The sequence below is a fragment of the Microbacterium nanhaiense genome (assembly GCF_014646015.1).
Classification (GTDB): Bacteria; Actinomycetota; Actinomycetes; order Actinomycetales; family Microbacteriaceae; genus Microbacterium; species Microbacterium nanhaiense.
Window position 1 is genome coordinate 338,394 of the sequence record NZ_BMMQ01000003.1, and the last position, 57,671, is coordinate 396,064.

General features: G+C 69.4%; 46 protein-coding genes (2 of these 46 cut by a window edge). 32 read left to right on the forward strand and 14 right to left on the reverse strand.

Annotation, left to right across the window (positions count from 1 at the left end; genetic code table 11):
* Positions 1–88 carry the 5' portion of a DUF4129 domain-containing protein gene (locus tag IEX05_RS07275; RefSeq protein WP_188700695.1) on the reverse strand. Its footprint begins 560 nt before the window's first position, so 88 of the gene's 648 nt are visible here — the first part of the coding sequence; its start codon is at positions 86–88; the stop codon falls past the left edge of the window.
* Entirely contained in the window at positions 85–1,392 is a 1,308-nt protein-coding gene (locus IEX05_RS07280) for a hypothetical protein (RefSeq protein WP_188700696.1), read from the reverse strand. Before IEX05_RS07280 ends, IEX05_RS07275 begins: the two co-directional genes overlap by 4 nt.
* A gap of 81 nt (positions 1,393–1,473) precedes the next feature.
* Between IEX05_RS07280 and mtrA the strand changes: the two genes are divergently transcribed.
* The 5 genes from mtrA to hpf all read left to right on the forward strand — a co-directional run bounded on the left by mtrA (position 1,474) and on the right by hpf (position 7,056).
* Positions 1,474–2,154, forward strand: a complete 681-nt coding sequence (mtrA, locus tag IEX05_RS07285; protein WP_188700697.1) for an MtrAB system response regulator MtrA — start codon at positions 1,474–1,476, stop codon at positions 2,152–2,154.
* Positions 2,154–3,818 (forward strand): MtrAB system histidine kinase MtrB, encoded by a 1,665-nt coding sequence (gene mtrB, locus IEX05_RS07290; RefSeq protein WP_188700698.1) that lies wholly within the window; start codon positions 2,154–2,156, stop codon positions 3,816–3,818. The genes mtrA and mtrB overlap by 1 nt, the downstream gene beginning before the upstream one ends.
* Positions 3,815–5,551 (forward strand): LpqB family beta-propeller domain-containing protein, encoded by a 1,737-nt coding sequence (locus IEX05_RS07295; protein WP_188700699.1) that lies wholly within the window; start codon positions 3,815–3,817, stop codon positions 5,549–5,551. Before mtrB ends, IEX05_RS07295 begins: the two co-directional genes overlap by 4 nt.
* A gap of 76 nt (positions 5,552–5,627) precedes the next feature.
* The gene (locus IEX05_RS07300; protein WP_188700700.1) at positions 5,628–6,287 is read left to right on the forward strand and encodes a ComF family protein; all 660 of its coding nucleotides are present in this window, start codon (positions 5,628–5,630) and stop codon (positions 6,285–6,287) included.
* 106 nt (positions 6,288–6,393) lie between these two features.
* The gene (hpf, locus tag IEX05_RS07305) at positions 6,394–7,056 is read left to right on the forward strand and encodes a ribosome hibernation-promoting factor, HPF/YfiA family (protein ID WP_188700701.1); all 663 of its coding nucleotides are present in this window, start codon (positions 6,394–6,396) and stop codon (positions 7,054–7,056) included.
* Between the two features lie 54 nt (positions 7,057–7,110).
* Here hpf and IEX05_RS07310 read toward each other — a convergent pair whose 3' ends face one another.
* Both IEX05_RS07310 and IEX05_RS07315 read right to left on the reverse strand, forming a co-directional pair.
* On the reverse strand, positions 7,111–8,565 hold the full coding sequence (locus IEX05_RS07310; protein ID WP_188700702.1) for an ABC transporter substrate-binding protein: 1,455 nt from the start codon (positions 8,563–8,565) through the stop codon (positions 7,111–7,113).
* A 1-nt stretch (position 8,566) separates the two neighbouring features.
* Entirely contained in the window at positions 8,567–9,883 is a 1,317-nt protein-coding gene (locus IEX05_RS07315) for a coiled-coil domain-containing protein (protein ID WP_188700703.1), read from the reverse strand.
* Positions 9,884–10,000: 117 nt separating this feature from the next.
* Between IEX05_RS07315 and IEX05_RS07320 the strand changes: the two genes are divergently transcribed.
* The 7 genes from IEX05_RS07320 (at position 10,001) to IEX05_RS07345 (ending at position 19,643) form a co-directional block, all read left to right on the forward strand.
* The gene (locus IEX05_RS07320; protein WP_188700704.1) at positions 10,001–10,588 is read left to right on the forward strand and encodes a PadR family transcriptional regulator; all 588 of its coding nucleotides are present in this window, start codon (positions 10,001–10,003) and stop codon (positions 10,586–10,588) included.
* The gene (locus IEX05_RS15435) at positions 10,585–10,707 is read left to right on the forward strand and encodes a hypothetical protein (protein ID WP_268237866.1); all 123 of its coding nucleotides are present in this window, start codon (positions 10,585–10,587) and stop codon (positions 10,705–10,707) included. Before IEX05_RS07320 ends, IEX05_RS15435 begins: the two co-directional genes overlap by 4 nt.
* Positions 10,704–11,522 carry an ABC transporter ATP-binding protein gene (locus tag IEX05_RS07325; RefSeq protein ID WP_188700705.1) on the forward strand — a complete coding sequence of 273 codons (819 nt, stop codon included), beginning with the start codon at positions 10,704–10,706 and terminating at the stop codon, positions 11,520–11,522. Before IEX05_RS15435 ends, IEX05_RS07325 begins: the two co-directional genes overlap by 4 nt.
* An 11-nt stretch (positions 11,523–11,533) precedes the next feature.
* A complete protein-coding gene (locus IEX05_RS07330) occupies positions 11,534–14,431 on the forward strand; it encodes an ABC transporter permease (RefSeq protein WP_188700706.1) in 2,898 nt (965 codons plus the stop codon).
* 176 nt (positions 14,432–14,607) lie between these two features.
* The gene (locus IEX05_RS07335) at positions 14,608–15,507 is read left to right on the forward strand and encodes a hypothetical protein (RefSeq protein WP_188700707.1); all 900 of its coding nucleotides are present in this window, start codon (positions 14,608–14,610) and stop codon (positions 15,505–15,507) included.
* Positions 15,508–15,648: 141 nt separating this feature from the next.
* Entirely contained in the window at positions 15,649–18,354 is a 2,706-nt protein-coding gene (gene secA, locus IEX05_RS07340; RefSeq protein ID WP_188700708.1) for a preprotein translocase subunit SecA, read from the forward strand.
* Positions 18,355–18,416: 62 nt separating this feature from the next.
* A complete protein-coding gene (locus tag IEX05_RS07345; protein WP_188700709.1) occupies positions 18,417–19,643 on the forward strand; it encodes a pyridoxal phosphate-dependent aminotransferase in 1,227 nt (408 codons plus the stop codon).
* On the opposite strand, the gene IEX05_RS07350 is transcribed toward IEX05_RS07345, so the two are convergent.
* A complete protein-coding gene (locus IEX05_RS07350; RefSeq protein WP_188700710.1) occupies positions 19,644–20,057 on the reverse strand; it encodes an Rv3235 family protein in 414 nt (137 codons plus the stop codon).
* 124 nt (positions 20,058–20,181) lie between these two features.
* Between IEX05_RS07350 and IEX05_RS07355 the strand changes: the two genes are divergently transcribed.
* Positions 20,182–20,775, forward strand: coding sequence for a hypothetical protein (locus IEX05_RS07355; protein WP_188700711.1), 594 nt, complete (start codon positions 20,182–20,184; stop codon positions 20,773–20,775).
* On the opposite strand, the gene IEX05_RS07360 is transcribed toward IEX05_RS07355, so the two are convergent.
* Complete coding sequence (locus IEX05_RS07360) at positions 20,772–21,038, reverse strand: helix-turn-helix domain-containing protein (RefSeq protein ID WP_188700712.1); 267 nt, start codon at positions 21,036–21,038, stop codon at positions 20,772–20,774. The two genes, IEX05_RS07355 and IEX05_RS07360, sit on opposite strands and share 4 nt — an antisense overlap.
* Positions 21,039–21,126: 88 nt before the next feature.
* Between IEX05_RS07360 and IEX05_RS07365 the strand changes: the two genes are divergently transcribed.
* From IEX05_RS07365 to IEX05_RS07405, 9 genes are all read left to right on the forward strand, one after another.
* Positions 21,127–21,813 carry an SAF domain-containing protein gene (locus IEX05_RS07365; RefSeq protein WP_188700713.1) on the forward strand — a complete coding sequence of 229 codons (687 nt, stop codon included), beginning with the start codon at positions 21,127–21,129 and terminating at the stop codon, positions 21,811–21,813.
* On the forward strand, positions 21,810–22,985 hold the full coding sequence (locus IEX05_RS07370) for a CpaE/TadZ family protein (protein ID WP_188700714.1): 1,176 nt from the start codon (positions 21,810–21,812) through the stop codon (positions 22,983–22,985). Before IEX05_RS07365 ends, IEX05_RS07370 begins: the two co-directional genes overlap by 4 nt.
* Positions 22,986–22,987: 2 nt before the next feature.
* Positions 22,988–24,484, forward strand: a complete 1,497-nt coding sequence (locus IEX05_RS07375; RefSeq protein WP_188700715.1) for a sensor histidine kinase — start codon at positions 22,988–22,990, stop codon at positions 24,482–24,484.
* Between the two features lie 120 nt (positions 24,485–24,604).
* Positions 24,605–27,055, forward strand: coding sequence for a glycoside hydrolase family 2 protein (locus tag IEX05_RS07380; protein WP_188700716.1), 2,451 nt, complete (start codon positions 24,605–24,607; stop codon positions 27,053–27,055).
* A 214-nt stretch (positions 27,056–27,269) separates the two neighbouring features.
* On the forward strand, positions 27,270–28,973 hold the full coding sequence (locus tag IEX05_RS07385; protein ID WP_188700717.1) for an ABC transporter substrate-binding protein: 1,704 nt from the start codon (positions 27,270–27,272) through the stop codon (positions 28,971–28,973).
* Positions 28,974–29,016: 43 nt separating this feature from the next.
* Positions 29,017–30,006: an ABC transporter permease gene (locus tag IEX05_RS07390; RefSeq protein ID WP_188700718.1), complete on the forward strand. Its 990-nt coding sequence runs from the start codon at positions 29,017–29,019 to the stop codon at positions 30,004–30,006.
* Between the two features lie 4 nt (positions 30,007–30,010).
* Positions 30,011–31,006, forward strand: a complete 996-nt coding sequence (locus IEX05_RS07395) for an ABC transporter permease (protein ID WP_188700719.1) — start codon at positions 30,011–30,013, stop codon at positions 31,004–31,006.
* Positions 31,003–31,869 carry an ABC transporter ATP-binding protein gene (locus tag IEX05_RS07400; protein ID WP_188700720.1) on the forward strand — a complete coding sequence of 289 codons (867 nt, stop codon included), beginning with the start codon at positions 31,003–31,005 and terminating at the stop codon, positions 31,867–31,869. Before IEX05_RS07395 ends, IEX05_RS07400 begins: the two co-directional genes overlap by 4 nt.
* The gene (locus IEX05_RS07405; protein WP_188700721.1) at positions 31,866–32,753 is read left to right on the forward strand and encodes an ABC transporter ATP-binding protein; all 888 of its coding nucleotides are present in this window, start codon (positions 31,866–31,868) and stop codon (positions 32,751–32,753) included. Before IEX05_RS07400 ends, IEX05_RS07405 begins: the two co-directional genes overlap by 4 nt.
* 47 nt (positions 32,754–32,800) lie before the next feature.
* Here IEX05_RS07405 and IEX05_RS07410 read toward each other — a convergent pair whose 3' ends face one another.
* Positions 32,801–34,909, reverse strand: coding sequence for a glycoside hydrolase family 36 protein (locus IEX05_RS07410; protein WP_188700722.1), 2,109 nt, complete (start codon positions 34,907–34,909; stop codon positions 32,801–32,803).
* 112 nt (positions 34,910–35,021) lie between these two features.
* On the opposite strand from IEX05_RS07410, the gene IEX05_RS07415 reads away from it, so the two are divergent.
* Both IEX05_RS07415 and IEX05_RS07420 read left to right on the forward strand, forming a co-directional pair.
* Positions 35,022–36,173, forward strand: a complete 1,152-nt coding sequence (locus tag IEX05_RS07415; RefSeq protein ID WP_188700723.1) for an ROK family transcriptional regulator — start codon at positions 35,022–35,024, stop codon at positions 36,171–36,173.
* An 80-nt stretch (positions 36,174–36,253) separates the two neighbouring features.
* On the forward strand, positions 36,254–38,392 hold the full coding sequence (locus tag IEX05_RS07420; RefSeq protein ID WP_188700724.1) for an alpha-galactosidase: 2,139 nt from the start codon (positions 36,254–36,256) through the stop codon (positions 38,390–38,392).
* Between the two features lie 65 nt (positions 38,393–38,457).
* On the opposite strand, the gene IEX05_RS07425 is transcribed toward IEX05_RS07420, so the two are convergent.
* Entirely contained in the window at positions 38,458–38,706 is a 249-nt protein-coding gene (locus IEX05_RS07425; protein ID WP_029152980.1) for a WhiB family transcriptional regulator, read from the reverse strand.
* Positions 38,707–38,926: 220 nt separating this feature from the next.
* On the opposite strand from IEX05_RS07425, the gene IEX05_RS07430 reads away from it, so the two are divergent.
* On the forward strand, positions 38,927–39,328 hold the full coding sequence (locus IEX05_RS07430; protein WP_188700725.1) for a histidine kinase: 402 nt from the start codon (positions 38,927–38,929) through the stop codon (positions 39,326–39,328).
* Between the two features lie 5 nt (positions 39,329–39,333).
* On the opposite strand, the gene IEX05_RS07435 is transcribed toward IEX05_RS07430, so the two are convergent.
* The 6 genes from IEX05_RS07435 to IEX05_RS07460 form a co-directional block, all read right to left on the reverse strand.
* Complete coding sequence (locus IEX05_RS07435; RefSeq protein ID WP_373286293.1) at positions 39,334–40,062, reverse strand: sulfite exporter TauE/SafE family protein; 729 nt, start codon at positions 40,060–40,062, stop codon at positions 39,334–39,336.
* Between the two features lie 45 nt (positions 40,063–40,107).
* Positions 40,108–41,046: a quinone oxidoreductase family protein gene (locus IEX05_RS07440; protein ID WP_188700726.1), complete on the reverse strand. Its 939-nt coding sequence runs from the start codon at positions 41,044–41,046 to the stop codon at positions 40,108–40,110.
* Positions 41,047–41,119: 73 nt separating this feature from the next.
* Positions 41,120–42,517, reverse strand: a complete 1,398-nt coding sequence (xylB, locus tag IEX05_RS07445; RefSeq protein WP_188700727.1) for a xylulokinase — start codon at positions 42,515–42,517, stop codon at positions 41,120–41,122.
* Between the two features lie 22 nt (positions 42,518–42,539).
* Positions 42,540–43,733, reverse strand: a complete 1,194-nt coding sequence (gene xylA, locus IEX05_RS07450; RefSeq protein ID WP_188700728.1) for a xylose isomerase — start codon at positions 43,731–43,733, stop codon at positions 42,540–42,542.
* A gap of 82 nt (positions 43,734–43,815) precedes the next feature.
* Complete coding sequence (locus tag IEX05_RS07455; protein ID WP_188700729.1) at positions 43,816–44,796, reverse strand: acetylxylan esterase; 981 nt, start codon at positions 44,794–44,796, stop codon at positions 43,816–43,818.
* 90 nt (positions 44,797–44,886) lie between these two features.
* Positions 44,887–47,742 (reverse strand): glycoside hydrolase family 3 C-terminal domain-containing protein, encoded by a 2,856-nt coding sequence (locus tag IEX05_RS07460; protein WP_229661178.1) that lies wholly within the window; start codon positions 47,740–47,742, stop codon positions 44,887–44,889.
* A gap of 176 nt (positions 47,743–47,918) precedes the next feature.
* Here IEX05_RS07460 and IEX05_RS07465 point away from each other — a divergent pair, with 176 nt between their 5' ends.
* The 7 genes in view from IEX05_RS07465 to IEX05_RS07495 are tightly spaced (at most 9 nt apart) and all read left to right on the forward strand, a layout consistent with a single transcriptional unit that may run on beyond the window.
* Positions 47,919–49,562: a type 2 periplasmic-binding domain-containing protein gene (locus IEX05_RS07465; RefSeq protein WP_188700731.1), complete on the forward strand. Its 1,644-nt coding sequence runs from the start codon at positions 47,919–47,921 to the stop codon at positions 49,560–49,562.
* A 4-nt stretch (positions 49,563–49,566) separates the two neighbouring features.
* On the forward strand, positions 49,567–50,571 hold the full coding sequence (locus IEX05_RS07470) for an ABC transporter permease (RefSeq protein ID WP_188700732.1): 1,005 nt from the start codon (positions 49,567–49,569) through the stop codon (positions 50,569–50,571).
* Positions 50,568–51,524 (forward strand): carbohydrate ABC transporter permease, encoded by a 957-nt coding sequence (locus tag IEX05_RS07475; protein WP_188700733.1) that lies wholly within the window; start codon positions 50,568–50,570, stop codon positions 51,522–51,524. Before IEX05_RS07470 ends, IEX05_RS07475 begins: the two co-directional genes overlap by 4 nt.
* A 5-nt stretch (positions 51,525–51,529) precedes the next feature.
* Positions 51,530–53,830 carry an alpha-xylosidase gene (yicI, locus tag IEX05_RS07480; RefSeq protein ID WP_188700734.1) on the forward strand — a complete coding sequence of 767 codons (2,301 nt, stop codon included), beginning with the start codon at positions 51,530–51,532 and terminating at the stop codon, positions 53,828–53,830.
* A complete protein-coding gene (locus IEX05_RS07485) occupies positions 53,814–54,854 on the forward strand; it encodes a LacI family DNA-binding transcriptional regulator (RefSeq protein WP_188700735.1) in 1,041 nt (346 codons plus the stop codon). Before yicI ends, IEX05_RS07485 begins: the two co-directional genes overlap by 17 nt.
* A 9-nt stretch (positions 54,855–54,863) precedes the next feature.
* Positions 54,864–57,116, forward strand: a complete 2,253-nt coding sequence (locus tag IEX05_RS07490) for a glycosyl hydrolase family 95 catalytic domain-containing protein (RefSeq protein ID WP_188700736.1) — start codon at positions 54,864–54,866, stop codon at positions 57,114–57,116.
* Positions 57,113–57,671: the 5' end (the start) of a beta-galactosidase gene (locus tag IEX05_RS07495; RefSeq protein WP_188700737.1), read on the forward strand. The gene runs 1,469 nt beyond the window's last position; 559 of the gene's 2,028 nt are visible here — the first part of the coding sequence; it begins with the start codon at positions 57,113–57,115; the stop codon falls past the right edge of the window. The genes IEX05_RS07490 and IEX05_RS07495 overlap by 4 nt, the downstream gene beginning before the upstream one ends.

A 57,671-nucleotide genomic window follows, 5' to 3' on the forward strand; every position in this document is an offset into this window, starting at 1 on the left:
CGGTCTCCTGGTAGACCGCCTTCCCCAACTCCTCCTCGGCCCAGCGACGGGCCTCGTCGGGGTCGGGGAGCTCGGCGAACGGGATCATACGGGCGGCGCCGGGGGCTGCGGACGCGAGCCCGGATCCGCGGGTCGCGGGGGCACGGCGCCGTCGCTCGAGGGTACGGGGCCGTCGCTTGAGGGCGCATGGCCGTCACTCGAGCTCGCGGGCACCGTGGGGGCGCCAGGGGCGGGCGGCTGGGTGGCGTATGCGCCGTACTGCGGGGGTGCGTACTGCGGAGGCGCGCCGTAGGCGGGATATGCGGTGGGAGGGGCGACGGGGGAGGCGTGCGGCGACGGCTGCGCGCCCTCCAGGAATTCGTAGGGGTCATCGGCATCCCCGTGCGCCTCGACGTAACGGCGCATGCGCAGGTCGATGCCCTCCTCGCGCATCCGCGCGTCGATGTAGGTCAGCACGCCGCCGGCGCCCGTGATGATCGTCATGATCGACGCGATCGCGAACGACAGGATCGAGCTGAGGCCGAGGAAGACGAAGCCCAGAACCGTCGCGGCCACGCTGGTCGACTCTCCGACGCCGAAGGGCACGAGCGTCGAGGTGATGAGCGGCGCGAACAACGACAGCGCGCTGGAGATCACGCTCGCGGCGATGTTCGTGACGAGGTAGAGCAGGGCCGCGACCCCGAAGGTCGGCCAGAAGCGGCCCCTCGTAAGCGTCCACGACCTCGCGATCGCGCGGAAGGGGCGCACGCGCTCGAGGACGATCGCGGACGGCACAAAGAACAGCTTGGTGCCGAGCCAGGCGTAGACCACGATCCCGCCGAGCAGTTCCAGGAGCAGGAGGACGACGAAGAAGACCCACGTCACGGGGGTGTTCGCAAGCCCCAGGAGCACCAGGGGAACGGCGAGCACCGCGAGGGCGATGATCGTCGCCAGGCCGATCAGCAGCGAGTACCCGAACAGCCGCCAGAAGGCCGGGCGCACGCGCTTCCAGAGCCGCGAGAACGGTGCCTTCTCCGCAAGGGCCGCGTGCGAGACCTCCGCGATCACGACGCCCTGCGCGATCGTCGTGACGGCCGCGAGCGCGAATGTGAGCACGATGCCGCCGATCAGCGTGATCGCCGCCGCGCCCCACATCAGGTCCTGGAACTCCGCGGAAGCCGGATCCACGGTGTCGGCGCGGGAGAACGCGGCGGCCGAGATGCCCAAGAGCGCCGCGAGGTACAGCGTCATCGCGAGTGTCTGCACGCCGACGACGAAGAGCAGGAGCACCTTCGGATTACCGCGGAGCGCCGCGAAGGATCGGCCCATGATGGTGCCGAAGCCATAGGGATACAGGGGGACGAGACCCTGGCGCGGGGCGGGGGCCCAGCCGGGGGCGGTGGTGTTCGTCACGATGGATCCTCCTTGCCCCCATCGTTCCATACCCCGCGTGCCGCAGGCGCGGCGGTGCCCCGGCCGCCTAGACTGAGGCGCATGACTGGTCGCATTCTCGTGGTGGACGACGACACCGCCCTCGCCGAGATGATCGGCATCGTCCTCATGGGCGACGGATTCGAGACCTCGTTCTGCGCGGACGGCGCGCTGGCGGTCGACGCCTGGCGCGTGCAGAAGCCCGACCTTGTGCTTCTCGATCTCATGCTCCCCGGCAAGGACGGCATCGAGATCTGTCGTGAGATCCGCGAGGAGTCGGGCGTGCCGATCATCATGCTGACGGCCCGTTCCGATACGACGGACGTGGTGTCCGGTCTCGAGGCCGGCGCCGACGACTACATGGTCAAGCCCTTCAACCCGAAGGAACTCGTCGCGCGGATCCGCACGCGCCTGCGGCCGCTCTCTCCCGAGGGCGGGAAGACGCTACGCGTCGCCGACGTCGAGATCGACGTGGTCGCGCACGAGGTGCGTCGCGGCGACGAGTCGATCGCGCTCACGCCGCTGGAGTTCGAGTTGCTCGTGGCGCTCGCCTCGAAGCCGCAGCAGGTGTTCACGCGCGAGCAGCTGCTCGAGCAGGTGTGGGGTTACCACTACAAGGCCGATACGCGCCTCGTCAACGTGCACGTTCAGCGCCTCCGCTCCAAGGTCGAGGTCGACCCGGACAACCCCCGCGTCGTGATGACGGTGCGCGGCGTCGGATACCGCGCCGGCGCGACGGCGTAATGTCCGGAACGCTCGGCGGTCGCCTGCTGAGCCTCATCCGCCGGCCCATGCGGGCCTGGCGGCACTCCCTCCTGTTCCGGACGGTCGTGATCGCCTCCGGTGCGACGACGCTCGCGATCGTCATCGGCACCGTGTGGGCGACGCTGGCGATCCAATCCGACCTGCTCGGCGCTCGTCGGGATCAGATCCTCGCGGACACTAAGCGCGCGGTGGACTTTACCCAGACGGCCGTCTATCGGCAGGCCGCACCCACCGACCGCGCGGCAGTGCAGCAGCTGCGCAACTCCATGACGGACAACCTCGCTACCGCGTCGTCGACGAACCTGATCCTGGGACTCCCGATCCCCGGCGCCTCCACGGCCGACGCGCCGGCCTCGTTCACGCTCTACGGCAGTGCCCTCGTGGAGTCGATGCTGAGCGACGGTCTGCGCGAACAGGTGCGCACCCGCCCCGAGACCCAGTGGTATCAGTCGATCGCCCTGCCCGGCGAGGACGGCCGCCCCGTTCCCGCGATCGTGGTGGGTCAACAGCTCGAGATGCCCAACGTCGGCGTCTACGAGGTGTACCTCGCCTACCCGCTCGACGACGTGTCGGAGACGGTGCGCTTCGTGCAGGGCGCGCTGTGGGTCATGGGGTTGTCGCTCGTCGTCATCGTCGGCGGGATCGTCTGGCTCGTGATGCGTTCGGTCGCGACACCCGTCGCCGACGTCTCCCGCGCGAGCGCGCGGCTCGCGGCGGGCGATCTCGCCGCGCGCCTCGAGGTCACGGGCGAGAACGAGCTCGCGACGCTCGCGCGGGCCTTCAACCGCATGGCCGACAGCCTCGAGAGCCAGATCCGCGAACTCGCGGAACTCTCCCTCGTGCAGCAGCGTTTCGTCTCCGATGTCTCGCACGAGCTCCGGACCCCGCTGACGACGATCCGCCTCGCCGCGGGCGTCCTGCACGGCGAACGCGAGGGATTCGACCCGATCACGGCCCGCTCCGCCGAACTCCTCTACGACCAGGTCGCCCGGTTCGAGGTGCTCCTCGCCGATCTCCTGGAGATCAGCCGCTACGACGCCGGGTCGGTCGAGCTCTCGCTGGAGGAGATCAGCATGAGCGACGTCGCCGAGCAGGTCGCGGAGTCGTTCCGCCAGGTCGCATGGGAGCACGACACCGAGCTGCACTTCACGGGCGCCATGGGTGACGACGTCATCCCCATGGATCCGCGGAGGATCCGCCGGATCCTGCGCAACCTCGTCGGAAACGCGATCGAGCACGGCGAAATGCAGCCCATCGACATCACCGTCGCACAGAACGAGACCGCGGTCGCCGTCGGCGTGCGCGATCACGGGCTCGGGATGCGACCCGAGGATTCGGCGCGCGTCTTCGACCGCTTCTGGCGCGCGGATCCGTCGCGAAAGCGCACGCTCGGGGGGTCGGGGCTGGGGCTCGCCATCGCCCTCGGCGACGCGCGACTGCACGGCGGAACGATCGAGGTGTGGTCCCAGCTCGGTGTCGGCACGCACTTCGTCGTGACCCTTCCGCGCGGGGAACAGTCCGAGATGGAGTCGCCGATCCGGCTGGAGCCGCAGGAGCAGATCGAGGCGGCCGACGGGAGCGCCGCGGGAAGCGCCACCCGGGAGACCCTCGTCGTCCGCCACGACCAGGAGGAAGGGACATGAAACGCGTCGTCGCCCTCGTCGTGGCGTTGGTCGGCGCGGCCTCGCTGGCCGCGTGCACGAGCCTGCCCACCAGCGGCAACTACCAGCCCGGGCTCGGCACCGACACCGTCGTGCAGAACGCGCGGTGGCAGTTCAACCCGAACGGACCGGCCGATGGGGCGAGCCCCTCGGAGATCGTGCTGGGCTTCCTCGACGCCGGCGAGAGTCCGATGGGGGATTGGCAGATCGCGCGCGAGTTCCTCACTCCCGCTGCCGCGGCCGCGTGGGACCCGAACGCCCGCGTCACGATCGACGATGTCGACGAGCGTGACGTGAGCGACATCGTGCCGGACGAGAACAGCGACGATGCCGGCGAGGTGGGCATGCGCGTGACGGCGCTGGCATCCCTCGACGCGACGGGCCTGTACACGGTCGAGGAGCAGGCGGTGAGGTCGTTCGACTTCGAGGTCGTCAAGACCGACGGCCAGTGGCGCATCTCCTCGGCGCCGGACGGCATCGTCGTGCAGAGCGGAAACTTCGCGAATATCTTCCTGCCGCAGACGCTCATCTTCTCGGGGCTGAACAACCGCCTGGTGCCCGATGTCCGGTGGTTCCCCGACGTCGTGCAGCCGGTGCGCCGCGCCCTCGAGGAGTTGATCGAGGGTGGGCCGGCGCCGTGGTTGGAAGGATCCGTCACGAGCGCCTTCGACGGCGTCCGCCTCGAGAACGTGCAGATCGACGACGACACGGTCACCGTCGAGCTCTCGGATGAGGCGGAGGAGGCATCCGGAGCAGATCGTGCTCGCATGCAGACACAGCTGGAGCGCACCCTCGAACCGATGAACGTCGCCACCGTCCGGATGACCGTCGACGGATCCCGCCTCACCGGCCCCGCCGACAACGTCGCGGACATCGAGCCGGACGCCCGCGCCATCGTCATGACAGACGACGACTTCGGCTATCTCGCCGGCGGCGAGATCGAGGAGATCCCGGGGCTGACCAAGGCCATCCGCGAGAGGTTCACGCCGTCAAGCGAACAGTCGGTGTCGGATCCGGCGACCTCGATCTCGGTCGCGCCCGACCTCGGCAGCGCCGCGGTGCAGACGGAGAGCGGCGTGCTCTGGCGGATCGACGCCGAATCCGAGGAGTTCTCGCCGCTGAGCTTCGAGACCGACTGGCTCGCGCCCTCGCTCGATCCCTTCGGTTACGTATGGTCGGCTCGCGACAGCGACCAGGAGAGGCTGTGGGCCTGGGGCGCCGCATCCGATCCCATCGCGATCGCCAGTTCGCTCGCGATGACGCACATCACGTCGATGGCGGTCTCCCGCGACGGCGCGCGAATCGCGGTGGTCGGCAGCCGCGACGATCAGCCGGTGCTCGTCGTAGCCGCGATCCGGCGAGACGATTCCGGCGCTCCCGTCGCCGTCGACGGCGTGCAGGGTGTCACGCATCTCGAGGCCGACGCGACCGACGTCGCCTGGGTGTCGCCGACCATCGTCGCCGCGTCGATGTCGGGCGACGGGCGCACGCTCGTTCGCGAGCAACAGGTGGGCGGCACCTCGGAACGGCTCACCGCGTCGTTCACCTCGACCTCGCTGACCTACGGCAACGCGAAGCAGCGCGAGCGGCTGCTCTCCGAGGACGGATCCCTGTACATCCGCTATCAGCGCACGTGGCAGCAGGCGGGCAGCGACGTCGTCGTGCTGGCCACGCAGGTGGGCGCCCCGGACAACGCTCCCGAGCCCGAGCCGTAACGATTCACAGCCGCCCTGGGCGGCACGTATTCCCCATCGGCGCCCCGCGGTCGCGCACCGGCGGCACCATGGGGGAATGGACGAGCTCATCGCCGCCCTCCGAGGGGCACTCGCCCTCCTCTTCCCCGTGTCCTGCGCGGGGTGCAACGAGGGTGGGTCGCCGCTGTGCGCGCGCTGCGCAGCAGCGCTGTCGCCCGACGTGCGCCGCGTCGAGCTCGACACCGGCATCGCGGTCTACTCGGCGCTCGAGTACGACGGCGTCGCCGCGCGCGTCATCCGCGCGCTCAAACAGTCCGGCCGCGTCGGCCTGGCCCGCCGGCTCGCCCCGGCGATGAGGTCCGCGCTCGCCGCGGCCGCGGCAGGGGAGCGGGAGCTCCTGGCCGTGCCGGTGCCGCAGAGCCGCCGATCCGCTCGCCGCCGCGGTTATAGCGTCGTTGAGCTCCTGCTGCGCCGCGCCGGGGCGAGCCCGTCGCGCGCACTCGCCTGGAGGCGGCAGATCGCCGACCAGCGTGGCCTCGACCGGGAGGGCCGTCGGCGCAATCTTCGCGATGCGCTCGAGGCGCGCCGGATCCGCGCCGGCGTGCGCGTCGTCATCGTCGACGACGTCGTCACCACCGGTGCCACGGTGCGCGCGGCGCAGCGCGCCCTCGAGGCCGGCGGAGCCGTGGTCGTCGCGGCGGTCACGCTCGCGGCGACGCCGAAACGGCTCGGTGAACGCGGCGTGACACGCCCGTGAACTTCTTTATCGGAAAAGGGTGACAGGAGGTGAATCTGGCAATACGGTGGGGGCAAGAAAGCGACATGGTTCGCTCACTCCGGGCGAACCGGAATGGGAGGCAAAGATGGACACGAGCATCGTCGGTGTGGGTGTCAGCGTCACCGAGCGGTTCCGTACCGTTGTTGACGAGAAGGTCGCGCGAGTGCAAACCCTCGCACCCCGAGCAGACTCCCTCGATGTCAAAGTGACCCAGTCCGCACACCACCGCGGTCGGGTCGAAGAAACCAAGGTGGAACTCACGGTCACGGGTAAGGGCAAAGTCGCCCGAGCCGAGGCCCGCGCCGAGGACAAGTTCCAGGCGTTCGAGGAGGCGCTCGACAAGCTGACGAACCAGCTGCGTCGCGTCAAGGACAAGAGAGTCTCGGACCGCCAGCGCCCGCACGGCGCACGCCTCGAAAAGGGCAGCGGATCCCTGGCCGGCATCGACATCACCCCCGTCGACGCCGACACGCTCCACGCCGTCGCGACCGGGACCATCCCGGTGCAGTCGGAAGAGGAGACGGAGGAGAACTACTCGCCCGTCGTGATTCGCACGAAGACCTTCGAGCCCGAGTGGCTGACGGTGTCGCAGGCGGTCGACAAGATGGAGCTCGTCGGGCACGACTTCTTCCTGTTCATCGATGCGCAGACCGACCGGCCGAGCGTGGTGTACCGCCGCCGCGGGTGGGACTACGGCGTCATCGAGCTCGAGACAGAAGCGCCGCCTCAGGTCGAACAGGCAGCCTGACCGAGAGAACAGGGCGGGCCGCGGGAAGATCCCGCGGCCCCGCCGCACGTTCGGCTACTCGGACAGCTCGATGCCGGCGGCCAGGAAGGGCCCGGCGAGGGGATAGCCGGCGACATCATCCGACGCGATGATCACGCGCGGCTCAAGGAAGAGCCACTCGCTCGCCGCCTCCGTCGCAGCCGTGAGGTCGATCAGTCGCAGCAGCTCGGTCTGCTCGGCCTCGTTGGACTGCGCCTCGGCCTGTTGCGACCACCCCATGACGTCGGGGTTGCGATAACTCCACCACGAGCCGGGGTCGCCGAGGCCCGCGACGAGATGATCGCCTGTCACGGTGCCGAGCGCGAGGGTGAAGTCGCGGTTCTCCTCGACGCGCTCCCGCCACTGCGCCTGCGGGATCCGTTCGACCGTCGAGGCGATCCCGACCTCGCGCAGCTGTTCCGCGATGAGGTCCGCAGCCTCGGCGAGCGGCCCATCGGCGACGACGATCGGCGCCTCGAGCGACTCGGACACCCCCGCCTCGGCGAGAAGCGCCGCGGAGGTCTCCGTGTCGAACGGGTCGAGCTCGGACAGGTCCTCGTGCCAGGGCTCGTTCGGCAGCGCCATCGATGAAATCGGCTCTCCCGCGTCGCCCCAGAGCGCCGACCGTACCGCGTCGTCGTCGATCGCCGCGGACACGGCCCGCCGAACGCGCGGGTCGTCGTAGGGCCGCATTTCGTCGTTGAACCCGAGGAGTACGCGCGTGGCGGAGGCGGCCTCGCTCACGATGATCCCGCCGCCGTCCCCGATCTCGGCGGGAGGGGACATCGCGGGGGCGATGTCGACCTCGCCGTCGCGAAGCGCCGCAACGAGATGCTCGACATCATCGAATGCGCGGAACTCGACCCGGGCGTTGCGTGCCGGATCCTGCCAGTAGTCTGCGCGACGCTCCAGCGCGAGGCTCTGCCCCGGCGTGAACGCGTCGACCGTGTAGGGGCCCGTGCCCAGCTCGCCGTGGCGGATCCACACGCGCGCGAGGGAATGGGGCATCGAGACGACCGGTCGGGTGAGCTCGATCTCGACCTCCCCGTCGACGGCGGTGATCCGAGCGATCGCCGGATCCGTGTCGGCGAGCGCGCCGAGCGATGACACGACATCCTCCGCCGTGAGCGGTGAGCCGTCGGAGAAGGTCACGTCGGGCCGCAGTGGGACGGTGTACCGGAGACCATCGTCGGATCGAGCGAACCCCGTGGCGAGGAGCGGCACCGGTTCGCCGGTCTCCGCGAGACGGAAGAGCGATTCGTAGACGTTTCCCGTGAGCGCCTCGGCGGACCCCGGATCCGCCTGATCTGCCAGATCCGTCGGTACGTGCAGCGTTCCGACGATGATCGTCGCGTCCTCGTTGACCGTCGTTCCGGCGGGCGGCGCCTCGGGGCCCCCGGCCGGCGGATCCGGCGGAGATGCGGTGCAGGACGCGAGCACGAGCCCGACCGCGAGCAGCGTGGGCGCGGCGAGGCGGCGAGTCAGGGGCATATCAATCGAAGATGTCGCCGATGAGGCCACCGAGGATCGCGCCGCCGATGAGGCCGCCGAGCATGTTGCCGCCGGACATGCCGCCCTGCTGCGGGCCGCCCCAGCCCTGGCCGCCGCCGTAGCCGCCGAACCCGCCGCGGCGGGCCTGATCGATGTCCCGCTGCGCGACCTGCAGCGCCTCGTTGGCGAGCTGCACGCTGCGGCGCGACATGTCGCGCGCGCGTTCGCGGGTGTCCTCATCGGCGACGAGGGTGCCCGCGTCGACCCGGAGGCGCTCCGCCTCGGCGAGGCGAGTGCGGGCGTCCGCGCCGATCAGCTCGCGGTGACCCTCGACGAGGCTCCGCGCCGAATAGATCGCGCGGTCCGCCGCATCGATGTCGTGGCGCACGTGATCGATCGAGGGGATGTTGCGCTGTGCTCGCTCGCGCGCGTGGTCCAGCTCGCTGTTGAGCGCACTGATGTGTGCGAGCTCCGTGAACGGGTCGCCCGCGGATCCGGGAGGGGTGAGCGCGCGAAGCGCCTGGTCGAGCTTCGTCGCCGCCTCGACGACCGCCGGCGTCTGACGCTCGCGGCGCGCCGCGGCGATGTCGGCCCGCGAGTCGGCGACGACGTCGGCGAGCGTGTTCTGGGTGCGAATCGCCTCGATCTCGAAGTCGTCCACCGCGTCGAGGATGCTCTGCGCGCGACGCACCGCCTCGATCGCCGTCTCGAGCGCGACGAGGGCGTCCTCCTTGCGGCCGGCGTCGCGGCGGCGCTCCGCGACATCGCACGAGTGCAGCGCGAAGTCGACGAGCTGGCGCGCCTCCGCGGGGTTCGCGCCGATGCGCTGGAGGGCCTCAGGGGAGTAGCGCAGCTTCAGTCGCTCGACGGTCTGCTCCGCCTGCGGCAGGCGCTCGGCGATCCGCTCGGCTTCGGCGCGGGTCCTCTCGCGCACGCGCGGGGCCTCGCGGATCTTCTCGATGCGCTCCTTGAGAACGGCCGTGCGCTCGTCGAGCACGTCCTCCGCCCACTCGCACAGTTGCACGATGCGCGCGTTGCGCGTGCGCAGCTCTTCCGGCGTATCGGGGATGTGGTCGTGGTTCAGCTGGTGCAGCTCGAACGCTTCGCGCATGTGACGGGCGACGGCGTCGAGGCCATCGCGAAGATCCTGGGTGGCGCCGTCGCCGAGCTCGGCCTGCGCGAACGCCAGCTCGTCTCGGGTCGTGCGGATCCGCTCGTCGGTCGCGACGAGGGCCTTCTGCGCCTTGACGGCCAGCACCTGATCCTCGGCATCCTGCCGCTCCTGCTCTTCGCGCCTGCGCTTGCCCCAGAAAGCCATGGATCGATTCTAGTGTGCGCCGGATATGCGCCGTCATCCCCGGGCCCGTCCTCGCGGCGCATACTTCGTATGTATATACTCGGTAAACACATACTCGGTATAGACAAGGAGGCGCCCGTGTCCGTCAAACAGAGCCTGCTCGCGATTCTCGATCAGGGGGCGTGCTACGGGTACCAGCTGCGCGCCGAGTTCGATCGGCGCACTGGCGGCACGTGGCCGCTCAACGTCGGACAGATCTACAGCACGCTCGACCGGCTCGAGCGCGACGGCTTCGTCGAGCGGGGCGAGGCCGACGACGACGGGCACGTGTTCTGGCGGATCACCGACGCCGGCCGCGACGAGGCGAATCGCTGGTTGAACTCGCCCGTTCCCGCCGCGAAGGGGACGCGCGACGAACTCGCGATCAAGCTCGCCCTCGCCGCCACCCTGCCCGGGGTGGATGTCGGCGCGATCGTGCAGACCCAGCGGATTGCGTCGCTCCGACACCTGCAGGAACTCAACCGTGCAAAGTATGCCGGGTCCGCCGACAGTGCCGAAGAGCTCGCGTGGTCGCTCGTCGTCGACTCGATGATCTTCCAAACCGAGGCGCAGATCCGGTGGCTCGACCACACCGAGCAGCGCCTCCGCTTGACGCCCGTCGCCCCGATCGCGATCGCGGACGAGCCGGCGCGGCGCGGCCGGCCGGTCCGGGAGGCGAAGAAGTGATCCACGCGCCCGTCCCGGCGGCCCGCGTGGTCGCCGACTTCGCGCTCGAGATCCCCGCGGAGCGGGATCCGGACAGCGCCGCCACCGAGAGCAGCACGGCCGAAGGAGAGCCCACATGAACGACGACAGCCGCCGCTCGCGGCGCGACGCCCGCACGACCGAGGAGCGCATTGACGAGGCCGCGCGTGCAGCCTCGATTCCGTCACAGACGCCCCCAACCGACGCGGTGCTGCGCCTCGTGGGCGTCTCCCGCGTGTACGGATCCGGTGAGCAGGCCGTGACGGCGCTCGCCGGCATCGATCTCGAGATTCGCGCGGGCGAGCTCGTCGCGATCATGGGCGCATCGGGATCCGGGAAGTCGACGCTGCTGTCGATCGCCGGCGGCCTCCAGCCGCCCTCGGCGGGGGAGGTGATCGTCGAGGGGCGCGCGCTGTCGAGCCTCGACGCGAAGGAGATGGCGCGCCTGCGGCGCCGATCGCTCGGTTTCGTCTTCCAGGATTTCAATCTCATCCCCACGCTCACGGCCATTGAGAACGTGACGCTGCCGCTCGAACTCGACGGCGACCCGGCACGTGCGGCCCGGCGTATGGCCGAGGTGGCCCTCGACTCGGTCGGTCTCAGGGAGAAGCACAACGCCTTTCCTGATGACCTTTCGGGCGGACAACAGCAGCGCATCGCCATTGCCCGCGCCGTCGTAGGCGGCCGTCGCCTGATCCTCGCCGACGAGCCGACCGGGGCCCTCGACTCGGTCACGGGCGAGGCCGTCATGAGGATGCTGCGCACACGCGTCGACGAGGGGGCCGCGGGCCTGCTCGTCACGCACGAGGCCCGCCACGCGGCCTGGGCCGATCGGATCGTCTTCCTGCGCGACGGCCGAGTCGTCGACGAGTCGCGCCGCGACGGCGCCGAGTCACTGCTTGGGGCACGACGATGAGCGGTCCGCGCATGACGCGTAGCACCTTCCCGGATCCGCGACCGCCCGAGCAGCGCGAGCGCGGCGGCATGCTGCGCTGGCGCATGGCACTGAAGATGTCGATGCGGCAGTCGCTCAAGTCGTGGCCATCGAGCGTGCTCGTGGTCCTGCTCGTCCTGCTGCCCATGGCGGGTGTTGCGGCAGCCGCCGTCTATGCGGAGAGCCTGTCCCCGTCCGCCCAGCAGAGGGTCGACGCGGAGCTCGGCGAGGCCGATGCCTGGGTGCAGGCGCCGGGCATGCCGAGCGGGGTTCGACAGTATCTCGACGATCCGAACGCTCAGTTCGAATACGACGCAGCTTCGAGCCACGACTGGATCGAGCCTCCGGCCGACGTGGCGGACGTCATCGACGCCGACCGGCTGGTCCGCATCGAGCTGGGATCCGCTGCCGTCGAAACGGTTGCGGGAATTGGCGCCTTCCAGGTCGTGCTCGGCGAGACCTGGGATCCCCTCCTCGAGGGGAGATACACGCTCCTCGAGGGACGCGCGCCGACCGCCGCCGATGAGGTGCTCGCGACGCCCGAGGCGCTCGAACGCCTGGGTGCAAAGGTTGGCGACTCCGTCGAGATGACGAAACCGGAACAGACCGTGACCGTCACCGGCACGATGTCGAGTCGCTTGGAGGAGAACCCGGAGTCCGTGCTCTTCGCAGGCCGCGGCGACGCGTACGAGCTCGATGGTTATGGGACGACGTGGTACGCCGAGGGCTGGCACGCCACGGCCGGCGACGTATACGACCTCAACGATCAGGGCATCATCGTCTTCGACCGCGCGCTCGTTCAGCGTCCGGGTGACGGAGGTCAGCCCGTACTGGAACGCGGAAGCGGAAGCTCATGGGCGTTCTACTCGGCGGCCACGGCGACGCTCGTGTTCTGCACCTACCTCGTCTTGCTGCTCGCCGGAGCTGCCTTCTCGGTGTCCGCGAAGCGCCAGCAGCGCTCGCTCGCCGTCGCGGCGAGCGTCGGCGCCTCCCGCGCCGACGTGTTCCGTATCGTGCTGTTCCAGGGCACGATCCTCGGCCTCGCAGGCGGCCTGCTCGGATCCGGCGCGGGCATCGGCCTCGCGGCGCTCGCCCGGGAATGGTTCGGCGACGGGTCGCTCAGTTATACCTGGGGCCTGAAGGTGCCGTGGTGGATGCTCGTCGGGCTGATCATCATCGCGTCGGTCGTCGGGACGCTCGCGGCGCTCCTTCCTGCGCGAAACGCGACCCGCGGCGACACGCTCGCGGCGCTCCGCGGAGCGCGCCGACCCGTGTCGGTCTCGGCGAAGCGTCCGAAGGTGGGGCTTGGCCTCATCATCGCCGGCGCCGCGCTTGTCGTGGTCGCGGTGATCGGGCTCGTCGTGACGTACAACCTGCCGACGCGCGACCTGGCCCTGACGGACAAGGTCTACCCGGTCGGGACGATCGCGATGATCCTCGGTCCGCTGCTCCTGCAGATCGGTGTGGTCACGGCCGGGCACTGGCTCCTCGCTCAGGTATCGCGTCTGCTCGGCCGCGGCCGGCTCGGCGGGCGGCTAGCCGCTCGCGACGCCGTTGCCAATCCCGGCCGCTCGGTGCCGTCGTTCGGAGCTATCGCGGCGTGCGCGTTTCTCGCGACCGCCTCGATCGGCGGTGTCGCGACGCTGACGAACATGCAGGCGGAGGGGCACTCGTCGATCGCGCCCTACGGGTCCGTTGTCGCATGGATGAGCGGCGGTGTGATCTCCGACGATGACGATCTCTTCATCGAGGATCCGGCCGCCGTCGCACCCGCGCTCGCCGCGCTCGCGGACGACGCGACGCAGATCCTCCGCGACGAGGGCGCGGGCTCGACCGTCGTCGTCTCGGTCCCGGCCGGCCCGAGCTACACCTCCGACAGTGACGGTGAGATGCGGTTCGACGGCGGGCAGATGCTCACAACCCCCGAGATCGCGCGCCCCGAGCACTGCGCGGCCACGGACGAGTGCTCTGCGAATTTCTATGAGCGGTCCGGCGGTGGCAACCAGCTGTTCGCGATCGTCGCCCCAGACGGGCTCGACGTCGCCCTCGGGACCGAGATCTCGGCGGCCGACCGGTCGGCATTCGCGGGCGGTGCCGTGATCGTCACGAACCCCCAGTGGCTCACCGAGGACGGCTCCGTCGTCGTCAACAGCTGGCGCCCCGAAGACGTGCAGGGCATGTCGGACGCGGTCTTCGACCCCGAGGCCGACCCCGCCTCGCTCCCGTCGGCGGCGCACACCGAGACGCGCGACGGCATTCTCATCGACACCGAGACGGTGTTCGACGAGTCGCACCAGGTGTACATCTCGCCGGATACCGCCGCCGAGCTCGGCATCACGGCCACGCCCTCGATGGTCGTCGCCGACTTCCCAGGCATCACGACGGCGCAGCTCGACAGCCTCCGCGCCAGCGCCGAATCGGAGACGTTCTCGCGCTCGACCGACGAGATGTCGGTGGATCTGTCGTTCAGCCAGGCCGAGGGACCGCCCGCCGCAGCGCCCTGGCTGTGGCTGATCCTGGGAGCCGTCACCGTGCTCGTGATCGCCGCGAGCGCCGTCTCGCTCGGGCTCTCGCGCGTGGAGCGCCGGCCCGACGACGCCACGCTCACGGCGGTGGGAGCCTCGCCGGGCGTACGCCGCTCGGTCAACGGCTGGCAGGCGCTCGTCATCTCGGCCTTCGGCTGCATCGTCGGCACGGTCGCCGGCCTCATGCCGGTGCTCGGCGTGGTCTTCATCCTCGAGGGCACGGGGCAGGAGGGACTCGCCTTCACAGAGGTGCCGTGGCTCTGGTACGGCCTGCTCGCGCTCGTCCTGCCGGTCGCGGTCGCGCTCGTGAGCTGGCTCGTCCCGCCGCGCGCGCCCGACCTCACCCGCCGCACCGCGATCGCCTGATCCGCGAGACTCCGGTTCCAAAATCTGCTCTTCGCCACGAGGTGGGCAGCAGATTTTGGAACCGGAATGGTGGGGCGGCGTGCTCGGGACGCGGAATCTGCTGTTCCGTCCGAGGTCAGGAGCGGATTCCCTGTCGGAATGGGGTGGGGAGCGACGCGGACGGATAGTGTCGGGATATGCCGGATCTCGATGCCGAACTCTCCGAGCTGCAGCGTCGCGCCTATGGGCCCGGCGGCGACGACCTCAGCGCGGCAGAGCGCGTCCGGCTCGCGCAGCTCGAGGCGGCCCTGCGGATCCCGGATCCGCCGTCGGGCCACGGCGCAAGTGGCGACGAAACGCGGCCGTCGCCGAACCCGGACGCGGCGATCGCCTCGCCCGCACCGGCCACGGGAGCAGTGATCCCGCCCCGACCTCCGCAACCGGCGGCCCGGCTCCGCGACGGCGTCGATACGGCGCTTGTCGCCGAGCGCCGCCGGCAGCGCCTCCGCCGGTTGTTCACCCCGGCGCTTATCGCGACGATCGGCGTCGCGTCGGTGATCGTGATGCTCGCGGCGGGTATCGCCGGCTGGGGCGGGGGATACGCCGCGGGCGTGGCGCGGCATGCGGGGCCGGGCGACCCCTCCGAGTTCGTGGCGGAACTGCATCCGACGGAGATGCCGGAGAGGTTTACGGAGAGCGGCGGCGGCTTCTACGTCGTCGGGGTGAATCCCGAGACCGGGGAGCTGGAGGAGGACGTAACGTACTTCGGATCCATCGGCGACGACATCGAGATCATGACCCACCGGCAGGTCGAGACGAACGAGTTGTCGCCGTACCTCCCGCCCGGCACCGTGTGTCTGCAGGTCGTGCAGATCCGCGAGCAGGCCGCCGACTCCATGTACTACGCAGGCGGGTCGGCGTGCGGGTCACCCCGCCTCGACGTCTCCGTCGACCTCTTCGCAGGAACGGAGAGCGAGGACACCTACTCGGGCATGCGCCTCTCCACCGACGCCTATCCCGAAGACACGCTTCTCCGATTCACCTACAGTGCGGACAGCAACAGCGTGACGGTGTGGAGCGTCGCGCCGCTCGAATGACGCGGAAACCGAATGTCGGCGCACCGGCGGAGCGGATCGCGCGCATAGCCCGCGGCGGATAACATGGGCGAGTATGCCATCCGCTGGCCGGAGGGCAGCCGGCGGGCGATGCGCTCGCCGCAGCGAAATTGGGAGTGACACGTGGCAAATCCGTTCGAGAAGCTGCTCCGCGCGGGCGAGGGGCGTCTGCGGCGCCAGCTCCAGCGCATCGTCAACGCCGTGAACGGCCTCGAATCGAGCTACGCCGAGCTGACGGACGAAGACCTTCGCAACGAGACGGCCGAGCTGCGAGCACGCTTCGAGAAGGGCGAGTCGCTCGACGACCTCATGCCCGAGGCCTTCGCCGCAGTCCGCGAGGCCGCGAACCGCACGCTCGGCATGCGCGCCTACGACGTGCAGATCATGGGTGGTGCGGCGCTCCACCTCGGAAACATCGCCGAGATGAAGACCGGTGAGGGTAAGACGCTCGTCGCGACCTTCCCGGCATACCTCAACGCCATCGCGGGCAAGGGCGTGCACGTCATCACGACGAACGACTACCTCGCCAAGTATCAGGCCGAGCTCATGGGCCGCGTCTACCGCGCCCTCGGCATGACCACCGGCATCGTCATCGCGGGCCAGACCCCGGCGGTGCGCCGCGAACAGTACGCCGCCGACATCACCTACGGAACGAACAACGAGTTCGGCTTCGACTACCTGCGCGACAACATGGCCTCCCGCAAGGAAGACCTCGTGCAGCGCGACCACTTCTTCGCGCTGGTCGACGAGGTCGACTCGATCCTCATCGACGAGGCGCGCACCCCGCTGATCATCTCCGGTCCGTCGGCGGGAGAGGCGAACCGGTGGTTCACCGAGTTCGCGAAGATCGCGAAGACGCTCGAGCAGGACGTCGACTACGAGGTCGACGTGAAGAAGCGCACCGTGGGCGTGCTCGAGCCCGGCATCGAGAAGGTCGAGGACTACCTCGGCGTCGACAACCTGTACGAGTCGGCGAACACGCCGCTGATCTCCTTCCTGAACAACTCGATCAAGGCCATCGCCCTGTTCCAGCGCGACAAGGACTACGTCGTCATCAACGGCGAGGTGCAGATCGTCGACGAGCACACGGGCCGCATCCTCGCGGGCCGCCGCTACAGCGAGGGCATGCACCAGGCGATCGAGGCGAAGGAAGGCGTCGAGGTCAAGGCCGAGAACCAGACGCTCGCGACCGTGACGCTGCAGAACTACTTCCGCCTTTACGACAAGCTCGCGGGAATGACCGGTACCGCCGAGACCGAAGCCGCTGAGTTCATGTCGACCTACCAGCTCGGCGTGTTCGCGATCCCGACGAACAAGCCGATGGCGCGTATCGACCAGCAGGACCTGATCTACCGCACGGAGAAGGCGAAGTTCGACCGCGTCGTCGAGGATGTCGCCGAGCGTCACGAGAAGGGTCAGCCGGTCCTCATCGGCACCGTGAGCGTCGAGAAGAGCGAGCGCCTGTCGAAGGCCCTGGCGAAGGCGGGCATCAAGCACGAGGTCCTCAACGCGAAGAACCACGCCCGCGAGGCCGACGTGGTCGCCGTCGCCGGTCGTCTCGGCGCCGTGACCGTTGCGACGAACATGGCGGGTCGAGGCACCGACATCATGCTCGGTGGAAACGCCGAGTTCCTCGCCGTCGCCGAGATGAAGGCGCGCGGGCTCGACCCCGTGGAGAACGCCGAAGAGTACGAAGCGGTGTGGGACGAGGTCTTCTCCGAGACGAAGAAGCGCGTCGAGGAAGAGGGCGACAAGGTTCGCGAGGTCGGCGGGCTCTACGTGCTCGGCACCGAGCGGCACGAGTCGCGACGCATCGACAACCAGCTCCGCGGCCGCTCGGGCCGACAGGGCGACCCCGGCGAGAGCCGCTTCTACCTCTCTCTCGAGGACGAGCTCATGGTGCGCTTCCGCTCGCCCATGGCCGACAGCCTGCTGGCGCGCACCGACTACGACGACACGCAGGTGCTGTCGGGGCGGATGATCTCGGGCCTCATCAAGAACGCGCAGGCGCAGATCGAGTCGCGCAACGCCGAGTCGCGCAAGAACGTGCTGAAGTACGACGACGTTCTCAACCGGCAGCGCCTGGCGATCTACTCCGACCGCCGCGTGATCCTCGAGGGCGACGACATCGCCGAGCGCGTCAAGCACTTCCGCGAGGATGCGCTGACGCAGGTCATCGCGGGGCACACGGCCGCCGGCCACAACGAGAGCTGGGACTTCGACGCGCTCTGGACCGATCTGAAGTCGATGTACCCCGTCGGCGTCACGATCGAAGAGGTCGTCGCCGAGGCGCGCGGCCGCAAGGGCGGGATCGACCAGAAGGGGCTCATCGAGGAAATCCTCAGCGATGCCGAGATCGCCTATCGAAAGCGCGAGGAGTCTCTCGGATCCGAAGCGATGCGCGAGCTCGAGCGTCGCGTCGTGCTGCAGGTCGTCGACCGTCGCTGGCGCGATCACCTCTACGAGATGGACTACCTCAAGGACGGCATCGGCCTGCGTGCGATGGCCCAGCGCGACCCGCTGATCGAGTACCAGCGCGAGGGCCACGCGATGTACGAGACGATGATGAGCCAGATCAAGGAAGAGACGGTCGGCTTCCTCTTCAACCTCGAGGTCAAGGTCAACAAGCCCGAGGAGGGCACGACGCAGATCGAGGCGAAGGGGCTCGGTAACGAAGCGCCCGTCGACCAGCGGAAGCTGGCGTTCTCGGCCCCGGACGAGGACGGCGACGTCGAGGTGCACGCCGCGGACGGCGCCGTGATCGCCGACAAGCCGGACGCCGCCGCGGGCAACCGCGAGGAGCGCCGCAAGCAGGCGAAGAAGAAGTAACGATTCCCGGGGCTATGCCCGCCGTGGTGCGTGCTGCACCGCGGCGGGCATATTCTGTTTCAATGACAGCCCTCCGCACCCTCGACCAGTCCGCGAAACTGCAGAATGTTCTGTACGAGATCCGCGGAGCAGCCCTTGCCGAGGCCACGCGGCTGGAGAAAGAGGGTCACACGATCCTCAAGCTGAACACGGGCAACCCCGCGATCTTCGGCTTCGAGGCGCCCTATCAGATCGTGCGCGACATGCTTCGCGCGGTCCCGACTGCGCACGGGTACACCGATGCACGGGGCATCGTCGAGGCGCGCCGCGCCATCGTGAGCCGCTATGAGAACGTCGAGGGCTTCCCGCGCTTCGACGTCGATGATGTCTATCTCGGCAATGGCGTGTCGGAGCTCATCACGATGGTGATGCAGGCGCTTCTCGACCAGGGTGACGAGGTGCTCATCCCCGCGCCCGACTACCCGCTGTGGACCGCGATGACGAGCCTGTCCGGCGGCACGCCCGTGCACTACCTCGCCGACGAGAACAACTCATGGCAGCCCGATCTCGAGGACATCCGCTCGAAGATCACGCCGAAGACCAAGGCCATCGTCGTCATCAACCCGAACAACCCCACGGGCGCCGTGTACTCGCGCGAGGTCCTTGAGGGCATCGCGCAGATCGCGCGCGAGCACTCGCTCCTCATTCTGAGCGACGAGATCTACGACCGGATCCTCTTCGACGAGGCGAAGCACATCTCGATGGCGCAGGTCGCGCCCGATCTGCTCGTGCTCACGTTCAACGGACTCTCGAAGACCTACCGTGTGGCCGGTTACCGTTCCGGCTGGCTCGTCATCACCGGCCCGCGCGACCACGCCGCGGGATTCCTCGAGGGGATTCAGCTGCTTGCCTCGACGCGGCTGAGCCCCAACGGTCCGGGCCAGCACGCGGTGCTCGCGGCGCTTACCGGCGTGCAGTCGATCGATGCGCTGATCGCGCCCGAGGGGCGTCTGACCCTGCAGCGCGACGTCACCTGGGAGGGTCTCAACGCCATTCCCGGCGTCAGCTGCGTCAAGCCGGAGGGCGCCCTCTACGCCTTCCCGCGTCTCGACCCCGAGGTGCACGAGATCCACGACGACAAGAAGCTCATCTACGATCTGCTGAAGGCCGAGCACATCCTGCTCGTCGAGGGCACGGGCTTCAACTGGCCGACGCCCGATCACCTCCGCGTCGTGAATCTGCCCGAGCCCCGCGTGCTCGCCGAGGCCATCGAGCGCCTCGGCAACTTCCTCGCGTCCTACAAGCAGTAGTCAGAGGATCGCGATGCTCGTCGCGCGCCAGCGCCTGTCGTAGCCCTCGAGCCTCATCGGGATCGCGCGGGTGCGAAGAGGGCCCACCACGATCGCCGTCGCCTCGACGACGCCGTCTGCCGGGAAGAAGCACATCACCCGGCGCAGCGAGTAGGCCGGCTGGCGCGCCGTTTCGCCGCGCGCGCTGCGGGCGCGCGCCGCGAGGTTGGATCGCATGACGAGGTTCAGATATGGCTCTTCGGTGAACCATCGCGCCAATTGCTCGACGTCCCTCACGCCCGCGATCACCTCCAGCACCGCGCCGGCGAGCGTGCCGACGAGGGGAGTGGGATCCGGTAGCTGCGTCGCCGCGGTCGGTTGCGGCGCGAACATCTCCTGGATCTGCTGGCTGTGGCGATAGCGGGGCGCGGTCATGAGTCTCTCCGTGAACTAGAGATGAATGACACAACACCACCACGCGACACGCGCGGCGGCCCAGAGGAATATATACCTGTGAGGCACCCGTGCGCGACCTGTGTGCAAGCTGTATTGTCGCGGTATGTCGGACGCGCGATGGGATTCCCTCTTCGAAGACCTCGAGAACCAATTCGCCTCCGAGCGTGAGCTCGAGGCGGGCGCGCTGGCGGGTGAGGCCGAGCGTACGCGCATCGCGGCGCTGTCCTTGCGGGACCGCCTTTCTGCGCTCACGCCGGCCACACGCGTCGTGATTCGGGACGCGGCGGGGGAGTCGCACCGACTGATCCTGCGCGCCGCCGGCTCGGACTGGATCGCCGGCGTCGATGAAGACAGCGCCGGCATCGTCGTCCTGCGCGTGGATGCGATCGACGAGGTCCGGATCCCACCAGCCGAGCGAGCCGTGTCGCTGACGGGGCACACGCCGGACCCGTTGCGGTCTCGGATGGGGATCGGTTTCGTCCTGCGGCTGCTCGCGCGCCGCCGGGCGGCCTCCACCCTCGGCACCGTGCGCGGCGGGCGCTACACGGGCACGCTGTCGAACGCGGCGGGCGACCACGTCGACATTGCGCTGCACGACGCGGGATCCGCCGTGAATGCCTCACGCGAAGAAGCGACCGTCGCGATTCGCGCGATCGCGTGGATCCGCACGACCGACCGATCGGTCATCGAGCTCTAGAACGTGACGTTGCTGCCCCAGATCTCGGGCAGACTGGCGACGTTGGACTGATGCCAGAGAGCATGCCTGCGACTGGCCTCGTTCTCGTCGTCGAGGTAGTCGCGCACGCTCTGCTTCTCCACCCGCCACGATGCGGGCTCGCCCAGGCGCGTGCCGCGGAGTCGGCCCTCGTGGATCAGAGAGACGACCTCCTCCGGCGTGATGCTGAGGAGCTCTGCGACCTGCGCGGAGGACAGGAAGAGCGAACCCTGGACGGACGACATGGTCCCATTATGGGCCCATTCGGGGGTCACACGTCCCCCTGTGGATAACTTTCGACGCCCGTTCCCGATTTCTGCAAGCATCGGCGGCATGGCAACTTCCTCACGCGCCGCGAGCAGGCCCCGAGCGCTCTGGCTCGACGTGCGCTTCATCATCGGAATCGTGCTCGTCGTGGCGTCCGCAATCGGGGTGTGGGCGGTCGTTCACGCAGCCCGCACGACCCGCCCCGTGCTGGTCGCGGCCCACGCGATCGTGCCAGGACAGACGGTCACGGCCGCCGACCTCGTGGCGCTCGACGCGAGGCTCGGTGAGGCGGAGCCGAAGTACCTCGAGCCCTCCGCCCTCGCTGAGGGAATGGTCGCCACGCGCGGCATCGCGGAGGGCGAGCTGGTTCCCGTGGCCGCGATCGGGTCGGCCGACGACGTCGAGCTCACGAGCCTCGTCGTGCGCAGCGCCTTCGACGTGCCAGCCGGAGTCGTCGCCGGTTCCGCGGTCGAGCTCTGGGCGACGCCGCTGACGGGGCCGGGGGAGTACGGTGAGCCCCTCGTGATCGTGCCGCACGCCGTCATCGCCGAGGTGCGCGTCGACGATTCGATGGTCAGCCGCGCCGGGGCGGACCTCGAGGTCGTCGTCGCCCGCGATGACGTCGAGATCGTGCTCGAGCACGTCGCCGGCGGTTCGGCGATGAGCGCCGTCCCCGCCTCCGTTCCTCGCGCGGCGGCGCCCGCGGGATCCACGCCGGAGCCCTCGGCCTCGCCCAGCGAGGACCCGTCGTGAGCGTCGTGATCGCCGCCGACGAGCCGCACGGGTCGCGCCTGGTCGCGGCGCTCGGTGACATCGGCATCGAGATCGAGCTGCTGGTGCGGCCGGCCGAGCTCCTCGCCGCGACGACGACGCCCGGACACCGGGTGCGAGAGGCATTGCGCGACGCCGACACGGTCGTCCTCCACGCCACGCGCGGGGTCCTGGTCGCGACCGTCATCGCGCTCTGCGATCGGCACGGCGCCCGCATCGTCGCCCTCGCCGAGCGCGCGACAGAGCGCCGCGCCGTCGCGTCGTTCGGGCTCGCGGATCCGTTGCCGATCGACGCGTCCGGCGCGGACATTCGTGCCGCGATCGCGGCACCGGCGATCACCGCGCCGACGCGCGAGGGCGCCCGCGGGGCCGTCACGGTCGTCTGGGGGCCGCACGGCGCGCCGGGGCGAACGACCGTCGCGCTCGCGCTCGCGGCCGCCGCGGCGAAAGGGGGATCGCGGGTGGCGCTCGTCGACGCCGACACGCACGCCCCGTCCATCGCGCAGCGCCTCGCGCTGTCCGAGGAGGCCCCCGGGTTTCCCGTCGCGTGTCGGCAGACCGATTACGGCCTGCTCGACGGGCCGGAACTGACGAGACTCAGCATTCCGCTCGAGATCGGCGAGAACGCGATCGAGGTGCTCGCCGGCATCAACCGGCCGTCGCGATGGCCGGAACTCACCGCGGATCGCGTACGAGCGGCGCTCGATGCCGCCCGCGGCTGGGCCGATCACGTCATCGTCGACGTGGCGGCAGCGCTCGATACCGACGAGGTCGTCTCGAGTGATATCGACGCGCCGCGGCGCAACCAGGCCGCGCTCGCCGCGATCACCGCGGCCGACAGTCTCGTGACGCTCGGCGCCGGCGACCCGGTCGGGATCTCGCGCCTCATCCGCGGGCTCGCGCGCCTCGACGAGATCGCGCCCCCGGCTCGGCGGATCCTCGCGGTCAATCGCATGCGAACCGGCCCGCTCGGGATCGACGCCGAAGGGCAGGTCAGGCGCGCCCTCGAGCGGTTCGCCTCGGCGAACGCGTGCCACTTTCTTCCCGATGACCCGCGTGCCGCGGACCGGGCACTGCTCGGATCCATGCCGATCCTGCCACGCCGCAGGGCGCCCTTCGCGCACGCGATCGGGAAACTCGCGACTACGCTGTGAGGGTGTCGACACTCAGCGATCTCCTCGAAGCACAGAAGCAGTTGAGCGAGAAGGACATCGAGTGGATCCATCGCGTTCACGGCGACGGACAGCTCCTGGCCGACCTCGCCTCCGCAGACATCGTCATCTGGGCGCAGACGCCCGACGACTCGTTCCGCGCCGTGGGCCACGTGCGCCCGTCGGGCGCGGCCACGCTCTTCTATCGCGACATCGTCGGCGAGAAGGTGCGACCGCAGTGGCAGAGCCAGGTCCGCACGGCGTTCCGCGACGGCGAGATCGTCGACTCCTCCAGCCCCGAGTGGTTCGAGGAGACGCCGACGCGCGTGAAGGCGGTGCCGATCGTGCGCCGTGACGACGAGGGCACCGCGGTCATCGGCGTCATCACGCGGCACACCAACCTCAGCGAGGTACGCGCCCCCTCGCGTCAGCAGCTCACCTTCGACGAATGCGCCAACGCCCTGTTCGGCATGATCTCCACGGGTGACTACCCCGACATGACGGCTCCCATGGGGCCGCGCCGCGGAGCCCCGCGCGCCGCCGACGGCATGATCAAGCTCGACGTCGACGGCGTCGTGACTTTCGCGAGCCCCAACGGCCTCAGCGCCTTCAACCGCATGGGCTTCGTCGAGGAGCTCGAGGGGGAGACGCTCTCGGACGTCGCCCGGCAGATCATGCCTCCCGAGCGCGATGCGTCGGCCGACGAGGCCTCCCTGCCCGTGCTGTTGACGGGGCGCACGCCGTGGCGCAGCGACCTCGAGGCACGCGGAGTGACGGTCGCGCTGCGCATCATTCCGCTGCGCGACCACGGTGAACGCATCGGCGCGCTCGTGCTCTGCCGCGATGTCAGCGACCTGCGCAACCAGGAGCAGGAGCTCCTGACGAAGGACGCGACGATCCGCGAGATCCACCACCGCGTCAAGAACAACCTGCAGACGGTCGCGTCCCTGCTGCGGATCCAGGCGCGGCGCACCTCGAGCGAGGAGGCCCGCGAGTCGCTGTTGCAGGCCATGCAACGCGTCGCCGCGATCGCCGTCGTACACGACACCCTCTCCGAGGGCCTCAGCCAGAAGGCCGACTTCGACGAGGTGTTCTCGCGCGTGCTCCGCCTCGTCGCAGAGGTCGCGGCGGCACAGAACACCGTGGCCCACACCCGCAAGCGCGGCACTTTCGGCACCCTGTCGAGCGAGTACGCCAACCCCCTCGCGCTCGCCTTGACCGAGGTCGTCACGAACGCGGTCGAGCACGGCCTCGCGGGCCGCGAGGGTCAGGTCGAAATCGTCGCCGACCGCGACGACGACGAGCTCCGCGTGCGCGTGCGCGACAGCGGATCCGGTCTGCCGGAGGGCAAGGTTGGCCGCGGCCTCGGCACGCAGATCGTGCGCACCCTCGTCGAGGGCGAGCTCAGCGGATCCATCGAGTGGCGAACCATCGACGACGACACGGAGTTCCGCGGAGGCACGGAGGTCGCGATCGACATTCCGCTGCGCTGGGCGCGATAGGCGGCATTCCTCCTTCGGGCCCTCGCCGGTGTGGCGAGGGCCTTTCGCGTCGCCGCATGTTTGTATTACGGTGGAACTAAGTATGTGCTCGAGGGAGCACGCACGAGGCGAAGGAGCCACATGACAGTCATCCCGCTCACCGACGATTGGACCGTCACGGCGACGTCCGGTCCTGCCCCCGAAAACGTGGCGCACCGCGCGATCCCGGCACGTGTGCCGGGCAGCGTGCACCTCGACCTGCGGCGCGCCGGGCTGATCGATGAGCCGTTCGACGGGGCCAACGAGACCGAACAGCAGTGGATCGGTGACGTCGATTGGCGATTCGAGACCAGTTTCGAATGGCACGACGACGGATCCGAACGCCGCGAGCTCGTCGCCGATGGCCTCGACACGATCGCCACGATCACGCTCAACGGCGTCGAGGTGGGGCGCACGCAGAACCAGCATCGCAGCTATCGCCTCGACATCGGCAGCGCCCTCGCCGAGGGTCGTAACGAGCTCCGCATCGACTTCGCCGCACCCGTACCGGCCGCGCACGCCCGCTCGGCCATGCACGGCGAGCGCTTCCACGTCAACCACCACCCATACAACGCCATGCGCAAGATGGCGTCGAGCTTTGGGTGGGATTGGGGGATCGACGTCGCCGCGGCCGGCATCTGGAAGTCGATCCGCGTCGAGACCTGGTCGACCGCGCGCATCGCATCGGTGAGGCCGCTCGTCGACGTCGACGGGACGACCGGCATCGTCGACGCGCACATCGAGATCGAACGCGCCGATGGCCTGAAGGCGGCGCCGGTGTGCGTCGAACTCGCGATCGCGGGCCAGGTGTACAAGGTCGACGTCGCGGGAACGAGGGCGCACGCGCGCATCGAGGTGCCCGACGCGCAGCTATGGTGGCCGCGCGGTCACGGCGAGCAACCGCTGTACGACCTCGAGGTGCGGCTGAAGGGCGGATCTCCGCACGCCGAGCTCGACGCATGGCGCCGTCGCATCGGTTTCCGCACCGTTCGTGTCGACATCGCCGCTGACGAGCACGGCAGCCCCTTCGCGGTGCATATCAATGACCGCCTCGTCCAGATCCGCGGCGCGAACTGGATCCCCGACCACGCCTTCATCTCGGAGGTCGATCGCGACCGATACCGTCGCCGGATCGCCGACGCGACCGAGGCGAACATGAACCTGCTTCGCGTGTGGGGCGGCGGCATCTACGAGGCCGACGACTTCTATGAGCTCTGCGACGAGCAGGGCCTGCTGGTCTGGCAGGACTTTCTGCTCGCCTGCGCCGCCTATGCGGAGGAGGAGTGGCTCGCCACCGAGATCGAGGCCGAGGCCCGCGAGGCGATCACGCGCCTCTCATCGCACCCCTCGCTGGCGATCTGGTGCGGGAACAACGAGAACATCGTCGGCTATGCCGAATGGGGATGGCGAAAGGAGCTGAACGGAAAGACCTGGGGCGAGGGCTACTATCGCCGTCTGCTTCCGGGGCTGATCGCCGAGCTCGACCCGACCCGGTTCTATGCGGCCGGCAGTCCGTACTCCTTCTCGAGCTTCATCAGCCCGAACCTCGACACCCACGGCACCGTGCACATTTGGGACGTGTGGAACGAGAAGGACTACACGCACTACCGAGAGTGGAAGCCGCGCTTCGTCGCCGAGTTCGGATTCCAAGGGCCACCCGCGTGGACGACGCTCGTCGAGAGCGTGCATGATGCCCCGATGGATCCCTACGGCGAGCAAATGCTCGTTCACCAGAAGGCGAACAACGGCAATGTGAAGCTCGAGCGCGGCTACGGCCCGCATCTCCCTGAGCCGAAGACGATCGAGGACTGGCACTGGGCAACCCAACTCAACCAGGCCGCCGCGCTGCGCTACGGCATCTCGTACTTCCGCTCGCTCGCGCCCTACAACACCGGAACGATCGTGTGGCAGCTCAACGACGATTGGCCCGTCATCTCGTGGGCCGCGGTCGACTTCGCCGAGCGCCGTAAGCCGCTGTGGCACGCGCTGAAGGCCGTCTACGCACCGCGCTTCGCGACGGTGCAACCGTCTGGGGACGGCATCGCGGTGACGTTGCTGAACGACACCGAGCACGCGTGGTCGGGCGATGTCGTCGTACGACGGCTGACGTTCGCGGGGGAGGTGCTCGCGGAGGAGCGCATCCTCGGCGCCGTCGATGCTCGCGGCAATACCGCGCTCGCGCTGCCGGAACCCGTCGCGACGGCGGGCGATCCCACTCGCGAGGTGCTGGTCGTGGACGCGCCGGGCTTCGCGCGCGCCGTGCACGACTTCGCCGAGGTGAAGGAGCAGGCACTCGAATCCTCGCCGCTCGAGGCGACCGCCGAACGCGACGGCGATACGGTCCGCGTGCGGGTCGTGGCCCGCGCGTATGCGCGGGACATCACGATGCTGGCGGATCGCGGCCATCCGAACGCGAAGGTCGACTCCGGGCTCGTCACGCTGCTTCCGGGAGAGGAGCATCGCTTCGTCGTCTCGGGCGCGCCGGCGGATGCAGATCCGCAACGATTCGCCGCGCCCGATGTCCTTCGCCATGCCGGCGACCTGAGCGCCTGACGCCACCCCGCATCGCGTCCTCCCGGCCCGCTCGAGACATTCGAGCGGGCCGGGAGGACGCCTCTTTGTTTCAAATATCGCAAAACTGCTTGACGCGGTTCGTTTCACTGCGTAACAATGGCGTTCGCGGGCGATGATGTCGCACGCGCCCCTGCAGCACACGGGGTTCGTCAGCGTCGACGATCTCTTCGTCGTCGCAAGGAAAGGACCAAGGATGATTCTTCGCAGCACTCGCGCACGTCGCGCCGTGATCGGCCTCGCGGTGGGAGCCGCCGCGTTCTCGCTCGCCCTCACGGGTTGTTCATCGTCGGGCGATGGCGGAAACGGCGGCAACGGGGGAGGAGCCGCCGACACGCTCGTGGTCTACACCGGCCAGGCCGGCGATTACCAGATCAACTTCAACCCCTACTCGCCGACGAAGATCGGCGGCCTCGGCGCGATCTACGAGTCGCTGTTCTTCGTCACCAACGCGAACACGAACGAACCCAAACCGCTGCTCGGCACGGAATACGCGTGGAACGAGGACGGCACGCAACTCGACGTCACCCTCCGCGACGGCGTGACATGGACGGACGGAGAAGCGTTCGACGCCGACGATGTCGTGTTCACTTTCCAATTGCTGCTCGACAACCCCGCCCTCAACACGATGGGTTTCAACGGCGCGATCGAGAAGGTCGACGCCACCCACGTCACCCTCAGCTTCGACGAGCCGGCGTTCGTGCAGGCCCCGGATCTGCTCGGCAAGGTCTTCATCGTTCCCGAGCACATCTGGAGCGGGATCGACCCGACAACCGACGTCATCGCCGAGCCGATCGGCACCGGGCCATACACGCTCGGCGAGTTCAAGGCACAGGCATTCACCCTGACGGCGAACGAAGACTACTGGGACGGCGCGCCCGCCGTGAAGGCTGTGCGCTATCTCTCGCTCTCGGGCAACACGGCCGGCGTCGATGCCCTGAAGGCCGGCACGATCGATTGGCAGACGGGCCCGGTTCCGGACATCCAGAACGTGTCCAAGAACTACCCCGGCTACGACCAGATCACCATCGGGCAGAACCAGATGGCGCTCCTCAGCTGCTCCAACGCCGACCTCGGATGCGAGGGTCCGCAGACGGACCCGGCCGTGCGCAAGGCGATCTACTACGCGCTCGATCGCGGTCAGATCAACTCCCTCGCGTTCCAGGGCACCGCGAGCGACATGTCGCCGACCTTTGCGCTGCTCCCCGCGCAGGAGCAGTTCATCTCGTCGGAGATCGACGAGAAGTCGGTGCCCGACGCTCCGGACCTCGACGAGGTCGACGAGCTGCTCACGGGCGCGGGTTACGCGAAGGGGTCCGACGGTGTCTACGCCAAGGACGGCGAGCCGCTCTCGCTGACGATCGAGGTCGTCACCGGTTGGACCGATTACATCACGGCGATCGACACGATGAGCCAGCAGCTGAAGGCGGCCGGCATCAACGTGATCGCGGCCCAGTCGTCGTGGAATGAATGGACGGACAAGAAGAGCAAGGGCACCTACGAGCTCGCGATCGATTCCCTCGGACAGGGCGCCGCGAGCGATCCCTACTACCTCTACAACAACTTCTTCTCGACGGCGAACACGGCGAACGTCGGCGAAGCCGCGCCCGTGAACGTCGCCCGCTTCAGCGACCCCGCTGTCGACGATGCGCTCGCGGTGCTCAAGCGCACCAACCCCGACGACACCGCGGCGCGCCAGGAGCAGTTCGACGTCATCCAGGAGGCGATCGTCGAGAACATGCCGTACATCCCGATCCTCACGGGCGGTACGACGAGCGAGTACAACTCGGCCGACTTCACGGGCTGGCCCACGGAGGACGACCTCTACGCCTTCCCGGCGATCTGGGCATCTCCGGACAACGCCGAGATCTTCAAAGCGCTGAAGCCCGTGGGCGAATGAGCGCCGCCGTGATGACCCGAACCGGGGAAGGGGCGCCGCCCCGATGAGCTACTACGTGCGGAAGCTCGGGTTCTACGTCGTCGCCCTCTGGGCGGCGCTGACGCTGAACTTCCTGATCCCCCGCCTGCTGCCGGGGAACCCCGTCGACATTCTCCTCGCCAAGCTGCAGCAGCGCGGCGGCACCGTCAACGCGGAGACCCGGCAGGCCTATACGCTGCTGCTCGGGGGCGACGACTCGCAACCCCTCCTGGTGCAGTACGGCAGCTACCTCGTGAACACCTTCGAGGGCGACCTCGGGGTGTCGGTGACGTACTTCCCGGCCCCCGTGAGCGAGGTCATCGCGACCTCGCTCCCGTGGACCATCATGCTCATCGGTATCGCGACGGTCCTGTCCTTTGTCATCGGCGTGAGCCTGGGCGCCTTCGTCGGGTGGAAGCCCGGCACCTGGCTCGACTCGCTCGTGCCGGCGACGACTCTGCTCGCTGCCGTGCCGTACTTCTGGCTCGCTCTCATCCTGGTGTACTTCCTGGCATCGACGCTCGGGCTGTTTCCATCGCAGGGCGGATACGACGTCGTGCTGAACCCCGGCTGGAACCTGGAATTCATCGGATCGGCGATCTACTACGGCTTCCTCCCGGCGCTCACGATCGTGATTGCCTCCCTCGGCGGCTGGCTCATGGGAATGCGCAACATGATGGTCTCGACATTGTCGGAGGACTACGTCCTCACGGCGCAGGCGAAGGGGCTGTCGAACGCACGGATTCTGCGCGGATACGCCGCCCGCAACGCCATCCTGCCGTCGATAGCGGGCTTCGCCACGTCGCTCGGCTTCGTGGTCTCGGGTTCCGTCGTGACGGAGCAGGTGTTCTCCTACCCCGGCATCGGATCGAAGCTGCTCTCGGCCGTGACGAACAACGACTACGCCCTGATGCAGGGCCTGTTCCTGTTCATCACCATCGCGGTGCTCGGGGCGAACCTCGTCGTCGACCTGCTGTACGGCCTCATCGATCCCCGCACGCGGGCAAGGAGTTGATCGCATGACGAATCTTCCACCCGACGCGGGATCCGCGCCGGCCGACGCCACCCACACGATCCTCACCCGACAGCAGAGGTCGACGAAGGCACCGTCGGCGTTGCGCCAGATGCTGCCCACGATGACCCCATGGCTCGCCATCGGACTCGTGCTGCTCATCGGAATCGCCCTGTTCGGCCTCATCGGGCCGCTGTTCGTCGGAGACCCCGCGGCGATTCGCAACATCGGTCTCACCCCGCCCAGTGCCGAGTTCCCGCTCGGCACGACGCAGACCGGGCAGGACGTGCTGGCGCAGCTGGCCATCGCGACGCGCGGATCCCTGGAGATCGGCCTCATCGTGGGCCTGCTCGCGACCGTGATCTCGGCGTTCTTCGGCATCCTCGGCGCCTATATCGGCGGCTTCGCCGACGAGGCGTTCTCGCTGATCTCGAACGTGTTCCTCGTGATCCCCGGCCTGCCGCTCGTCATCGTCATCTCCGGCTTCGTGCCGGCGGAGGCACGCGGTCTGTGGACCATCGCGATCGTGCTCGCGATCACGAGCTGGGCCGGATCCGCGCGCGTCCTCCGCGCGCAGACCCTGTCGATCCGCAACCGCGACTACGTCGCGGCGTCGCGGGTCGCGGGGGAGCGGGCCTGGCGCGTCATCGTCGTCGAGATCCTGCCGAACCTGCTGCCCGTGCTCGCGTCGCAGTTCGTCTTCGCCGTGATCGCCGCGATCCTCGGAGAGGCGGGCCTGAGCTTCCTCGGCCTCGGCGCCTCGAACTCGTCGACGCTCGGCACGATGTTGTTCTATGCGCAGAACGGATTCGCGCTGTCGCTCGGCGCCTCGTGGTGGTTCTTGCCGCCGGGCCTGCTCATCGCGCTGTTCGGCATGGGCCTGTCGCTCGTGAACTTCTCCATCGACGAGATCATCAACCCCAAGCTCAAGACGGTGCGTCTGCACGCCCGCCGCGAGCGCCGCGCGAAGCGCGAGGCCCGCAGAAAGGAGCGCCGCCGATGAGTGAGCCGACCGCACCCCGCCCGGTGCTGACGATCGAGAACCTCTCCGTCGTCTACGAGGCGGACATCCCCGTCACGGCCGTGAAGGGCGCGTCGTTCCAGCTGGCGGCCGGTGAGATCCTCGGCCTCGCGGGCGAGTCCGGCTGCGGCAAGACGACCCTCGCTTACGCCGTCAACCGGCTGCACAAGCCGCCGGCGCGCATCGCGAGCGGATCCATCACGTTCCACGACGCGGGCGGGCGGGACATCGACCTGCTCGCGCTCGAATCGGAACAGCTGCGCGCGTTCCGCTGGGCGCAGCTGTCGATGGTGTTCCAGGGCGCGATGAACGCGCTGAACCCCGTGATCACGATCCGCGCCCAGCTCGAGGACGTGCTGAAGACGCATCGTCCGGGCATGAGCAAGACCCAGCGCCGCGAGCGCGCGGCGGACGTTCTGCGCCGGGTGGGCGTGGATCCGGACCGCCTCCGCTCATATCCGCACGAGCTTTCTGGCGGCATGCGCCAGCGCGTGATGATCGCGATGGCGATGATCCTCGAACCGCAGGTGATGATCATGGACGAGCCCACGACGGCGCTCGACGTGGTGGTCCAGCGGGACATCCTGCGGGAGATCGTGCGCCTGCGCGACGAGCTCGGCTTCGCCGTGATCTTCATCACGCACGACCTGCCGTTGCTGCTCGAGATCAGCGACCGCATCGCCGTGATGCTGCGCGGGGAGATCGTCGAGCTGGGAGACGCGACCACGATGTACCGCGAGCCGAAGCACGAGTACACGAAGAAGCTGCTGGGGTCGTTCCCGAGCCTCAGCGGATCCCGCGGGGCGTTCATCCGCACCGGAATCGACGAGGGGGAGGCCTCATGACCAGCGTGCACGTCACCGATCTGGTGAAGGAGTTCACGGTGCGAAAAGGCATCGGGCGCAGCCGCTTCCGCGCGGTCGACCGCGTCTCGTTCGATCTCGAGCCCGGCCGCACGGTCGCGCTTGTGGGCGAGTCGGGATCCGGGAAGTCGACGATCGCGCGGATCCTGTCGAAGCTCGAGCACCCCACGTCGGGACGGATCGAGGTGACGGGCGACGACGGCGCCGAGGTCGCGAGACGCGACTACCGGAAGAACGTGCAGATGGTGTTCCAGGATCCGTTCGCGTCGCTGAACCCGTTCCATTCGATCGCGCACCACATCGCGCGGCCGCTGAAGGTGCACGGGCGCACGCGCGGATCCGCGGAGACCTACGCCAAGGTCGTGGAGATGCTGGGCCGCGTGGGGCTCGATGAGTCTTTCGCCGCTCGTCGCCCGCACGAGCTCTCAGGAGGCCAGCGGCAGCGCGTCGCGATCGCCCGCGCGCTCGCGCCCGGCGCGCAGGTGGTTCTGGCCGACGAGCCCGTGTCGATGCTCGACGTGTCGATCCGCCTCGACGTGCTGAATCTCATGGGCCGGCTCCAGCGCGAGGACGACCTGGCCGTGCTCTACATCACGCACGACCTCGCCACCGCCCGGCACTTCTCCGACGAGATCCTCGTGCTCTACAAGGGGCGCGTCGTCGAGAGGGGGCCGTCGGATGCCGTGATCCTGGATCCGCGCCACGACTACACCCGGCTGCTCGCCTCGAGCGCGCCCGACCCCGAGCGGGTCGGAAAGGTCGTGAGCGGCGAGGCCGTCACGGACCGCTCGAGGCTCGACAACTCGCGCTGCTTCAACCACTTCACCGGCGCATGGGAGGAGGCCGAGGCGCGCGTCTCGGCCTGAGCGGTTGCAGAAGAGGGGGAGCCGCGGCTCCCCCTCTTCTGCGTGCCTCAGACCGCGCGGATCTCGAGCACGCGGGCGCTCGGCTCGACCGTCGGGGCCGTGACGGTCAGCACCGCGGTCTCCGCGTCCCAGCTCCATGCCCAGCCGCCGGCGTCGGCGGGGAAGAGCGGGGCGACCTCGACATCGCGCCCGGCCGCCCAGGGCAGCCGCAAGCCCGCCGCGGCGTCGCCCGCGCGACGCCAGACGGAGACGTAGGCGTGGTCGCCCGAGTGCAGGCCGAGGCACGTCCAATCGGCGTCCCATGCCGGCAGGCCGAGCGGCCACACCGGCAGACGGTCGCGGATGTCGCCCAACACGACGCGATGGGCTGCAATGGCCTCGCGCACGGCGGCGACCTCCTGCGGCGTCATGCGGTTGAGGTAGCCCGAGAGGTACATCCGCCCGAGCACACCGTTCACGAGGCAGAAGGTGCGCAGCTCGTCGCTCATGCCGGCCTGAGGATAGGCCCAGTTACCCGCCTGCTCCGGCAGGATCGCGGCGGGCGCCGCGGCGGCGATCGTCGCGTAGCGAATGGGGTTCTGTTGGTCGGACGTCGATTGAACGTGCAGGCGCGACAGCATCGCATAGTCCATGCGCATCGCGCCGGAGGCGCACGCCTCGATGATGAGCTCCGGGTGGCGCTCCTGCACACCGTCGAGCCATTCCAACAGGGCACGAGCATGCTCGAGAAGGCCCTGCCCGGGCGCGAGGCCGTACAGGTCGGATCCCGGCCCCGTCATCGTGTTCTCGTCCATCTTGATGAACCCGACACCGTACTCGTTCACGAGGCGGTCGACGACGGCGTCGAGGTGGGCGCGCGCGGCGGGGTGGCGCAGGTCGAGCAGGTGCCTGCCGTGTTCGGCGATGCGCACGCCTGCGCGCTGGAAGAAGGCCCCGTCGGGCAGCGTCGTGGCGAGCGGGGAACGCACCCCGATGACCTCGGGTTCCAGCCACAGTCCCGGCACCATGCCGCGCTCGCGGATCCGGCCCGTCACCTCCGCGATGCCGCCGGGGAAGCGCGTGGCGGACGGCAGCCATTCGCCGACGCCGTCCCACCAGCTACCGTCGGCGTACCAGCCGGCGTCGATGCAGAAGATGTCCGCGCCGGCCTCCGCCGCGGCATCGATGAGGGGGAGGAGCTTCTCGGTCGTGGGGTCGCCCATCAGCGTGTTCATGTAGTCGTTGAACACGACCGGGAGTGATTCGTCGGCGGGGCGGGGGAGGCGGATCGCGCGGCGCTGTCGAGCGAGCACGCGTAACGCGTCATCGAGGCCGCCCGCCGCAACGGCGAGCGACACCGGGACCGTGCGGAACGATCCGCCGTCCCTCAGTCGCACGCTCCACTGATGCTCCTGATCGGTCGGTCCCGTCAACGCCAGGTAGGCGCCGCGGCCGGTCTCGCCGATCTCGGCCGTCCACGGGCCGTTGTGCTCGACCTGCCAGGCGAGGGCGTACGACGCGTCGGTCGCCGCGGGCGCGCCCGCGGGTACCTGCTCGCCGCTGGACCAGGATCCGCGGTTGCCGAGTGCGAGGCGGGTTCGGGGCGCTTGGTGGTTGTGCGCGGCGCGATCGACGTCGATGAGCCCCGCCTCCCGGAGCGGTTCGACGCGCCAGCGATTCTCGGCGATCCAGTCGTTGTCGGCGCGGGCGACGACGATGTCGTCGACGGATTCGACCCCGGCGTCGTCGAGGAAGGAGCCGATCGCGACGCTCGTGACGGCGTCGATGACGAGGTCGCCGGCGACCTCGATCTCGGTCCACGTGCGCACGGCCGGCGCGGACTCATGCGCCTCGAACACGCTCGTTGCCCGCACGCCCCGAGAAGGATCCGCCTGCACGACCCGCAGGGTGTGCCATGGGCCGTCGACGCTCTGATCATGCGACACATGACGCAGCTCCGCCCCGATGACCGTGTCGACGCGGCGGAAGCTCCCGGGGAAGCGGCCGTGCCCGAGGGCGGTCATCTCGACAAGGGGTTGCGCGGCGAGGCGTGCGTCGGGAGCGGGCGCCCCCGCCGGTCGAATCGACGTGATCGCGACGGGAGCGGACGCGTCGATCGCGAGGTCGAGGGCGACGCATGGTGCGCGCCAGCAGAGCAGGGTCGGGGACTCGGGCATGGGATCCTCTTCGATCTCGGGTGAGTGGATCCGGCGTATTCGGCCGGACGGTGACATCCTGGCAAACGAGACACCCCGCTTGCGAGGTATTAAGTTTAGTAAGGTGACAAAGATGCCCGATGAGAACGAGACCGGCGCGCCGGTCGACATCGCCGCCCTCGCTCCCGCTGTCAAAGCCGCGCTGCTCGAGGTGTTGATCCACGGCGAGCTCCCGCGAGCCGAGATCGCCCGCCGGTTGCACCTTTCCCGGGCGAGTCTCACCCGCATCACGCGCATCCTCGTCGACGGCGGCCTGCTGTCGGAGGGCGAGACGCGTCTCATGGCGCAGACGGGGCGCCCCTCGGAGATGTTGCGGCTACGCGCCGAGGCGCGACACGTGCTCGGCATCAAGCTCACCGGCGACGGCCTCTTCGCGGTTGTCACGGACCTCGCTGCCACAGCCGTCGCGACCGCGGAACGGCCGCTGCGTTCCGCAGAACCCGAGGACGTCGTCGCCGACATCGCCGACGTCGCGGCAGGTTTCCGCGCCGAGTTCCCCGATATCGTCGCGGTCGGTATCGCTCTCGCCGGCCGCGTGCATCAGCGGGACGACGGGCCCTTCGTGGAAGTGTCGGAATGGCTCGACTGGCGCGACGTGCCCCTCGGTGCCATGGTGCGGTCGGCGGTCGGGTTGCCGTGCGCCGTCGAGAACGATGTCAGCGCTCTGACCGCGACCGAGCACTGGTTCGGGGCGGGCACCGGTGTGGACGACATGGCCCTCATCACGGTCGGCGTCGGCATAGGCTGCGGTCTCGTCGTGAACGGAAGCCCGGTCGAGGGGGCGCACGCGCGCGCCGGCCTCGTGAGTCACACGATCGTCGATGAGGCGGGCCCCTATTGCGGTCTCGGGCATCGCGGGTGCGTCTCGAGCATGCTGACGAGCGGGGCGATCGTCGGCGCCTATCGCGTCGTCGGCATCGACTATGCCGGCGTCGTCGCCGCGGCACGCGACGGAGACGCCATCGCCCGCGCGATCTTCGCCGATGCGGGCCGCGCGCTCGGCGTGCTCATCGCGGCCGTCGTGAACCTCGTCGATCCCCGGAAGGTCGTGCTCTCGGGAGACGGCATTGCCGTCGTCGAACTCGGGGGTGATGAGATGCGGGCCGAGCTCGATCGTCGCCTCGACGGCAGCGCCGCGCCCGTCGACATCGACGTGCGCACCTGGGACTTCTCGGAGTGGGCGCGCGCCGGCGCGGGGATCGCGATTCGAAGCATGCTCTCCTGACAATGTTTCATCAGTTGACAAAGTATGAACGAGGCGCGAGTCTGTACAGGGGGCATTGAGGCCCCATGGACGGAGAGCGCATGACGCACATCACACACACGGCCTCCTCCGTGAGGATCCGGAGATTCCACGCGCAGGGGAGCGCCCTCATCGTCGCTTTCCCGGAGGACGGCCTTCCCGAGGTTCTCCACTGGGGCGCGGATCCGGGAGTGCACGCCGAGCGAGGTCTGTCAGAGCTGCGCCGCGCCGCGCGCAGACAGGTGACGCCGAGCGCGTTCGACGAGGCCTGGCCCCTGACGATCCTGCCGACCGAGCGCGACGGGTGGGCGGGACGGCCCGCCCTCGCCGGCTCGCGCCAGGGTGCGCCGCTGTTTCCGGCCTGGCGGACCATCGAGATAGACGAGGACGAGCGCGGCTTCCGACTGACGGCGGAAGGTGCGGGACTGCGCCTGCACAGCGAGATGGGCTTCGACGCGCACGGCGTGCTGAGGGTGACGCATCGCGTCACGAACATCGGCCCGTTCGATGTCGCGCTCGCGGCTCTCGACGCGACGATTCCCGTGCCCGCGCGCGCGGGCGAGGTGCTCGATTTCACCGGCCGGTGGATCCGCGAGCGTGCGCCGCAGCGACGCCCCGTCGCGATGGGGTCGTTCGCCCGCGAAACGCGGCGCGGCCGCACCGGGCACGATTCGCCGCTTCTCATGGTCGTCGGCGAGCCGGGCTTTGCCGATCGCTCGGGCGAAGTCTGGGCGGTGCACCTCGCGTGGAGCGGTGACAGCGTCTATCGCACCGATCGCCTCCCCGAGGGAGTCAACGCGATCGGGGCGGGCGAGCTGTTGCGCGCCGATGAGATCGTGCTCGCCCCCGGCGACGAGTTCGAGGCCCCGACGGCGTGGTTCGCCTGGAGCGACGCGGGCCTCGACGGCATGTCGGCGCGCCTGCATGCGTCGATTCGCGCACGCGCCGGCCATCCGCGCAGCACCCGGCCCGTCATGCTGAACACCTGGGAGGCGGTCTACTTCCAGCACTCGCTCCCACCGCTGCTCGCGCTCGCGGATGCCGCCGCTGCCGTCGGCGTGGAGCGTTTCGTGCTCGACGACGGGTGGTTCCTCGGGCGGCGGGACGATTCCACCTCGCTCGGTGACTGGTTCGCGGATCCGGAGGTGTGGCCCGAAGGCCTGCATCCGATCATCGACCACGTGCGCTCCCTCGGCATGGGCTTCGGCCTGTGGGTCGAGCCCGAGATGATCAGCCCGGGCTCGCGGCTCGAGGCGGCCCACCCCGAGTGGGTGCTCGGCCCCGTCGACCACCACCCGCGCGCTTGGCGCCACCAGCAGGTGCTCGACCTCGCCCGCCCGGAGGCGTTCGCCTATGTGCGGGATCGCCTCGACGCGCTGCTCACGGAGTATCCGATCGAGTTCCTGAAATGGGACCAGAACCGCGACCTGATCGAGGCGGTGCACGCCGGGCGGGCCGGTGTCGACGCGCACACGCGCGCGACCTACGCGCTGCTCGACGCGCTCCGGAAACGGCACCCCGGCGTCGAGATCGAGTCCTGCGCATCGGGTGGCGGCCGAGTCGACCTCGGGATCCTGGAACACACCGATCGCGTCTGGGCCTCGGACACGAACGATCCCATCGAGCGCTCGCGCATCCAACGGGGCACCGAGATGCTCCTCCCGCCGGAACTGATCGGCAGCCACGTGGGGCCGGGCACCGCGCACACGACGGGCCGCACGACGGATCTGCGCTTCCGTGCGTCGATGACGCTGTTCGCCTCGGCGGGGATCGAGATGGACATCACGCGCCTCGAGGCGGACGAGCGCGAAATGCTCGCCGCGTGGATCGCGGAGTACAAGCGCCTGCGTCCGCTGCTGCATGGCGGCGAGCTGGTACACGGCGCGACCGGCGACCGCGGCACGTCGCTCACGGGATCCGTGTCGGCCGACCGCCGGTGGGCCCTCTACCGCCTCTCGCGCGAGGAGACGGCGGAGTGGTCCGTGCCGCCGCTCCTGATGCTGCCGGGGCTCGACTCGGCGCTCGACTATAGAGTGCGCGTCATCCCGTCGCTCTCGGCCGAGCAGCACGACGCGGTGCCCGTGGCGTGGATCGCCGACGGCCAGATCGAACAGCCCGGCGCGCTCCTGGCGTCCGTGGGCCTCCGCGTGCCGCAGCTGCGGCCCGGATCGGCCCTGGTGATCGAGGTCACCGCGGCCTGATCGCCTGATCGCCTGCACGCGAACGCCCCCGCCTCGGCGGGGGCGTTCGCGGCGACGAATCGGTGTCAGCCGGCGCGGCGGGCGCGGGCGGCGCGGCGCTTCAGCGCGCGGCGCTCGTCCTCGCTGAGGCCGCCCCAGACGCCCGAGTCCTGGCCCGTCTCGAGGGCGTACTGCAGGCACACCTCGGTCACGGTGCAGCGGGCGCAAACCGACTTAGCCTTCTCGATCTGGTCGACGGCCGGGCCGGTGTTCCCGACGGGGAAGAACAGCTCCGGGTCAACGGTGAGGCAAGCGGCCTTGTCGCGCCAATCCATGCGGGGGCTCCTAAGCGTAGTGGTGGGGTTCGTTTTGCGGGGTTCAGCTCGGATCAAGTAAGGTCTGACTAAGCTGGATGTGAGGCGGCTGCACGCCGCGCACCCCACCACGCTGTGGGAAACACACCGTTAATAATTGTCGTACAGGCGGTGGTCTGGATCAAGGGTTTTGGGAAATCTCCAGGAACTCTTCTTTATAACGCCTGTGGGAAGAGACTCGATGAGCGCCGAACCCGCCGCCCGTACCCCCGCCACTCGCGTCGCATCCGTTCTGCTCGCGCTTGAGGCCCTCGTCCTCGTGATCCTCACGGGGTGGCAGATCGTCGAGATCGTCGCGGGCGAGCTGACCTCGGTGACGACGTCGATCGCGCTGGTCGTGCTCACCCTGATCGCCGCGGTGGGAGTCGGCGCCTTCGCGTTCGCGGTGTGGGCGGGCGCGTCCTGGGGGCGTTCGGGCGGTATCGTCACGCAGGTGCTGATCGTCGCGATCGCCATCGGATCCGTGCAGGGCGGGGCCGGGCACTGGGGAATCGCCCTCGCGCTCGCGGCCCCGGCCGTGGTGACCTTCGTCGCCCTCATCGGCTCCGCGCGCGGTGCCGGACGGCCGGTCTCAGAGGACTGACCTCCTCAGAAGACGAGGTACAGCGCGCCGACGAGAGTCAGCACGACGACGATCGTCTCGAAGGTCTTCTGCGACAGCTTCGTGATGATGTAGCGCCCGATGGCCGCACCCACGAGCACCGGCACGACGAGAATCAGGTCGATCCAGAGCGTCGGCACCGTGATGATCCCGAGGCCGATCGAGATCGGCAGCTTCACGATGTTGATGATCGCGAAGAACCATGCCGCCGTGCCGAGGAAGGTGTTCACGGAGAAGCGCGACGCCAGGAAGTACATCGACATCGGCGGTCCGCCGGCGTTGGCGACCATCGTCGTGAAGCCGCCGAGCGAGCCGTAGGCGATCGCGGATCCGCGCCCCGGTTTCACCTCGGCGCCGCGCCGGCGCCACAGGGTGAGCAGCACGACGAAGATGAGCAGGATGCCGATCGACCGTTTCACCCAGGCATCGCCCACGAGGGCGAGGAAGACCGCGCCGAGGGCGAGTCCGGCGATCACGGACGGCGCGAGCCGCACGATCGCCCTCCAATCGGCATGGCGCCGATAGAGGGCGAGCGCCATGACGTCGCCGAGGATCAGCAGGAGCAGCATCGCACCGGTCGATTCCTTGGCGGGCAGGGCCGCCGCGAACAGGGCGATGCCGAGCGTGTTCGCTCCGGGCAGGCCGGTTTTGGAGACGCCGACGACGATCGCGCCGACGACCAGTCCGGCCCAGGCGAGGGCGCTGAGGGAGGGGATATCCACGGGGATCCACGCTATCGGGTGAATCCCCGCGGCAAACCCTTATGGCACGATGATGACCTTGCCGGCCGCGCCGTTCTCGTTCGCGTCCTGGGCGGCCGCGGCCTCCTCGAGCGGGAACGTCGGGCCGATCTCGACGTCGAAGTACTCGGTCGCGATCAGGGCGAGCGCGATGGGCAGGGCCTGGGAGCGCCACGTCTGCTGCTGCGGCGTCAGCGGAGCGGAGGCTCCGCCCGAGAAGGCGCGCAGCCCCATCTCCTCGGCCTTCGCGCCGAGCACGATGGTCGCGATGCGACTCTTGTCCTCGAGGAGCTCGAGGGAGGTCTCGAGCACGCCATCGGCGCCGGCGCAGTCGAGGATCGCCGTGACGCCGTCCGGCGCGATCTCCAGCACCCGCCCCGTGAGGCCGTCGCCGTAGCGCACCGGCTCGGCGCCGAGATCGCCGACGCGCTGCGCACGGGCGTCGCTCGTGGTCGCGATCACGCGTGCACCCGTCAGCACGGCGAACTGAATGGCGGCCTGCCCCACGGATCCCGATCCTCCGTGGATGAGCAGCGTGTCGTCTTCGCGGACGCCGAGCGACCTGATCGCCTGGTACGCGGTGCCGGCGGGAATTCCGAGCGCCGCACCCTGCGCGGCGCTGACGCCGGCGGGACGCAGATGCGCGTTCTCCGCCTTGACGGCGACATGCGTCGCGTACGCGCCCGATGCCCCGGTGAAGGCGACCGGGTCGCCGACGCGGAAGCCGTCGACGCCCCCGCCGATGGCCGCCACGGTGCCCGCACCGTCGGATCCCGCGCGCCAGGGGCCGTTGCCCGACAGCGGACGCATGCCGCTGCGGAGTTTGCGATCGATCGGATTCACCCCGATCGCTTCGACGGCGACCACGATCTGGCCCGCCGCCGCGGTCGGGCCTTCCACCGACTCGACCTCGAGAACCTCGCTGCCGCCGAACTTCGAGAACTGCACAACCTTCGCCATGCGTCCACGCTACCGCGCCCCGGGCGTCACGTCTCCGCGGGGAGACACGACGCCCGGGGCGCGGACGGCAGGATCAGAGGCGGGCGCGGTAGGCGGCGCGGGCCGGGGTCGCCCCGGGCTCGAGCTCGGCGAGGATCCGCGGCGACCAGGCGGGGCGGGTTCCCGTGAGGACCCACGCGGCCTGCGTGGCGGCGCCGAGTGCGACGTACTCGCCCGGGTCCGGAATCACGACGGGAACTCCGAAGACCTCGCCCGCGATCTGCTGAACGGCGGGGCTCTGCGCGGCACCGCCCGTGAGCAGCACGCGTTTCGCCTCGACCCCGAGCTCGCGCATCGCGTCGAGGCCCTCGGCGAGCGAGCACAGCACGCCCTCGATCGCCGCGCGGGCGAGGTTCTCGCGCGTGGTGGATGCGAGCGTCATGCCAAAGAGGGTCGCGGTCGCGTCGGGGCGATTCGGCGTGCGCTCGCCCTCGAACCAGGGCTGCAGGACGAGCCCCGCCGATCCGGCATCGGCCGCGAGCGCGAGCCGCGACAGCTCGGCGTGGTCGACGCCGAGGAGCGCGGCGACCGCATCGAGAACGCGGGCGGCGTTCAGTGTGGTGACGATCGGGAGGTAGCCGCCCGCGGCGTCCGCGAAGCCGGCGACCGTACCGCTCGTGTCGCGAACGGGATCCGTCGCGACAGCGAACACGGTGCCGCTCGTCCCGATCGAGACGCCGATGTCGCCGGCGACGGCACCCATGCCGAGCGCGGCGCCGGCGTTGTCGCCCGCACCGGGAGCTACCCGGCGGCCCCGGCCGTCCGCGACGTATTCGGCGGGCCCGAGGACGCGCGGGAGGACGATGTCGGACGCATCGCGGCGGAGCGCGAGGGCGAGGAGCTCTCGGTCGTACGCGTCGCGCGACGAGTCGAAGTAGCCGGTGCCCGAGGCGTCGGAGCGGTCGGTGACGAGCTCGTCGAGGATCGGGCCGAACTCGCTCTCGCCCGCCGGTCCGTAACCGCGCAGGCGCCAGGACAGCCAGTCGTGGGGGAGTGCGACGGCGGCGACGCGGGCCGCATTGTCCGGCTCGGAGTCGGCGAGCCATCGCAGCTTCGTGATGGTGAAGGACGCGACCGGCACGAGTCCGGTCCGCCCGGCGAAGTCGGCGGCACCGACCTCGTCCGTGAGGGCCGCGGCGGCTCCCGCGGAACGCGTGTCGTTCCACAGGAGTGCGTCGCGGATGACCCGACCGTCGGCGTCGAGCGCCACGAGCCCGTGCTGCTGTCCCGCGATCGACCAGGCATCGACATCGTCGATGCCGCCCGCGTCGTTGATCGCCTCGCCGAGAGCGCGCCACCAGTGCGCCGGGTCGACCTCGGATCCGTCGGGATGCGAGGCGCGACCGGAGCGCACGACCGCGCCCGTCTCGGTGTCGAGGATAAGGACCTTGCAGCTCTGCGTCGAAGAGTCGACGCCGGCGACCAGAGTCATCGTTCGTGCCTTATCGGGGGGATCAGCCGCGAGCGCCGAGGAGGTGCTCGGTGGCGAGCTGCTGCAGCTTCACGAAGCCGAAGCCCTTGCCGCCGAAGTACGCGTTCGGGTCGAAGTCCTCGTAGGCCGAGCGGTCCGCGAGGAAGTCGTCGTAGCTCTCGCCGGGGTTGAGGGTGGGCTCGCTGAGCTCGTCGACCTTCGCTGCCGAGAGGGCTTCCTGCACCTCGGGGTCGGCGCGGAACGCCTCGGCGCGCTCCTTGAGGAGGAGGTAGTTGCGCATGTTGGCCGAGACCGAGTCCCAGATTCCGTTCTCGTCCTCGGTGCGGCTCGGCTTGTAGTCGAAGTGACGCGGGCCGTCGTATGCGGCGCCGCCCTGCGGGGCGCCGTGCTCGAGCAGGTCGACGAGCGAGAAGGCGTTGTAGAGGTCGCCGTGGCCGAAGACGAGGTCCTGGTCGTACTTGATGCCGCGCTGGCCGTTCAGGTCGATGTGGAAGAGCTTGCCGTGGTAGAGCGCCTGCGCGATGCCCGCGGTGAAGTTCAGGCCCGCCATCTGCTCGTGGCCGACCTCGGGGTTCACGCCGAACAGCTCGGGACGCTCGAGGGTGTCGGCGAACGCGATCGCGTGACCGAGGGTCGGCAGGAGGATGTCGCCGCGGGGCTCGTTCGGCTTCGGCTCGATCGCGAAACGGATGTCGTAACCCTTGTCGGTGACGTAGTCGGCGAGGAGGTTCACGGCCTCGCGGTAGCGCTCGAGCGCGGCCTGGACGTCCTTCGCGGAGTCGTACTCGGCGCCCTCGCGGCCGCCCCACATGACGAAGGTCTTCGCACCGAGCTCGGCACCGAGGTCGAGCTGACGGAACACCTTGCGCAGCGCGTATCGGCGCACCTGGCGGTCGTTGGAGGTGAAGCCGCCGTCCTTGAAGACGGGGGCGCTGAAGAGGTTGGTGGTCACCATCGGCACGATGATGCCGGTGTCGTCCATGGCGCCCTTCAGGCGGTCGATCTGCTTCTGGCGCTCGGCGTCGGTCGAGCCGAATGCGAAGAGGTCGTCGTCGTGGAACGTCAGGCCGTACGCACCGAGCTCCGCGAGCTTTTCGACGGCGTGCACGACGTCGAGCGCCGGCCGCGTCGGGCCGCCGAACGGGTCGCTTCCGTTGTAGCCGATGGTCCAGAGGCCGAAGGAGAAGCGGTCGGCCTTGGTGGGGGTGAGGGACATGTGTGTCCTGCCTTTCAGCGTCGTTGGTGAAATGTTGTTGGTGAGAACGTATCACGAACGAGGGCCTGTGACAACGTGATTCTCATCCGGCGAAGCGGTCCGCGAGCCAGCGGCGCTGGCGGAGCCAGTGGTGGAGCTGGCCGCCCTCGTGGCCGTTGAAGGGATACACCTCGATGGTTCGATCGGGACCGCCGTAGGAGTTGTAGGCGGCGAACACGGAGGAGGGCAGCACGATCGCGTCCATCAGCGCGACCGAGAAGATCGCGGGAGCCGCGGAGCGCGAGGCCATGAGGGCACCGTCGAAGTAGCTCAGGGTGCGGAATACCATGTCGACGTGGTCGCGGTGCACGGCGAGATAGCGCACGATCTCCGTGAACGGGGGAGTCGGCGTCGCCTCGACCGAGTGCCGGAAGTCGCACAGGAAGGGCACATCGGGCATGACCGCCGCGACCCGCCCGGCGGCAAGGGCCCCCGCGGCGAGCGCGATGCCGCCGCCCTGACTCGTTCCGGTCACGGCGATGCGGGAGGCGTCGACGAAGTCGAATCCGGCGGCCACGTCGACGAGGAGCGCGGCATCGGTGAACACTCGTCGGTAGTAGTAGTTCTCCGGGGAGTCGACGCCGCGTGTCATGTATCCCTCGGGCGCCGGCCCCGAGCCGTGGGGGTCCGGGGTGGCACCGCCGTTGCCCCAGCCGCTGCCCTGACCGCGCGTGTCCATGACGATGTGAACGTATCCGCTCGCCGCCCAGTGCAGGCGTTCGGCGGGAAGGCCGCGGCCTCCGTTGTAACCGATGTACTCGATGACGGCGGGACGGGGCGCGGTGTCGCTCCCGCGCGGGCGCACGACCCACCCCTTGATGGGCTCGCCGCCGAAGCCGGAGAAGGTGAGGTCCTGCACGACGACCTCCGGAAAGCCCGGATCGGGGTCTCCGAGCTCCGCCGGCCGCGCGAGGCCGCGTGCGTGGTCGAGCGTCGAGCCCCAGAAGGACTCGAAGTCGTCCGGCACGATGATGTCCGGCCGGTACTCGCGGAGCTGGGCGAGGGAGAGATCGGTCAACGGCATGGGAGGGCTCCTTCGGGGATGCGGTCAATCGTCGGCACGATAGCCCACCTCGGTCGCGCGCGCGGGTCGCGCAGGGGAGAAGACCACGAGCTATGCACGCTCCTCGGCACAGATGAGTTCGAGCTCGGCCACCCGCGCGGCGCCCGAGAGCCGCACGCGCAGATCGGTGACGCCGGGCGCGGTTGACGTGAGCGCCGCCTCGAGGCTCGTCCAGCCGTAACGGTCGGTGTCGGGTGCGGCGATCGCGTCGGTGACGGGGATCCATGCGTCTCCCGATCGCGCCTCGACACGCACCTCGGCGGGCGCGGTCGACGGCAGCGAACGCCGCGCCGCAAGCAGGCGGATGCCGGTGGCACCGGCCAGATCCACGCGGTCGTAGCGGGCCCAGCCGCCCTCGCGCGTGGGCGCCACCTCGACGCTCTGCCCCCGCTCGCGGGTGCGGTCCGAGGTGAGCAGCCCGCTCTGCGCGTGGAAGGCCGCGGCATCGATGCGCGCGTCGGCGCGCGCTCCCGGGGCGGCGCCGGCGACGAGGAGCGTCACGGACACGAGCGGCTCGGAGGCCGAGCGACCGGCGCGCAGTTCGTAGGTGCCGGGCTGTACGCGGAAGGCGCCGTCCGCCGAGTCCCAGACGGCCAGCACGCCCGGATCGATGTCGACCTCGACGGCGCGGCGCTCGCCCGGAGCGAGCTCGACGCGCGCCCACCCCGCGAGGCGGGTGCGGGGCGCGGGCACCGCGAGGTCGGGTGCCGCCGCGTAGACGGTGACGAGCTCGTCGACCGGACGGGCGCCGGTGTTGGCGATCGTGACGCACGCGACGAGGGATCCGCCGGATCCTGCGGGGCGGGCGGGCGTGTGGGCGGTTGTGAGCGGCGGGGCGTCGATGGCGGTGGCGGAGAGCTCGATGCTGTCGTACTCCACGCGCGAATAGCTCAGGCCGTGACCGAGCCCATAAGCGGGGCGGGCGTTCGCGTACCGGTAGGTCATCGCGGATCCGACGACGTCGTAGTCGAACAGCTCGCCGGCGTCACCTGCCGAGGCCCACCAGGTCTGCGGCAGGCGCCCGACCGGTTCCCGGTCTCCGCTCAGCACATCGACGAGCCCGTGCCCGAGTTCCTGCCCGCCGTGGCTGAGCCAGACGATCGCGTTCGCTTGGGCGGCGAGATCGCCGAGCTCGTACGGGTAGCTCGACACGACCGTGAGCACGGCGGATCCGGCGCCCGCCGCGGCGGCGTGCCAGAGCGCGCGCGAGCGCTCCGCGACGCGCATGTCGGGGCGGTCCTCGGTCTCGCGGCCCGCGACGTGCGGGTCGTTTCCGATCGCGACGATCGCGACGTCCGCGCCCTCGCACGCCGCGCTCACCTCGGCGAGGCCGCCCCGCACGAGCTCGAGATCGAAGACCTCGGCGGTCTTCTCGGTGCCGTCGGCGACGAGAGCGAGCGTGTCCCGTTGAACGCGCAGCCAGCCCTTGGATCCGAGGTGCTGGATCCGCACGCCGCCGTCCGTCTCGACGAGCCGGAACGTCTCCTGGGCGACCCATTCGCCGATCCGGCGGGCGCCGGCCCGGAGGAAGCGTTCGGCGCCCGAGAGGAGCAGGCCGCTCGCGACCGCGCGCAGCGATGACGTGTCGTCGCCCCAGTCCTCGAGATCGAAGTGCGTCGAGGCGGTCGCCTCCGGAGCGGTTGCCGCGACCGCGACGTCATCGCCCGCGACCGCGAGGTAGCGGCCGTGCGTGCGGGAGCGCAGAGCGATCCGATCGGCGCCCGAGACGACGCGCACCTCCGCATCCGGGAAGCGCTCGCGCACCGCGTCTCCGATGAGACTCATGTACGGCGGCGTGCCCGAGTACCAGTCGTGCACGAGGTGCGCGGCGAAGGGGCCGACGACGGCGATCGTGCGGGGCGCCTCGAGGGGGAGGGATCCGTCGTTCTCGAGGACCACGACGGAGCGCGCGACGGCGTCCCGCGCGAGCGCGCGATGGGCGGGGGTGTCGATCTGCTCGGGCCCGACACCGTAGGGATCCTCGCCTGTCAGCTCGCCCGTGCGGGCGCGCATGATCAGGAGGTTTCGCACGGCGCGATCGATATCCGCGGCGGTGATGTCGCCCGCCTCGAGGGCCGCCGTGACGCGCTCGATCGTCGGCGCGGAGGCTTCGCTGTTGTCGGTGAAGGAATCGAGGCCCGCCCGCAGGGCGGCCGCGTGCGACTGGCGATGCGAGTCGAAGTAGCGCTGCTCGTCGACGAGGAACGAGGGCGCCTGTGCATCGGAGACGTAGGCGATCGGTTCCGGTGCGAGATCTCGGAGGTGCTGCAGGAGCTCGCCCGAGACGTGGGTCGGCCGGCCGTTGACGAGGTTGTACGACGGCATCACCGCGCCGACGCAGCCGGCCGCGACGGGGCCGACGAACGCGGGGAGCTCGTACTCGTGCAGCGCCTGCGGCGGGAGGTGGGAGCTCGTCGTGGCACGGTCGGTCTCGTTGCCGTAGGCGAGGAAGTGCTTGAGCGTCGGAACCGTTTTCCACACCGTCGGGTGATCTCCGCGAAGGCCCTGCGTGTATCCGATCGCGAGGGCTGCGGTGAGATCCGGATCCTCCGAGTAGCCCTCCTCCCCGCGTCCCCACAGCGGGTGCCGCAGGGTGTTGACGACGGGGGCCCAGACGTTGAGGCTCAGCGACGGATCCTGGGCGTGCTTGGCGCGTACCTCCGTCGCCACCGCCGCGCCGACCTCGGCGAGGAAGCCGGGGTCCCACGTCGCGGCGAGGCCGACGGGCTGCGGGAAAACGGTCGCGATGCCGACCCAGCTCAGACCGTGCAGCGCCTCCGTTCCGGTGTGGAAGGCGTCAAGCCCCAGCCTCTCGATGGCGGGCTGGTGCTGGTGGAGCAGGGCGATCTTCTCGTCGAGCGTGAGTGCGGCGAGGAGCTCCTCGACGACGGGGTGCGGGGAAATCACGAAGGTCCTCACAGACGTTGGGAGGGGAATAAGCGAACCGCTTCGATGCGGATTCATCCACAGTATTGCGGATGTCGGGATCTAAAGCTACCGTAAATGCGAAGCGCTTCGACAAAGTTGTTGGGAAGCGCTCGGGTGATGCAGCGTCGCCCGTTCGGAGACCAAAGGAGACCTCCATGAACACAGCAGGTAGGGGACATCGGCCACCGCGCCGCGTCGGCGCCGTGATCGGCGCAGTCGGTGCCGTCGCGCTCGTCCTGAGCGGCTGCGGATCCGCAGACGAGCAGGGCACGTCCGTGGCGTCGAGCGACGGATCGATCGAGGAGACCGCGCTTCCGGCGTACGTGCCGATCGACGCGGTCGAGCCGGACTTCCCCGGCGTCGACGGATCCCCGTCGGGTTATCTCACGATGCCGGATCCGCTCGTCAAGGGCTTCGATTCGCCTCCCGGAAGCGGCGGCGAGTACACCGCGATGACGCCGCTGTGGGGGACGATTCCGCCGACGAGCGGCAATCAGTACCTCGACGCCGTCAACGAGGCGATGGGCACGACCATCGACTTCCAGATCAGCGACGGAAACACGTACGGCGACAAGCTCGCGGCCGTGCTGGCCTCGCCGAAGGACATGCCCGACTGGATCTCGATCCCCTCGTGGAACGTGCCGCCGCGCTTCGGGACCGGCGTCGACAAGCTCTTCGAAGACCTGACCCCGTACCTCGGCGGCGACGCCGTGGAGGACTACCCCTATCTCGCGAACATCCCCACCGACGCGTGGCGTGCCTGCTCGTGGAACGGGAAGCTCTACGGGATCCCGCAGGCGGCGGAGGGAAACCTCGGCAACTGGTTCTTCTACCGCGACGACCTCTTGCCCGACGCCGAGCTGCCGACGAACGCCGACGAGATGCTCGAGTTCGTCGAGGAGAACACGGCCGACGGGCACTACGGCACGGACGACCTCTGGAACATCGCGCAGATCATGTTCGCGGTTCCCGACAAGTGGGCCGTCGGTGAGGACGGAAAGCTCATCAGCAAGTTCGAAACCCCCGAGTACCGCGAGGCGCTCGAGTGGACCGCCGAGCTCTTCGCCTCCGGTTCGGTGCACCCCGACGCCGTCGCGGGCGACACGAGCGGTGCGCAGCAGCGCTTCGAGAGCGGGCAGGTCCTCGTGACCGGCGGCGGTGTGGGCTACTACCACGAGGCGCTGACCCGGATGCGGGCCACGGACCCCGACTTCAGCATCAAGCTCATGCCGGTCTTCGCGGCCGACGGCGGCACGCCCGTTCTCTACAAGACGCCCGCCGCCGGCATCTGCTCGTACCTGAAGAAGTCCGACGACGACGCGCAGATCAAGGAACTGCTGACCGCGGCCAACTTCATGGCGGCGCCCTTCGGCACCGAGGAGAACCAGCTGCTCACCTATGGCGTCGAGGGCGTGCACTACACGCTCGGCGAGGGCGGCGTGCCCCAGCCGACGGAGCTGGCGCAGACGGAGATCCAGCCGACCTACATCTTCCTCGTCGGTGCGCCGATCGCGATCACGAAGACGACGCTGCCGGACTACGTCGAGAACTACACGACCTGGATGGCGGAGAACGTCGCCTACCTGACGGAGCCGCCCTTCTTCGGGCAGAACATCACCGAGCCGAGCCAGTACGCCTCGCTGGGTCAGCCCTTCGACGACCTCGCATCGGACATCGTGCGCGGTCGCAAGTCGATCGACGATCTCGACGCCGCGATCGAGACGTGGCGGAGCTCGGGCGGCGAGGAGCTGCGCGCGTTCTACCAGGAGATCTATGACGGCGCGGAGCAAGGCTCATAGGGCGATGACCGCAACCGCGACCGAATCGCTGACGACTTCCGGCCCGGAGCGCCCGGGCCGGAAGTCGGCCGCCGCCGCGAAGGCGGCCCCGGGCCGCACGCTCAGCTTCCGCCACCGCCTGCGGCGCGACGGCGCGCTCCTGCTGATGGTGCTGCCCGCCGTGGCGCTCCTGATCGTCTTCGCCTACGTGCCGATGCTCGGAAACGTCATCGCGTGGCTCGACTACTCGCCGTACGTGGGGATCATCGACAGCGTCTGGGTGGGCTGGGACAACTTCGCCCGGGTCTTCCAGAACGCCACCTTCTGGCACGCCGTCGTGAACACCCTGGCGATCACGGCGTTCCAGCTGGTGTTCTACTTCCCGATCCCGATCATCCTCGCGCTGCTGCTCAACAGCGTCGCGACGCCGTGGATCCGCTCGACGATCCAGTCGATTGTCTACCTGCCCCACTTCTTCTCGTGGGTTCTCGTCGTGACGATCTTCCAGCAGATCTTCGGCGGCGCGGGGCTGCTGCACCGTGTTCTCGCAAATGCCGGCTTCGAGGGCTTCGACCTGATGACGAACCCCGATACCTTCCTCGTGCTGATCACCTCGCAGGCGGTGTGGAAGGACGCCGGCTGGGGCATCATCATCTTCCTCGCCGCGCTCGCCACCGTGAACCCGGAGCAGTACGAGGCCGCCACCATGGACGGCGCGGGCAAGTGGGGGCGCATCTGGCATGTGACGCTTCCCGCGATCCGTCCGACGATTATCCTGCTGCTGATCCTCCGCCTCGGAGACGCCCTCACGGTCGGCTTCGAGCAGCTCATCCTGCAGAGAGACGCCGTCGGAGCCGACGCGGCGGAGGTGCTCGACACCTACGTCTACTACCAGGGCGTCATCAACGGTGACTGGGCCTTCGCGGCGGCCGCGGGCCTGGTCAAGGGAATCGTGTCGCTTCTGCTCGTGCTCGGCGCGAACAAGCTCGCACACCTGTTCGGAGAAGACGGGGTTTACCGCAAATCATGAGCACTCGCACGCATACAGAAAACCTGACGGTGCCGCGCCGGCGGCGCCGCCGTTCCTCGCCGCACCGACCCGCATGGGAGGGGCGTCCCACGGTTCTCGGCCAGACCGGGAAGTCCGTGGCACTCATCCTCGTGGTGCTCGCGGTGCTCTTCCCGCTGTACACGGTCCTCCTCACCTCCGTATCGTCGAACGCGACCGTGAACGCGGCGGGCGGCATGGTCGTGGTACCCGGCGAGATCACCTTCGCGGCGTACCGGCAGATCCTCTCCGGCGGCATCGTCACCCGATCGGTCATCGTCAGCGTGATCATCACGGGGGTGGGCACCCTCATCTCCACCGTCGTGTCGATCCTCGCCGCCTACGGGCTGTCGCGGCCGAACTCGCTGTTCCACCGCACGATCCTGTTCATCTTCCTCATCACGATGTTCTTCGGCGCCGGCATGATCCCGATGTACCTCCTCGTGAGCGGGCTGGGGCTCATCGACAGCCTCTGGGCGCTGATCCTTCCCGGAGCGGTGTCGGCGTTCAACGTGCTGATCCTGCGCTCGTTCTTCATGGGGATCAGCCCCTCGATCACCGAGGCGGCCCGCATCGACGGGGCGGGAGACTGGCGCATCCTGTGGAAGATCGTCCTGCCCATGTCGGGCGCGGTGATCGCGGTCGTCGCGCTGTTCTACGGCGTGGGCTACTTCAACTCCTTCTTCAACGCGATGCTCTACATCAACGACAACGCGAAGTGGCCGCTGCAGCTCGTGCTGCGCTCCTACGTGCTGCAGGGCGTCACCCTCCCCGGCAGCGGCGCGGGCCAGGTCAACGTCGAGACGGGCGCCGTCACCGGCCTCCCCGTCAAGATGGCGATCATGGTGCTCGCGCTCGTGCCGATCCTCCTCGTCTATCCCTTCGTTCAACGACACTTCACCAAGGGCGTCATCTTCGGCGCCATCAAAGGCTAAGCACTATGAAATTCACCGATGGATACTGGCAGCTGCGACCGGGTGTCAGCATCCTCCAGCCGAAGGACATCGACGGCGTCGAGCGCGTCGGCGACGATCTCGTGATCTATGCGCCCACGGCGCCCATCACCTCGCGCGGGGCCACGCTCAATCGCCCATCGCTGACCGTTCGGCTCACGAGCCCGATCGACGACGTGATCGGCGTCACGATCTCGCACCACCTCGGCTCGGCCGACGCCGCGCCCTCCTTCGCGCTCGCGCAGCAGGATCCGCGGGTACGGATCGACATCCCCGACGCCCCGGGATCCGGTGAGGCGGTGTTCGCGTCGGGGCGCCTCGAGGCGCGCGTGGCGACGACGGGGCCGTGGCGGCTCGAATTCGTCGCGGACGGCCGCCCGCTCACGAGTTCCGATGCTCGCAGCGTCGGCGTGCTCTCGACCCCCGAGGGGACCTTCGTGCGCGAGCAGCTCGGCATGGGCGTCGGCGAGACGATCTACGGCCTCGGCGAGCGCTTCGGCGCTTTCGCGAAGAACGGCCAGAGCATCGACATCTGGAACGAGGACGGCGGCACGGCGTCCGAGCAGGCGTACAAGAACGTGCCGTTCTACCTCTCCGACGCCGGGTACGGCCTCTTCGTCGATCACCCCGGCGCCGTCTCCTTCGAGATCGGCTCCGAGGTCGTCTCGCGTGCGCAGTTCAGCGTGCCGGGCGAGGAGCTTCGCTACTACGTCATCTCCGGCGCGACGCCGAAGGACATCCTCGAGCGCTACACGGCCCTGACGGGGCGCCCGGCGGAGGTCCCCGCCTGGAGCTACGGGCTCTGGCTGTCGACGTCGTTCACGACGGACTACGACGAGGCGACCGTCACGAGCTTCATCGACGGCATGGCCGAACGCGAGATCCCGCTGTCGGTGTTCCACTTCGACTGCTTCTGGATGCGCGCCTTCCACTGGTCGGACTTCGTGTGGGATCCGGCGATGTTCCCCGACCCCCAGGGGATGCTGGCGCGGATCAAGGCCAAGGGGCTCCGCGTCAGCGCGTGGATCAACCCCTACATCGCGCAGCGGAGCCACCTCTTCGAGGAGGGGAGGCGACTCGGCTACCTCGTCCGCCGCGCCGACGGATCCGTGTGGCAGTGGGACATGTGGCAGGCCGGAATGGCGCTCGTCGACTTCACGAATCCCGATGCCGTGCGCTGGTTCCAGGACAAGCTGCGCGCCTTGCTCGACGACGGCGTCGACGCGTTCAAGACCGATTTCGGCGAACGCATCCCGACCGACGTCGTCTGGCACGACGGATCCGACCCTCGCCGCATGCACAACTACTACACGCAGCTCTACAACAAGGCGGTCTTCGAGCTGCTGACGGAGGAGCGCGGACAGGGCGAGGCCGTGCTCTTCGCGCGCTCGGCGACGGCGGGCGGTCAGCAATTCCCCGTCCACTGGGGCGGCGACTGCGAGTCGACCTTCGTCTCGATGGCCGAGTCGCTGCGCGGCGGCCTCTCGCTCGGCATGAGCGGCTTCGGCTATTGGTCGCACGACATCGGCGGCTTCGAGGGAACGCCGGATCCGGCGGTCTTCAAGCGCTGGGTCGCCTTCGGGCTGCTGTCGTCGCACTCGCGCCTGCACGGATCCGACTCGTACCGGGTGCCGTGGGCGTTCGACGAGGAGGCGGTCGACGTGACGCGGAAGTTCACGCGGCTCAAGATGGCGCTCATGCCCTATCTTGCTCGCGCGGGCCGGGAGGCGAGCCTGCGGGGCACGCCGATCATGCGGGCGATGGCTCTCGAGTTCCCGCATGACCGGGCGGTCGCGGGGCTCGGCACGCAGTACATGCTGGGCGAATCGATCCTGGTCGCGCCGGTGTTCTCCGAGGCGGGGGAGGTCGACGTCTACCTGCCCCCGGGGGAGTGGACGCACCTCTTGACGGGAGAGCGCGTGGCCGGCGGCTCCTGGCGGCGGGAGACGCACGGTTTCGACTCGTTGCCGCTCTACGTCCGCGAGGGAACCGTGCTTCCGATCGGCGCCGTGTCGACCGGACCGGAGTACGCCTGGGCGGACGACGTGACGTTGCGGATATTCTCCCTTCCGGAGGGCTACGATCAGACCATCGAGGTGCCGGGGGGAACCGGCGCAGCGACGGAATTCCGGGTTCAACGCCAGGGCGCCGACGTGCTCGTGACGGCGGGCTCGAGTGCCGCACGCTGGAACGTCGACGTCGATGGACGCATCCACACGCACCGCGGATCGGGGACTCTGACCGTCGCACTCGCCGACGGTGGGAGCAGTAGTGGTTCGGATCGATGACGTCGCCAAGCGCGCGGGTGTCTCCATCAGCACGGTCTCGTACGCCCTCAGCGGCAAACGCCCCGTGTCGGAGCGCACCCGGGAAAAGATCCATCTCGCCGCCCGCGAGCTCGGGTACCTGCCGAACGCGGGCGCGCGCATGCTCGCCGGCCGGCGCACGCATATCTTCGCGCTCACGGAGCCGTTCCGCGCCGACACGCACGCGCCATCGCACATGGCCTTCGTCCTCGCCGCGTCCATCGCGGCGCGCAGGCACGGCTACGACATCCTGCTCCTGACCGACGAGGACGCATCCCAGGGCATGCGCCGCGTCGAGGCGAGCGGGCTCGTCGACGGCATCATCGTGCTCGACGTGGCGCCGAACGACGAGCGGGCGGAACTCGCGCGCTCGATCGCGACGCCGACGGTGTTCGTCGGTGTGCCGAACGATGCGACGGGCCTGATGTGCGTCGACCTCGACTTCTCGGCGGCGGCGGCGACCGCCGTCGACCGATTGGCGGATGCCGGGCACCGAAAAATCGCGATGCTCGGCCATCCCGCGGGGCACTACGAGGCGACGAACTACGCCCCTCGCGTCCGCCAGGGGTTCCGCGACCGCGCGCGGGAGCGCGGTCTCGACGCCGTGTTCCGCCCCCTGTCGGAGACGCAGTTCGCCGCCGAGGATGCGTACCGGCTGACGCTCGAATTCCTCGACGACGGCGTGACGGGCATCGTCCTCAACTCCGAGGAGCGCAGCTACAAGGCGGTGCTCGATGCCGTCTCGGCGCGCGGCATGGACGTGCCCCGCGACGTGTCGCTGATCTCCGTCGGCGCGATCTTCGACACCTCCGGCTACCACCGCGCGATCGACTCGATTCCGCTGATCCCGGAGCGTAGCTGCGACCTCGCCCTCGAAGAACTGGTCGACGCCGTCGAACGACAGCAGCTCGACCCCGGAGTACGGCTCGTGACCCCGGAGTACCGGTCCTACGGCTCGGTCGGCGCGCACAGCTCATCGCCCCGCGGAAGCGGGCCCACCCCCTAGGGAGAACGCATGACCGAGCGCACGCTCGAGTACGACGGCGCGGCCGAGGAATGGCTCGAGGCGCTGCCCCTCGGCAACGGACGGATCGGCGTCATGGACTGGGGATCCTTCCCCGCGCGCCTCGGCCTGAACGAGGAGAGCGTCTGGTCGGGAAACCCCGGATCCGAGGAGGCTCAGCGCCGCGTGAGCGTCAAGGAGGCCCGCGAGCTCTCTGTGCGCGCACAGCGCGCCGCGATCGAGGGGCGCGCAGGCGACGCGGAGCGCGAGCTGAAGGCCGCCCAGAGCGGCCACTCGCAGGCCTACCTGCCCGTCGGCGAGCTCGTGATCGACGGCGGCCAGGAGCCGACGAGCCATCGCGCGCTGGCCCTCGCCGATGCCCTCCACACGGCGAGCGGGTCGACCATGCGCGCGGAAACCTTCGTCTCGGCCGTCCACGATGTGATCGTCCATCGCGTGAGCAGCGGGGCGGATCCCGCGTTGCGATTCGAGTCGCCGCTGCGCGTCGAAAGGCACGAGACGACCGAGTCGGGGGAGCGGTGGATCCTTCGCGCACCGATCGACGTCCCGCCCCCGCACGAGCCGCAGCTCGCGGCGGCGATCTGGCCCGACGATACCGAGGACACGGTCCGGGTCGTCGTCGAGGCCGCGTGGAGGCGCGACGGCGACGATGCGATCGTCATCGTCGCGATCGAGACGAGCTACGCCGGCCTCGGCGAGGAGCGCCTGCTCGACGTGGCCGACGCCGTCGAACGCGCCGCGCGCAAGGCGGCGGATGCGCTCGCCGCGCCGTACAGCGATCTCCGCAGGGCTCATATCAATGCGCACCGCGAACTCTTCGATAGGGCGGGCCTCGACGGATCCGCACCCGCGGGCACGATCCCGGAGCGGCTCGAGGCGGCCCGCGCGAGCGGGGACACCGCGGCGGCGGATCCGGATCTCGTGCCGCTGCTGTTCGACTACGGTCGCTACCTGCTGATCTCGGCGTCGCGGGCGCCAGGCCGGCTCCCCGCGAACCTGCAGGGCATCTGGAACAACGACCCGCGACCGCCGTGGAGTTCCGCCTACACGACGAACATCAACCTCGAGATGAACTACTGGGCGGCCGAGACGGCCAACCTCGCCGAGCTGGCGGATCCGCTCTTCGACCTCATCGCCGCGCTCGCGCGCACGGGGGAGGCCGTCGCGGCCTCGCTCGGCGCACGGGGGTGGGCGGCGCACCACAACTCCGACGCCTGGGCCTTCGCCTCGTCGGTCGGCGAGGGCCGCGCGGATCCGAAGTGGGCCTTCTGGCCGTTCGCGGGCGCCTGGCTCCTGCAGCACGTGGCGGAGCATCGCGCGTTCGGCTCGGACCGAGAGTGCGTCTCGCCGGACGTCGTGCGGGGCGCGGCGGAGTTCCTGCTCGACTGGCTCGTCGAGACGCCCGCGGGTCTCGGCACGGCTCCCTCGACCTCGCCCGAGAACACCTACCTCGACGCGGACGGAGCAGAGCGCTCGGTCGGGACCACGAGCACCATGGACCTCGCGATCACGCGCGAACTCCTCGCTTCGGTGGTCAATGACGAGCAGATCGGTGCGCGCGCCCGGGCGGCGCTCGAACGGCTGCCGGAGATCGACAGCCGCATCACCGGCGCGGGCGTGGTCGAGTGGGACCGCGAATACACCGAAGCCGACCCCCATCACCGGCACCTCAGCCACCTCTACGCCCTGCACCCCGGATCCGCCGCGAGCCCCGCCTTCGAGCGCGCCGCCGCCACGAGCCTCGACCGCCGCGGCGCCGACTCAACCGGCTGGTCGCTCGCGTGGAAGATGGCGATGTGGTCGCGGCTGCGCCGCGGTGACCGCCTCGACGAGTTGATCCAGTTGTTCCTCCGCGACGCCCGCGGTGAGGCGCGGCAGTGGTCGGGTGGTCTCTATCCGAACCTGTTCGCGGCGCACCCTCCGTTCCAGATCGATGGCAATTACGGCTTCGTGGCGGGAATCGCGGAGGCGCTCCTGCAGAGCCACCGCGGTGAGATCGAGCTCCTGCCCGCCCTGCCGTCGTCGATGCGGACGGGATCCGTGCGCGGACTCGTCGCGCGACCCGGCATCGTCGTCGACATCGAATGGTCGGAACGCAAGCTTCTGCGGGCGCGGCTCCGAGCGCGCCCGGGACGAGGCGGAACAGTGCGAGTCCGATGGGGATCCGCGATCGCTGCCGTCGACGTCGAAACGGCGGGCGACGCCATCATCACACCGAACGATTTCAACGAGGAGACCACATGACCTTCGTGCCCGACCGCCTCCTCTTCGGAGGCGACTACAACCCGGATCAGTGGGATGCCGAGACCGTGCGCGAGGACATCGAACTGATGCGGCGTGCCAAGGTCAACACCGCCACGGTGGGCGTGTTCTCGTGGTCGAAGATGGAGCCTCGGGAGGGCGTGTACGAGCTCGACTGGCTTTCCGAGATCCTCGATCAGTTGCATGCCGGCGGGATCGGCTTCTTCCTCGCCACCCCGACGGCGTCGCCGCCGCCGTGGTTCTCCCTCGCGCATCCCGATGCGCTGCCGGTGCGACCGGACGGCGTGCGTCTCTCGCACGGATCCCGAGACACCTATGCGATCAGTGCGCCCGCCTATCGCGCGGCGAGCCGGGGCATCGCCCGGGCGCTTGCGGAACGCTTCGGCGATCACCCGGGCCTCCGCGGATGGCACATTCACAACGAGTACGGCACGCTCGACTATGGTCCGCACGCTGAGCGTGCGTTCCGCGCCTGGTTGCGCGCGAAGTACGGCACTCTCGACGCGCTCAACGCCGCGTGGTGGACGGCCTTCTGGT

Bases quoted from the DNA above. Each gene is read 5' to 3' on its own strand.
- IEX05_RS07395 (WP_188700719.1), top strand. From the start codon at position 30,011: ATGACGAATCTTCCACCCGACGCGGGATCCGCGCCGGCCGACGCCACC.
- IEX05_RS07420 (WP_188700724.1), top strand. From the start codon at position 36,254: ATGACGCACATCACACACACGGCCTCCTCCGTGAGGATCCGGAGATTC.
- yicI (WP_188700734.1), top strand. From the start codon at position 51,530: ATGAAATTCACCGATGGATACTGGCAGCTGCGACCGGGTGTCAGCATC.
- IEX05_RS07300 (WP_188700700.1), top strand. From the start codon at position 5,628: ATGGACGAGCTCATCGCCGCCCTCCGAGGGGCACTCGCCCTCCTCTTC.
- IEX05_RS07365 (WP_188700713.1), top strand. From the start codon at position 21,127: ATGGCAACTTCCTCACGCGCCGCGAGCAGGCCCCGAGCGCTCTGGCTC.
- IEX05_RS07430 (WP_188700725.1), top strand. From the start codon at position 38,927: ATGAGCGCCGAACCCGCCGCCCGTACCCCCGCCACTCGCGTCGCATCC.
- IEX05_RS07360 (WP_188700712.1), bottom strand. From the start codon at position 21,038: ATGTCGTCCGTCCAGGGTTCGCTCTTCCTGTCCTCCGCGCAGGTCGCA.
- IEX05_RS07425 (WP_029152980.1), bottom strand. From the start codon at position 38,706: ATGGATTGGCGCGACAAGGCCGCTTGCCTCACCGTTGACCCGGAGCTG.
- xylB (WP_188700727.1), bottom strand. From the start codon at position 42,517: ATGACTCTGGTCGCCGGCGTCGACTCTTCGACGCAGAGCTGCAAGGTC.
- IEX05_RS07390 (WP_188700718.1), top strand. From the start codon at position 29,017: ATGAGCTACTACGTGCGGAAGCTCGGGTTCTACGTCGTCGCCCTCTGG.
- IEX05_RS07490 (WP_188700736.1), top strand. From the start codon at position 54,864: ATGACCGAGCGCACGCTCGAGTACGACGGCGCGGCCGAGGAATGGCTC.
- IEX05_RS07415 (WP_188700723.1), top strand. From the start codon at position 35,022: ATGCCCGATGAGAACGAGACCGGCGCGCCGGTCGACATCGCCGCCCTC.
- hpf (WP_188700701.1), top strand. From the start codon at position 6,394: ATGGACACGAGCATCGTCGGTGTGGGTGTCAGCGTCACCGAGCGGTTC.
- IEX05_RS07295 (WP_188700699.1), top strand. From the start codon at position 3,815: ATGAAACGCGTCGTCGCCCTCGTCGTGGCGTTGGTCGGCGCGGCCTCG.
- IEX05_RS07335 (WP_188700707.1), top strand. From the start codon at position 14,608: ATGCCGGATCTCGATGCCGAACTCTCCGAGCTGCAGCGTCGCGCCTAT.
- IEX05_RS07315 (WP_188700703.1), bottom strand. From the start codon at position 9,883: ATGGCTTTCTGGGGCAAGCGCAGGCGCGAAGAGCAGGAGCGGCAGGAT.
- IEX05_RS07325 (WP_188700705.1), top strand. From the start codon at position 10,704: ATGAACGACGACAGCCGCCGCTCGCGGCGCGACGCCCGCACGACCGAG.
- IEX05_RS07440 (WP_188700726.1), bottom strand. From the start codon at position 41,046: ATGGCGAAGGTTGTGCAGTTCTCGAAGTTCGGCGGCAGCGAGGTTCTC.
- IEX05_RS07330 (WP_188700706.1), top strand. From the start codon at position 11,534: ATGACGCGTAGCACCTTCCCGGATCCGCGACCGCCCGAGCAGCGCGAG.
- IEX05_RS07465 (WP_188700731.1), top strand. From the start codon at position 47,919: ATGAACACAGCAGGTAGGGGACATCGGCCACCGCGCCGCGTCGGCGCC.
- IEX05_RS07345 (WP_188700709.1), top strand. From the start codon at position 18,417: ATGACAGCCCTCCGCACCCTCGACCAGTCCGCGAAACTGCAGAATGTT.
- IEX05_RS07405 (WP_188700721.1), top strand. From the start codon at position 31,866: ATGACCAGCGTGCACGTCACCGATCTGGTGAAGGAGTTCACGGTGCGA.
- IEX05_RS07400 (WP_188700720.1), top strand. From the start codon at position 31,003: ATGAGTGAGCCGACCGCACCCCGCCCGGTGCTGACGATCGAGAACCTC.
- IEX05_RS07385 (WP_188700717.1), top strand. From the start codon at position 27,270: ATGATTCTTCGCAGCACTCGCGCACGTCGCGCCGTGATCGGCCTCGCG.
- IEX05_RS07380 (WP_188700716.1), top strand. From the start codon at position 24,605: ATGACAGTCATCCCGCTCACCGACGATTGGACCGTCACGGCGACGTCC.
- IEX05_RS07310 (WP_188700702.1), bottom strand. From the start codon at position 8,565: ATGCCCCTGACTCGCCGCCTCGCCGCGCCCACGCTGCTCGCGGTCGGG.
- xylA (WP_188700728.1), bottom strand. From the start codon at position 43,733: ATGTCCCTCACCCCCACCAAGGCCGACCGCTTCTCCTTCGGCCTCTGG.
- mtrA (WP_188700697.1), top strand. From the start codon at position 1,474: ATGACTGGTCGCATTCTCGTGGTGGACGACGACACCGCCCTCGCCGAG.
- IEX05_RS07475 (WP_188700733.1), top strand. From the start codon at position 50,568: ATGAGCACTCGCACGCATACAGAAAACCTGACGGTGCCGCGCCGGCGG.
- IEX05_RS07455 (WP_188700729.1), bottom strand. From the start codon at position 44,796: ATGCCGTTGACCGATCTCTCCCTCGCCCAGCTCCGCGAGTACCGGCCG.
- IEX05_RS07350 (WP_188700710.1), bottom strand. From the start codon at position 20,057: ATGACCGCGCCCCGCTATCGCCACAGCCAGCAGATCCAGGAGATGTTC.
- IEX05_RS07410 (WP_188700722.1), bottom strand. From the start codon at position 34,909: ATGCCCGAGTCCCCGACCCTGCTCTGCTGGCGCGCACCATGCGTCGCC.
- mtrB (WP_188700698.1), top strand. From the start codon at position 2,154: ATGTCCGGAACGCTCGGCGGTCGCCTGCTGAGCCTCATCCGCCGGCCC.
- IEX05_RS07355 (WP_188700711.1), top strand. From the start codon at position 20,182: ATGTCGGACGCGCGATGGGATTCCCTCTTCGAAGACCTCGAGAACCAA.
- IEX05_RS07470 (WP_188700732.1), top strand. From the start codon at position 49,567: ATGACCGCAACCGCGACCGAATCGCTGACGACTTCCGGCCCGGAGCGC.